Genomic DNA, 56,749 nt, shown 5'->3' on the forward strand with positions numbered 1-56,749 from the left:
GCCGCGACCGGCGAGGCCTGGGGTAGGCCTCGCCGGTCGCGGCAACTTCACACTCGGAGCGATCAGGTACGGAAGCGCGCCACCAGGGTCTGCAACTCGTTGGCCATCGTGCTCAGCTCGGTGACCGCCTGCCGGGACTGGGCGGCACCCTCGGTGGTCCGCTCGGAGGCGGACGCCAGCCCGGCCACACCACCCGCGATGGTCTCCGCGCCGTCGGCGACCGCGGTGATGCCGCGGTTCATCTCGGCGGTGGTGGCGGTCTGCTCCTCCACCGCCGAGGCGATGGTGGTCTGGAAGCTGTTGATCTGCTCGATCACCGAGGTGATCTGGCTGATCGCCTCGACCGCGCCGGCGGTGTCGGACTGGATCGCCGCGACCCGGCGGGTGATGTCCTCGGTGGCCCGGGCGGTCTCCTGCGCGAGGTCCTTGACCTCGGAGGCCACCACGGCGAACCCCTTGCCGGCCTCGCCGGCACGCGCCGCCTCGATGGTGGCGTTGAGGGCGAGCAGGTTGGTCTGCTCGGCGATCGCGGTGATCGCCTGCACCACGCTGGCGATCTCCGCCGACGAGGCGCCCAGCTTGTCGATGTGCACGCTGGTGGACCGGGCCACGTCCACGGCCTGGTTGGCGACGTCGGCCGCCCGGGTGGTGCTCTGCGCGATCTCCCGGATCGACTCGGCCATCTCCTGCGCGCCGGCGGCGACCGCGCCGACGTTCGACGACACCGAGGCGGCGGCGCCGGACATGTCACGGGCCTGCGTGGAGGAGCCGGCGGCGGTCTCCTCGATGGCCCCGGCGGTCATGGTCATCTCCTCGGCGGCGGCCGCCAGGGTGTGTGCCGACGCGGCGGCCTGTGCGACGACCGTACGCATGTTGCTCTGTGCCTCGTCGAGAGCCTGCGCCATCTGGCCGACCTCGTCGTTGGACGTGACGTCCGCGGTGACCGTCAGGTCGCCGTCGGCCATCGCCTTGAGAGCGGTACGCACACGCTCCAGCGGCCGGGTGATGGAGGTGACGATGATCCTCGCGATCAGGATGAGTACGAACGTGCCCACCAGGGCGCTGATGATCAGGACGAGCTGTGCCCGGTCCCGGGTGTCGGCGGCCTCCTGGGTGGCCTCGGCGACCCGGGCGGCGAACAGCGAACGCTCGTTCTCCAGCACCGCGCTCGTCAGGTAGTTGTCGACGTCGATCTGCTCCCAGGCCAGGCGGGCCTCGGCCTGATCGGCCACCGCCCCGCCGACGAACCGCTCGATCACCTGGGTGTAGTCCTGGTAGACCGCCTGAATCCGGCCGACGGCCGCGGTCAGGTCGCCGTCGAGCTCGACGGACTCGAGGTCACCCAGCAGCTTGTCGGCCTCGCCGAGGCGGGCCTTGAGCAGCGCGGTCTGTTCGCTGGCGTCGCCGCGGGTGATCGCCTGGAGGCCATTGACCTTGAGTTCGCTGGCGACCCGGTCGAGGCGCAACACGATCGCGCTGGCGGCGTTGAGGCGGGTGAGACGTTCCGCGGTGTCGTCCGCCACGTGGTTGTTGTAGAGGGTCACGCCGACGCAGGCGCCTACGGCGAGCACGCCGGCCCCGACCAGGGCGGTCAGTTTCGCCCAGACCGGGGCGTCTCGGAGAGCGCTGTTCTTCAGCACCTCGGGCTTCCTTTCGGTGGCGTTCATCAGGCGGCGATCTGCTCGGCGCTGTAGTAGCCGCCGTCGATGAGGACACGCTCGTAGTTCGACTTGTCCACGTTCACCGGCTGCAACAGGAAGGTCGGCACGACCTCGACCCCGTTGTGGTACTGCTTCGTGTCGTTGATCATCGGCTTCTCGTCGCTCAGCACGGCGTCGGTCATCTGGACGGCGACCTTGGCCAGCTCCCGGGTGTCCTTGTAGACGGTCTGGGTCTGCTTGCCGGCGGCGATCAGCTTCACCGAGTCCAGCTCGGCGTCCTGGCCGGTCACCACCGGCAGCGGACGGCCCTTGGTGCCGTAGCCGGCCTCCTCGAGGGCGGCCAGGATGCCGCGGGCGATCCCGTCGTTGGGCGCCAGGACCGCGTCGACGCGGGCACTGCCGTACTCGGACTTCAGCAGCCCGGCCATCCGCTTCTGCCCCACCGCGTTGTCCCAGCGCAGGATCCCGACCCGCTCGAACTTCGTCTCGCCGCTGCGCACCACCAGCTTGCCGGCGGAGATGTACGGCTTGAGCACGCTCATCGCCCCGTTGAAGAAGAAGGTGGCGTTGTTGTCGTCCGGCGACCCGGCGAACAGTTCGATGTTGAACGGACCCTTCGCGGTACGCAGCTTGAGCGCGTCCACGATCGCACCGCCCTGCTCGACACCGACCTTGTAGTTGTCGAACGTCGCGTAGTAGTCGATGTCGCCGCTGTCGCGGATCAGCCGGTCATAGGCGATCACCGGGATGTCGGCGCTGGCCGCCTTGGCGAGCACGCTCTTGAGGGCGGTGCCGTCGATCGCGCCGATCACCAGGGCGCTGACCTTCGCGTCGACCATCTCGTCGATCTGGTCGACCTGCCGCTGAATGTCGTCGTCGGCGTACTGCATGTCGGTGCGGTAGCCGAGCAGCTGGAACTGCTTCACCATGTTCTCGCCGTCGGCGATCCACCGTTCCGAGGTCTTCGTCGGCATGGCCAGCCCGATCACGCCCCGTTCAGCGTCGGCGGCCGTGGTGCCGGACTCGCTGCCGCATGCCGCCGTCGTCGCCAGCAACGCCGCCGTCGCCGCCCATGCCACCCATCGTGCCACCGGAACTCCCCCTGTTCGCGTCGAAGCCGGCTCTTCCGGCTCCGACCCGTAAATCGGCCGCGGCCTACCCCGGCTTTAGGGGTTATCCGGCCCGGTGAGCAACGTGGCGATCCGGTCGGCGATGGTCCGGGCCGCGTTCACCTCCGTGGTGGTGCGGCCGCGGGTGGCGGCGACCGCGATGGCGATGTCCCGGCCGGGCAGATAGGCCTGTACGGCGGAGTAGCCGGCGAACGACGGGGTCTGCTTGATCCAGCCGTCCTCGACGTCGATGCCGAGCCCGTAGTGGCGCTGTTCGGTGTGGTGGACGCAGATCGTCGCCGGGCAGGTCTTGGTGGGGCCGCCGAGGCCGACGGTGCCGGGGTCGAGCAGGGTGCGCTGGGCGCGGGCGGACAGCAGCCGGCCGGTGCCGACGGCGCTTGCCGAGGTGGCGAGGTCGCAGATGTCGGAGGTGAGGATGGCGCCGTGGGCGGTGGTCCAGGACGGGTTCCAGTAGGTGGAGTCCTCGAACCGGCCGCGTTCGGTGGTGTAGGCGTGCAGGACCGGGCCGGGAATGACGGGGCCGTCGGTGCTGATGGTGGTGGTGAGGCCGAGCGGCTCGACGATGTGCCGGTGAGTCAGGCGGTCCAGTGGGGTGCCGGTGACGCGTTGCAGGATGCGGCCGAGGATGACGAAGTTGGCGTGTGAGTAGCTCCAGTTGGTGCCGGGTTCGTACCAGAGCGGCCGGGCCAGGGCGATGTCGATGAGCTGCTGTTCGGTCCATCGCTGGAACGGGTCGGCGTAGAGCCGGTCGATGAACGGCTGGTAGGTGACGTAGTCGGGGTAGCCGGAGGTGCTGCTGCCGAGCATGCGCAGGGTGACCTTGTCGGCGCGAGGCAGCTCCGGGTACCAGCGGGCGATCGGCTCGTCGAGGTCGACGGCGCCCTGGTCGGCCAGTCGCAGGAGCAGAACGGTGAGGTAGGTGATGCCGACCGCTCCGGTACGGAACCGCATGCCGGTGGTGGCCGGGACGCCGGCCATGGACTGCCCGGTCGCGGCGGTCACGACCTCCCTCCCACCGACGGTGACCCGGACGATCGTCGCGCTGAGGCCGAGCTCGCGTTCGGCGGCGCGGGCGATGTCCACGATCGTCGCGGCGGTGCCGTGCGGACGCGCGGACGGTGCGCATCCGGCTTCCGCGGCGCTGGCCGGGGCGGCCAGGCCGAGAGTCGCTGCTACCAACATGGACAGGACGACGCGTCGCATTTGTCCATTGTCGGGGACGTGGCCCGGCGGCGACGGAGATCGCGAAAAGGCGTCCGGCCGGCGTCCGCGAGACAAGAATGCCCAGGAGAAGCCCGTCGGAGGGATGCGGCACGATGGCGAAGTGGCTCGCGGCCGAGGTGCCGGAGTGGCTGCTCCTGATCCTTCTGGTGATCGGGTTACCGGCGTTCATGCTGTTGCTGGAGTCGCTGGTGCACCGGTGGGTGCCGCATTGGCGGCGCGGCGAGCACAACGACGCGACCGGGATCATGCTGTCCGCGGCGGCGGTGGTGTATTCGGTGGCGATCGGCCTGTGCGTGGTGACGCTGTGGGAGAAACGCAACGAGGCCCGGGCGGCCACCGAGGCGGAGGCGATGAATCTGGCCGCGGTGGCCGAGGCGAGCCGGGTGTGCGATCCGGAGGTGCGGGCGGCGATCGACGAGGTCGTGCTGGAATACAACCGGAGTGTTCTGGAGAACTGGTCGAGCCGGATCCACGGCGAGGCGGCGCCGGTGGTCGGTGAGGCGCTCGATACGCTGGCGTCGACGATCAGCACGATCACGCCGAACACCGAGCCGGAGCGCGCGTTCGTGCTGGACGCGGTGCGGCGGCTGGGGGTGGCGACCGAGTTGCGGGCCGACGCCGTACGCCTGGCTCACGAGCAGCAGTTGCCGGACGTGGTGTGGATCTCCGTGCTCACCGGGTCGGTGGTCGTGCTGTCGTTGTGCGTGACCTGCGGCGTCCGGGACGGCCTGCTGCGCCGCGTCCTGGTCGCCGGGGTGGCCGCCACGATCGGGGTCAACGTATTCCTGGCCGTGGAGCTGAACTATCCGTTCGACGGCAGGGTCAGCATCCGTCCGGACAGCTACCGCCACGTCGTGGAGCTTCTGGAGGCCCGCGGCTGAGCGGCCGGTTCCGGTTGCCCGGTAACACGAAAATTGCTCGCGTTACTCCCTAGGCTTCTGGCATGAGCGTCAGCCAGCTCCGCCGGCCGTACGCCGCTGGCGAAGCCCTCTTTCATCCCGAGCCCGGCCGCAGCCATCCCCTCGGAGCCACCCCGGACGACGACGGCGTGAACTACGCGTTCTTCTCCGAACACGCCACCGGCATCGAGCTGCTCGTCTTCGACCAGCCCGGCGACGCCGAACCCGTGCAGACGGTCACCCTCGATCCGGACAGCAACCGCAGCTTCGCCGTCTGGCACGTGTACCTGCGCGGCCAGCGCGCGCCGTCGTTCTACGCCCTCCGGGTGTTCGGCCCGGAAGGTGACGGCGCACGGGAACTCGGCATGCGGTTCGACTCCGGCAAAGTGCTCGCCGACCCGTACGCCCGCGGTCTTGATCGTGGCCGTTGGGACCGGGAGGCGGCCTGCGGGCCCGGCGACACGACGGCCACCTCGCTGCGATGCGCGGTGATCGACGAGCGGTACTACGACTGGCAGGGCGACCAGCCGCTGAACCGCCCGATGTCCGAGATGGTGATCTACGAGATACACGTCGGCGGCTTCACCCGATCACCCGGCTCCGGAGTGGCCCGGCCCGGCACGTTCGCCGCGATCATCGACAAGATCCCCTACCTCACGGCACTCGGTGTCACGGCCGTGGAGCTGCTGCCGGTGTGCGACTTCGACGCGACCGTGAACAACTACTGGGGCTACAGCACCGCCGCATTCTTCGCCCCGCACGCCGACTACTGCGTGGAGCCGCAGGCCGGCCGGCACGTCGCCGAGTTCCGGGACATGGTCAAGGCCCTGCACCGGGCCGGGATCGAGGTCATCCTCGACGTCGTCTTCAACCACACCGACGAGGGCAACCACCTGGGGCCGTTGTTCTGCTGGGCGGGCCTGGACAACGCCAACTACTACTACCTGCACCAGGCCGACCGCCGCTACTACGACGACTACTCCGGTTGCGGCAACACGCTCATGGCCAACCATCCGATCGTCACCAAGATGATCGTGGAATGCCTGGAGTACTGGGTACGGGAGATGCACGTCGACGGCTTCCGCTTCGACGAGGCCGCGGTGCTGACCCGCGGGCCCGGCGGCGCCGTCCTCGACGAACCGCCGGTGGTGTGGCAGATCGAACTGTCCGACACCCTCGCCAACACGAAGATCATCGCCGAGGCGTGGGACGCGGCCGGCGCCTACGAGGTCGGCAGCTACCCCGGATACCGGTGGGCCGAATGGAACGGCCGGTTCCGCGACACCGTCCGCCGGTTCGTACGCGGCGAGCCCGGCCTGATCGGTGAGATGGCCGATTGCATCGGCGGCAGCGCCGACCTCTACCAGGCACGCGGGCACCGGCCGGTCAACAGCGTCAACTTCATCACCTGCCACGACGGATTCACCCTGGCCGACCTGGTCGCCTACGACCGCAAGCACAACGAGGCCAACGGCGAGGACAACCGGGACGGCAACGACGACAACATGAGCTGGAACTGCGGCGTCGAAGGGCCCACCGACGACCCCGGGGTGCTGGCGCTGCGGACCCGGCAGATCAAGAACTTCGCCGTCCTGCTGCTGGTGTCCCGCGGCGTCCCGATGATCACCGCCGGGGACGAGGTGGCCCGCACCCAGCAGGGCAACAACAACGCCTACTGCCAGGACAACCCGATCAGCTGGTTCGACTGGACCGCGGCCGAACAGAACCACGGCCTGTTGCGGTTCTGGACCCAGCTGATCGCGCGGCGCCGCCGCCACGTGGCGTTGCGGCACGACGGGTTCTACACCGGACTGCCCGACGACCGCGGCGTGCCCGACATCCGCTGGCACGGCACCCGGCTCGACCGGCCCGACTGGCAGGACCCGCAGGGCCGCGCCTTCGCCTGCACCCTCGCCGGTCTCGGCGGCGAGCCCGACCTGCACCTGATGATGAACATGCACACCGAGCCGCTGCACTTCGACCTCGACCCGGGACGCCGCTGGGCGCGGGTCCTCGACACCGCGCTCGCCGCACCGGCCGACATCGCCGACTTCGGCGCCGAGCAGCCCGTCACCACCGCCGGCTATCTGGTCACCGCACACAGCATCGTGCTGCTGCGGGCATTATCTGGAGACACACCGTGAACCCTGCCATCGGCCTGGACGAACAGGTCAACCAGATCACCTTCACCTTTTCCGACCTGGTCGCCGGGTACGTCACCGGCTACGACCCGGACACCGACACGGTCGGTCTGCGCACCTCCGACGGGCGCCCGTTCGCCGCCCGGCTCACCTCGACCACCGTCGCGGAGATGCTGCGCAACCTCGGCGAGGCGTACGTCGACGCCAGCGCCCAGATGCGCGGCCTGCTGCAACCCGGCCGGTTCATCCACGTCTACGGCGTCTTCTACCCCAACGAGGCCAACGGCACCGGCTTCGAGGCCAAACACGTCCTCCTGTTCGGCAAGGAGGCCGACGAGTACCGGTTCGAGTCACTGGACTGGTGGCAGCGGCAGGTCCGCGCCATCGCCGACTTCTACCTGCTGGCCGAATTCGGCGGTGCCGGCAACGGCTACGACTTCCGCGGCTACCGCACCGACCTGTCGATGCTCGGCACCAAGGCCCAGTCGATCCGGCAGGAGACCGACACCATCTCCCGGCTCATCTACGGGCTGTCCACCGCCTACCTGCTCAGCGGCGGCCAGGCCTATCTGGACGCGGCCGTCGCCGGCGCCAACTACCTCGTCGAGCACTTCTGCGCCGTGGACCGCAGCCAGCACATCGCCTACTGGTACCACGCCATCGACGTGCTGCCCGACGGCGGCGAACGCAAGATCCTGGCCTCCGAGTTCGGCGACGACTACAACGCCATCCCCTGCTACGAGCAGATCTACGCGGTCGCCGGGCTCACCCAGGTCTACCGGATAACCGGTGAACCGAGACTGCGCGAGATCATCGACCTGACCATCAACCTGTTCCAGAAATACTTCCGCGACCCGGACCGGGGCGGCTACTACTCGCACATCGACCCGGTCACCTTCGACCCGCGCAGCCCCGCCCTGGACACCGACGGTCACACCAACGCCGACCGCAAGAACTGGAACTCCGTCGGCGACCACATCCCCGCCTATCTCATCAACCTCTATCTGGCCACCGGCGAGCAGCGGTACGCCGACATGCTCGAGGACTGCTGCGACACCGTCGTCGGCCACTTCCCCGACTACGACGCCAGCCCGTTCGTACAGGAGAAGTTCTTCGGCGACTGGAGCAAGGACCAGGAGTACGGCCAGCAGCAGAACCGGGCCATCGTCGGCCACAACCTGAAGATCGCCTGGAACCTGATGCGCATGAACAGCCTGCGCCCCAAGGACGAATACGTCGCCCTCGCCACCCGCATCGCCGACCTGATGCCGTCCGTCGGCGCCGACCCGCAACGCGGCGGCTGGTACGACATGGTGGAACGGGTCACCGGCCCCGGCGAACACTTCCACCGTCTCGTGTGGCACGACCGCAAAGCCTGGTGGCAGCAGGAACAGGGCATCCTCGCCTACCTGATCCTGGACGGGCTGCTGCACCGCCCCGAATACGCCAAACAGGCCCGCGAGGGCGCCGCCTTCTACAACGCGTGGATGCTCGACACCGGCGCCGGCGGCGTCTACTTCAACGTCCTCGCCAACGGCACCCCGTTCGAGCTGGGCGGCGAACGCAGCAAGGGCTCGCACTCGATGGCCATGTACCACAGCGCCGAACTCGGCTACCTGGCCGCCGTCTACGGCAACCTGCTGCGCCGCGAAGAACCACTCAACCTGTGGTTCCAGCCCCAGCCCGGCGCGTTCGGCGCCACCCTCCGGGTGGCACCCGACCTGCTGCCACCCGGCCGCGCGCAGATCATGCAGGTCTGGATCAACGGCCACGAACACCACGACTTCGACCCGGACGCGCTCACCGTCACCCTCCCGCACGCCGACCAACCCCAGACGGTACGGGTACGGATGACCCCCGCCGGGCTGGCCTTCAGCGCCGACCTCACCGGCAGTGACGGCGGCCGGGCCGACATCTCCCTGGCCGGCACCCTGAGCCTGAACACCATGCCGGCCCTGCACGCCCGCCTCGACGAGGCCCGCCGGATCGGCTGCACCGCGATCACCCTCGACGCCGCCGACCTGATGCACCTCGACAGCGCGGCGGTCCGCGACCTCGCCCTCACCCGCCAGCACGCCGACTACACGCTCGCCGTCGTCAACGCCACCGGCCAGGTCGCCGAGCAGCTGCGCGACAGCGAACTGATCCAGGAACTCGCGACCACGGGAGGCCCCCGATGAGGAAGGTACTGTTCGTCGTCTCCGAGTGGGGCTACTGGGGCGAGGAGCTGATCGGCCCACTCGAAGCCTGCGACCAGGCCGGGTACGAGGTCGAGTTCGTCACCCCGACCGGCGCCCGGCCCACCCCGCTGGCGGTCAGCATGAGCCCCGGCTTCGTCGACCCGCCGCAGGGCAAATCGGTGACCAGCGACGAGATGGCCCGCAAGACCCGGGAGCTCGACGCCAGCGACCGGCTCGACAAACCACACGACCTCGCCGGATGGCTGCCGGAACGGCCCTACCCCAGCTCACCGACCTACCTGCGCGACAGCGAGGAGTACTACCGCACGATCGAGCGCGTCGTCACCCACGACCTGCCCGCGTACGACGCGCTCGTCATCGTCGGCGGCAGCGGCGCCATGATCGACCTGGCCAACAACCAGCGCCTGCACGAGCTGATCCTCGGCTTCGTCCGCCTCGACCAGCCCGTCGCGGCGGTCTGCTACGGCGTCGCCGCCCTCGCCTTCGCCCGCGACCCGCTGCGCAAACTCAGCATCATCCGCGGCAAACGGGTCACCGGCCATCCGATCGACTACGACTACCACGACGGCACCGGCTTCGAGGGCCCGCACGCCGTCGACGGCTCCAACCGCGGCTTCGGCGACGGGTACGTCGACTTCGGCCCACCGTTCTACCCGCTGGAGTTCATCCTGCGCGACGCGGTCGGCCCCGACGGCGAGTTCATCGGCAACGTCGGCCACGCCGAGTCGGTCATCGTCGACCACCCGTTCATCACGGCCCGCTCCACCGAGTCGTCGGTCGGTTGTGGACGGGCGCTGGTCGACGTGCTCGGCCAGGGACTACGGCGGTACGGCTGGTGACCGGGGCACTGGCCGGGCACCGGATCGCGGTCCTGGTCGAGAGCGACTTCTACGAGCACGAGATCTGGTACTACTCCTACCGGTTCCCGGAGGAGGGCGCCGAACTGCACTTCCTCACCCGCCTCTGGGGCCAGGAGTCGATCACCTTCACCGGCCACGAGTACAAGGCGCCGTTCGTCTGCGCCGATTCCTTCGAGAACATGGACGACGACACGCTGCGGTCCTACTCGGCGATCATCGTGCCGTCCGCCATGGTCAGCGACCGGCTGCGGTACAGCGAGGACCTGGCGAAACTGCCACCGGCCACCGATTTCGTACGCCGTGCCTTCGCCGAACCCCGCATCGTGAAGGGGATCATCTGCCACGGGCTGTGGCTGCTGTCGCGCACCCCCGAACTGGTCCGCGGCCGCCGCCTCACCTGTCACCCCAACCTGTACGGCGACGCCCTCAACATGGGCGCACGCTACGTCGACCAGGACGTGGTGGTCGACGACGATCTGGTCACCGGCCGGACCGGGGCGCAGGCGGGACAGTTCGCCCGTACCGTGATCTCGGAGGTCTTGAAGAGGTCCGCCGTGCCGGTGGGTGTCTCATGACCGCGACCACCGACCGGACCGAGGCCCCGGAACTGCTGGCCACCGGGCACCGCCGCCTGCTCGAACAGCTGCGCGCCGACGGCGTGCGATTCCTGTTCGGCAACCCCGGCTCCAGCGAGGAGGGGCTGCTCGACGAGATCGCCCGCTTCCCCGACATCGACTACGTGCTCGGCCTCCAGGAGGCCGCCGTGGTGTGCACCGCCGACGGCTACGCGCAGGCCACCGGCCGGCCCGGCGTCGTGCTGCTGCACAGCGGCGTCGGGCTCGGCAATGCGGTCGGCAGCCTCTACCACGCGCTGCACCGGCAGACACCGATGCTCGTGATGGCCGGCGAGGCGGGGGTCGCCTACGACGCGCTCGAGGCACACATGTCGGTGAACCTCGTCGACATCGCCGAACCGGTCACCAAGTACGCCACCCGGGTCACCCACCCGGACAGTCTGCTGAGGCTGGTCCGGCGCTGCCTCAAGGTCGCCGCCACCCCGCCGCGCGGACCGGTGTTCCTGGCCCTGCCGCAGGACGTGCTCGACCAGATCTCCGGCGAACCCGTGGTGCCGACCACCGTGCCGGACACCCGGGTCGTCCCGGAACCCGGCGCGATCCAGTCGGCCGCCCGCCTCCTGGCCGGCGCACACAACCCGGTGATCATCGTGGGCGACGGCATCGCCGCCTCCGGAGCGGTCGCCGAACTCACCCGGTTCGCCGAGATCTGGGGCGCCGTGGTGCACGGGGCGATGGCCTCCGAACTGCTCATGCCGTGGACCCATCCACTGTGGGGCGGCCTGACCGGGCACATGTTCGGTGACGGCAGCGCCTCCCTCGTCGCACAGGCCGACGCGGTGCTGATCTGCGGCACCTACGTGTTCCCGGACGTGTTCCCCGACCTGGAGAACCCGTTCCGGCCCGGCGCCACCGTCGTGCACGTCGACCTCGACCCGTACGCCATCGCCAAGAACCATCCGGTGACCACCGGCATGCTCGGCGACCCGCGGCTCACCCTGCACGCCCTGACCGGCGCCCTCGAGGAGGCGATGACCGACCCGCAACGTCACGCCGCCGCCGAACGGGTCCACCGGCGCACCGTCCAGCGCACCGCGGAGGTCGACCGGGCACTGACCGACGACCTCGGCGCCGGCCGCAACGCCGACTCCGCGCCGCTGCGGATGAGCGCCGTCGCCGCCGCCCTGGCCGCCCTGCTCCCGGACGACGCGATCGTCTTCGACGAGGCGCTGACCAATTCACCGGCCCTCACCCGATGGCTGCCACCCACCCGGCCGGGACACTTCTTCCAGACACCCGGCGGAACACTCGGCGTCGGAATCCCCGGCGCCATCGGCGCCAAGATCGCACACCCGGAGCGTACGGTCGTCGGCTTCACCGGCGACGGCGGCGGAATGTACACCTGCCAGGCACTGTGGACCGCCGCCCACCACCGGATCGGCGCCAAGTTCGTGGTCTGCCACAACGGCGGCTACCAGCTGCTCAAGGACAACCTCGAACAGTACCGCCAGGACCATGACGACGATCCCGGCGCCGCTTTCCCGCCGTTCTTCGACGTACGCGAGCCGCGCGTCGACTACGTGAACCTCGCGGCCGGCATGGGTGTGCCGGCCGCCCGGGCCCGGCACGCCGCCGACCTGCCCACCATCCTGCGCACGATGCTCGACCACGACGGCCCGTACCTCGTGGAGGCCGTCCTCGACGATCCTGGAGACACACCGTGACGACCAAGTCCGAAACAATGGCCGACTCCGTGTCCGCCTTCGCCGCGCTCTGGTTCAAGTACCTCGACCAGCACGCCCCGTCCGGGCAGGTGGTCGACTGCCTCGCCACCGACGGCCTGGAGATGGTGTTCCCGGAACGGACGCTGCGTTCCATCGACGACTTCCGCGACTGGTACGCGACGGTCTGCCGCGCCTACACCGACGAGACGCACGTCGTCGAAGAGGTCACCCCCAGCATGGCCGGCGACGACATCAACGTCGACGTGGTCGTGGTGTGGCGGGCCACCCAGACCTCCGACGGCGCCCGGATCGCCATGCGCGCCCGTCAGCGCTGGGTGCTGCGACGCACCCACACCGAGATGGGACTCGCCATCGCCGAGTACCGCGTCGACGAATTGACGTCCCTGTGAGCACCGCCGTCACCACCCTCGACCAGGAGAACGTCGCCCTCGTCCGGCGGGTCACCGACGCCGTCAACGCCCGCCGCTACGACGACATGGACGAGCTGTTCGCCCCGAACTTCGTCGACCACAACCCGGCCTGGAACGTCGACAGCCTCCAGGCGCTCAAGGGCCTGCTCGCCGTCGCGCAGGAGGCCCTCGACTTCCGGGCCGGCCTGGACGCCCTCTACGCCGCCGACGGCGGCCGGGTGATCATGCAGATCACCTTCACCGGCCGGCACATCGCCCCGATCTTCGGCATCCATCCCAGCGGCCTGCCGGTCAGCTGGACCAGCATCGAGGTCTACCGCCTCGAGAACCACAAGATCGTCGAACGCTGGGTCCAGGCCGACACGACCGGGCTGATGCGGCAGGTCGGCGTCCTCATGCCTGAGTAGAACCGCCCTACTGCCTGAGCAGAACCGTCAGGAGACCACGATGAACACCAGACAGATCATCGATCGCTACTACGAACTGGCCAACGCGGGACAGTGGGACGACTGGTGCGACCTGTTCTCCGCCGACACCCGCATGGACGAGCAGCTCGCCGGTCACGTGGAGGGCCGGGAGACGCTGCGGGAGATGATGAAGGGCTTCCCCGAGACGTACGCGAGCTTCGCCAACCGTCCCCGGCACATGGTCGTGTCGGGGACCCAGGCCGCCGTCGTCTCGCACATCTCCGGCCGCACCCGGCACGGTGCCACCGTCGAGGCCGACGTGTGCAACTACTTCGAGATCGCCGACGGGCAGATCACCTACATGTGCAACTGCCACGACACCGTCCCGTTCAAGCCGGTCATGAGCGGGCAGTGATGGTGCGCTGGGCGCACGTCGGCCTCAACTGCCGCGACCAGGAGACGACCGAACGGTTCTACCACGACATGTTCGGGTTCGAACGGTCCCGGGTGGTCACCGCCGGCGGCACCGACATTGTGTTCCTGCGGCAGGGCGACGTCCATCTGGAACTGTTCGACGCGGCCCGCGAGTCACCGGAGAGCTTCGGCGCCGACGGGCCGCAGCATCCCGGCATGGTGCGGCACCTCGCCTTCCAGGTCGAGGACCTCGACGACTTCCTCGCCCAGGTCCCCGGCGACCTGGACGTGTCGCTCGGGCCGCTGGCCTTCGACGAGTTCATCCCCGGCTGGCGCACCGTCTGGGTGAAGGACCCCGACGGCGTCATCGTCGAGATCAGCCAGGGCTACACCGACCAGCCGGAACGCTGACCGACCGCCTGGGCCGCGCTCAGCCGGCCCAGGCAGTCGGTCCAGCCCTTGCGGTGCGTGACGTCGTCCCCACGGCGCCGGGCCGGCGTTCCGTTGAGACACCACCCAGGACCAGCCCGCGAAGCCCTGTCCGCCAGTTATGAGGTGAGGCGGGTGAGGGAGGTCTGCGCGGGTGGTTACCGGTCTGGTTCTGGATGCTGCCGGGTTCGAGGTGCTGGTCGCCGGGAAACCGGTGGGCGCGCGTCGTCCCCTGGGGCCTGCCGACGTCGAGCTGCTGCAGGGTGTGGCCGCCGAGTATGTGGACGCGGTCCACTCGGACGCTGATGACGCGGTCTTCGTCGCGCTGGGCCGGAAGCTGTTCGCGTGGATCGGCGGTGATGAGGTCCAGTTCAGGACGCCGCTGGTGTTCGAGGTGAGGGCTTCGGCATCACCGTCGGCGGCGGAGTGGGCCGTGTTGCGGGCACCGTGGGAGGTACTCGCCGATCAGCACGGATTCCTGGCCGCCGATGAGCTGAGACGGTACGAGGTGGTGCGCCGGCTGGGGGCCCCGAACGACGCCCCGCCGCTCGACGACTTGCGGCTGGGACTGATGTTCATGGCCTCGGCGCCCCGCGGCCAGCGCGAACTCGACTTCGAGGCCGAGGAGTCCGCCATCCTCACCGCGGTCGGCGACACCCGGGTCGATCTGGTCGTGGAGGACACCGGCGACCCGGATCAGTTGGGGCAGCGGTGGGCCGACCTCGGCGGGCTGCCGGTGCTGCACCTGTCCTGTCACGGGGTCAACAACTGGCGGACCTCGCCGGATCAGCCCAGGATGGCGGTGCTGATGATGGAGAACGAGATCGGCGACGCCTCGCCGGTCACCGCAGCGGCCCTGGTCCGGCGGCTGCCGATGATGCCCCGGCTGATGTTCGTCTCGGCGTGCCTGACAGCGACGGCCGCGGACGCGGAGGGCTACATGCCACCCGGCCCCGACCACCGCTCCACGGACACGGCCGCCGCGTCGACGACCCCGGTTCCGGTGGTGCCGGTGGCCCATTCGCTGTCCACCGGCTTGGTGACTGCGGGAGTGCCAGCGGTAATCGGCTGGGACGGTTCGGTCACCGACGGCGCCGCGACCTTGTTCGCCCAGCACCTCTATCAACAGTTGGGCTTACGGCAGGACCTGGCGGCCGCGGTGGGCGACGCGCGCCGAAAGCTGCTGGCGTGCGACCAGCCGCGTCTACGGGCGGACTGGCATCTGGCCCGGATCTGGCTGGGCCCGGCCGGCGGCGGCCCGGTGGTCGGCGGAACGCGCAAGCGCCCGAGGCTGTCGGCACAACAGGGCAGGAAGACGTTCCTCGACCTCAAACGACAGCATGTGCCGGTGGCGACGGCCCAGATGTTCGTCGGCCGCCGCCGTGAGATGCGCCAGGCGTTGCGCGCGCTACGCGGCAACGAGCACTCCGGCGTGCTGCTGCACGGCCAGGGCCGCCTGGGCAAGTCAAGCCTCGCCGCGCGGCTGGCGGACCGCTTCACCGACCGCTCGGTTGCGGTGGTGTTCGGCGACTACACGGCGATGGCGGTGCTGGACGCGATCGCCGCGGCGGTCGAGGACAACCCTGCCGCACGGTCACTGGTCAAGGAGCGACGGGCGGAGGTTCGCGAGGACCAGGAATCACTGCACTGGCTGCTGGTGGATCTGCTGTCCGGCCCATGCGCGCAGGTCGGCAAGGACGGGCAGCGCCCTCTGCTGTTGATCATCGACGACCTGGAACAGATCCTCGAAGAGCAGCCGGATGGCCCGCATCGCGTGGCCTCCGGGTATGCGCCGGTGCTGGCGGCGGTGCTGCGGGCATTCGACCCCGACCGGGGCGACAGCCGGCTCATGGTGACCAGCCGGTTCACGTTCGGTCTGGACGGGCTGCCGGAACGACTGGAACCGGTGCAGTTGGCGCCACTGTCGCCGGTGGCGCAGCGGAAACTGGCGGTGCGGCAGCGAGCGGTGCCGACCGAGGAACTGCGGGAGTCACGGGCCGACTTGGCAGCCCGTGCGGTGGCGGTCAGCCGGGGGAACCCCGGCCTACAGGACCTGGTCGCGTTACGGCTGGTCTACAGCCCACAGGTCGACGACGCCCGTGCCGAGCAAGCCGTGGCCGAGATGGAGTCATACCTGGACCGTGGCGATCTGCCCGCCGACGCAGATGTCCGACCCTTCGTGGAGAACCTGGCCCTGGACGCCCTGATCGATCAGGCCGGGCCTACCCACATCGCCCTGCTGCGCTCCTTGACCCTGTTCGACCTGCCGATGCCGACGGCGGTCACCGAACTACTGGAGACCCGCGCCCGCGGGTCGGTGCAGCGCCTGCGGGGCCTGGGATTGGCCGATGCCTTCCCCGACATCCGCGATCCGGGCGCCCCTGCGACCGCGGTCAGCGCGCTGGCTGCCGGCCGGATCGCGCCACTGACCGTTATCGAACAGAGTGAACTGGCAGCGGCGGTCGTGCGGCCCCTGCTCACCGCATGGGGCGGCCCGGAACAGCAGCGATACTGGGATCCCGTCGTGGACCTCCAGCTAACCTTGCTGGCGGTGCAGGCTGATGCGCCTGAGGTCATCGAGTTGTGCGCCGCGGATGCGGTGCGAGCCCTACTGACAGGGCCCGCCGACCGAGCGTTCGCGCTCGGGCGAGAGGCCATCGCAGTGCTCGACCGCCACGCCACGTCTACGCCGCTCCTGCTACTTCGCCGGGCGGCTGAGGCGGCGCAGGTCGCGGGTGAGGGTGACGCCGCCGTTACGCTGTCCGACCGGGCTGTCCAGCAGGCCACCGCCGGAGGCGACGCGGTCGCCCCGCTGGAACTCGCCCGGGTCATCGGCGAACACGCCAAACGGCTGTCGACGCGCGGCGAGCCGGAGCGCGCCGAACAGTTGCTCTACCAGGCTAAAGACATATTCAGCGCTGCTGGTTCCGAATGGGAGGCCGCATCCGCGTGGGGCAGTATCGCCGACATCCACTACCAGCGCGGCGACTACGACGAAGCCCTCCGCATCCACTACGAGATCGAACTGCCGGTCTTCGAACGGATCGGCGACATCAGCGCCGTCGCTCAGGTCTGGAGCGGCATCGCCGACATCCTCGACCAGCGTGGTGACCACGACGAAGCCCTCCGCATCCGCCACGAAAAACAACTTCCCGTCTTCGAGCGGCTCGGCGATGCTCGCTCCGCCGCTGTCACCTGGAGCAGAATCGCCGACACCTTCCAGCAGCGCGGCGACTACGACGAAGCCCTCCGCATCCGCCGTGAAATCGAACTACCGACTTACGAACGACTGGGTTACACCAGCTCCATCGCCAACGCCTGGGGCAAAATCGCCGACATCCACTATCTGCGCGGCGACGACGACGAAGCCCTCCGGATCCACCAGGAAATCGAACTACCGGCATACGAACGACTCGGCGACCCCCGCGAAACAGCTATGGTCTGGGGCAAGATCGGGCGCATTCTCCACCGTAGCGGCAACCACGACGAAGCCCTCCGCGTCTATCGAGAGATGACGCTACCCGCCTTCGAGAGTCTCGGCGACACTCGCTCCGCCGCCGTCGCCTGGGGCGACATCGCCGACGTCCTCCACGACCGCGGCGATCACGACGGAGCCCTCCGCATCCGCCAGGAAATCGAACTACCGGCATACGAACGACTCGGCGACGTCCGCTCCACCGCCATCACATGGGGCAACATCGCCGACATCTTCCACCAGCGCGGCGACCACGACAAAGCCCTTCACATCCGCCAGGAAATCGAACTACCGGCATACGAACGACTCGGCGACGTCCGCTCCACCGCCGTCGCCTGGGGCGACATCGCCAACATCCTCCGCCAACGCGGCGACCACGACGAAGCCCTCCGCATCCTCAACGAAAGACAGCTTCCCGTCTTCGAACGACTCGGCGATGCCCGCTCCACCGCTATTACCTGGAGCAACATCGCCAACATCCTCCGCCAACGCGGCGACCACGACGAAGCCCTCCGCATCGAGCAGGAGAGATCGCTACCGGTCTTCCAGCGGATAGGGGACATGGAAGGCACCGTGACCACCATGTGGTCGATTGCGCAGAGCCAGCTACTAGGACGAGACATCGAGGCCGCGTTGACCACCCTGGAAGAAGCATTCAAGATCCTCGTCCGACTGCAACGCCCCGGCGAGGTCGCCACCGTCGGCGGCACACTCGGCCAACTCCTGGCGGCTGTCGGAGAACTGGAGACTGCACGGCAGGTTTACCAGACAAGCCTCGAAGCGGCGCGCGAGATCGGATCCGGAATCCTCGTGGAGCAGATCAGTACTCTGTTACGCGAGCTCGACTCCAAGACTCCGCCGGAAGCGGATTGACGCCACTTCTCGAAAGGCGGGGTCCAGCGGTGGCCGGGCACGGCATCAACCGTGCCCGGCTGGAGCCGGCGGGTCAGCGGGCGTGACGCAGGGCCCACTCGAGGACGGTGTCGGCGATCTCCTCCCAGCCATTCTGGGCCGGGAGCAGGTGGGCGTACCCCTCGTACTCGATGTGTTCGGTGGTGGCCTTTGATTTGTAATGCTTGGCGTTGGACCGCTGAATGGACGGCGGCATGATGTGGTCCTCGCTGCCGGAGACGAAGAGCAGCGGCGCGCGGTCGTCGTTGTGGTAATTGACCCAGGTGTCCTGGTGGCCGGGCTGGAAATTGGCCAGGACGCTGCCCCACAGGATGCCGCCGTTGGCGGGGATGTGGTAGCGCTCGTAGAGGGCCTTCGATTCCTCGTCGGTGAACGTGTTGGTGAAGGCGTATTTCCACTCGTCCAGCGACAGCCCGACGGCCTTGTGCCGGTTGGCCGGCGATTTCAGCACCGGGAACGTCGATTTGACCTGCGAGAGCGGCACCACCTTGACGCCCTCGGTGGGCGCCGAGTTCATGGCGACGCCGGCCGCCCCGTACCCGTGGTCGAGCAGGATCTGGGTGAACGCGCCGCCGGCGGAGTGACCGATGATGATCGGCGGCTTCGACAGTTCCTTGATCTGGGTCTCGATCTTGTCGATGATCCCGGGCACGGTGACCGCGGTGATGATGTCCGGGTTGGCGTTCAGTTCCTCGACCTCGACCTCGAAGCCGGGGTAGCCGGGTGCGAGGACCCGGAAGCCCTTGTTCTCGTAGTGGGTGATCCAGTGTTCCCAGCTGCGCGGGGTGACCCAGAAGCCGTGGACCAGCACGATCGTGTCAGGCGTGGACGTCATGATCAGGCTCCGTAGCTGTTGAGGAAGGCCAGCAGGTCGTCGCCGAGCCGCTGCTTGTGGGTGTCGGTGATGCCGTGCGGCGCGCCCGGGTAGACGATCAGCTCGGCGCCCTTGACCAGCGCGGCCGACGCCTTTCCGCCGACCTCGAACGGCACCACCTGGTCGTCGTCGCCGTGGATGACCAGCGTCGGGACGTCGAACGTGGCCAGGTCGTCACGGAAGTCGGTGGCCGAGAAGGCGGCGATCGACTCGTACGCGTTGCGGTGCCCGGACGCCATCGACTGGAGCCAGAACGCGTCCCGGATGCCCTGCGAGATCTCCACGCCGGGCCGGTTGTTGCCGAAGAACGGCCCGTCGGCGAGGTCCTTGTACAGCTGGGACCGGTCGGCGGCCGAGCCGGCGCGGATGCCGTCGAACACTTCGATCGGGACACCGCCGGGGTTGTCGTCGCGCAGCAGCATCAGCGGCGGCACGGCGGACACGAGGACGGCCTGCGCGACCCGGGCGGTGCCGTGCCGGCCGATGTAGCGGGTGATCTCGCCGCCGCCGGTGGAGAAGCCGACCAGCGTCACGTCGTGCAGGTCGAGGTGGTCGAGCAGCGCCGCGAGGTCGTCGGCGTACGTGTCCATCTCGTTGCCGTTCCACGACTGCGTCGACTTCCCGTGGCCGCGCCGGTCGTGGGCGATCGCCCGGTAGCCGTTGTCGGCGAGGAACAGCTGCTGGGCCTCCCAGCTGTCGGAGTTGAGTGGCCAGCCGTGGGCGAGCACGACCGGGCGGCCGCTGCCCCAGTCCTTGTAGAAGATGTCGGTGCCGTCGGCCGTGGTGACGAAGGGCATGGTGGCGTCCTCTCTCGCATGTCCTGTCTGGAACCTATGGCGGTGGCGGGAACCCGCGCGTGAGTCAGATGACTGCGTTCACCGTTCGTGTTCGGCGGCCATCCGCTGGAGCTCGCCGCGGGAGGTGATGCCGAGTTTCGGGAACATCCGGTACAGGTGGCTGCCGACAGTGCGATGGGAGATGAACAGGCTCTTGGCGATGTCCCGGTTGGTCATGCCACGGGCCACCATGGACGCGATCTGGATCTCCTGCGGCGACAGCGAGTCCCACACTTCGGTGACGGGTGAGTCGCTGCGCTCCCCTGCCGCCCGCAGTTCGGTGCGGGCGCGGTCGGCGAGCGGGTGAGCGCCGAGACGGTCGAATCCGTCCCGGGCGGTACGCAGGTGGTCGCGGGACTCGCGGACCCGCCGGCCGCGGCGCAGCGACACGCCGTAGGCGAAATACAGGCGGTAGCGCTCGTACGGCCACATCGTCATGTCGGCCGCCATGGCCGTGCTGAACGAGTCGGTGAGGACCGCTTCGGCGAACGCGAGGTTCATCCGCCCGGTGGGTGAGGTGGTGGCGCGGACCTCGACGGGCAACCGGGCGATGAGCGTCCGGGCGGCGTCCTCCCGGCCGCAGGCGACGGCGGCCTCGGCCAGGCCGGCCAGCGACCACAGGGCGTGCGCCGGGTGGTAGGCGCTGCCGGCCGGGTCGTGCAGCTGGGCGAGGCAGGTGAACGCCTGCTCGTACCGGCCCTGTCCGGAGGCGATGGCCGCCCGCGCGAGCATGGCGACCGCGTCGATGGTGGCGAACCGGCGGGGGTTGAGCCGGTCGGCGGCCGCCACCAGGTTCTCGGCGTCGGTGAAGTCACCGCGGAACGCGGCGACCATGGCGTGGGCGACCAGCGACGCCGCCTCCCAGAACGGCTGGCGGGTCTCGGCACACAGCCGGGTGCTCTCCTCGGCGGCGGCGACCGCGTGCGACCAGGACCCGCGCCGCAGGGCCGACCAGGCCAGCAGCGACAGGGTCCGGCCGAGGGTGTGCAGGTGCCCCTCGGACCGGATCCGGTCGGCGGCCTCGGTGAGCAGCCCTTCGGAGACGTCGGAGGCTCCGGCGCAGGCGGCCGCGTGGGCGAGCCGGTAGGTGGTGGCCGCGTCCCGGCCGGCCGGCGGCACCTGGGCGATCAGGGCGCGGATGGTGCCGTCGCTGTCGAACGGCGACCCGTACGCCAGCAACTGCGCCCGTGTCGCGATGTCGGTGACCCCCAGCCGCCCCGCCGCCGCGATCACCTGTTTCCCGACCGGCCGCCCGGGTGAGAGGTTCCAGCAGCGCAGCGCCGCCGCCCGCAGGAAGTCGGTGGCCAGGATGTGGTCGCCGATCGCCGTGGCCCGTTCGGCGTGGCCGAGCAGCGTGTGGATGCGCTGCTCACCGCCGTGGTCGCTGTCGGCCAGCTCGTTGAGCCACTCGTGCCGGAGCTCGTCGTGCCCGGCGTCGATCAGGTCGCGGTGGTGCCGGCGCAGCCGTTCCCCGTTCTCCGGCTGCCCGACCGTGTAGGCGAGCGCGGCCGCCCGGTAGGTGCGTGCCTGGCGGTCGCCGCGTTCGGCGGACAGCTGGGCGGCGCGCTCCAGTGCCCGTACCGCGAACGCCTGCGCCCCACGCCGGATCGCCTGATCGGCGTGCTGTTCGAGTTCGGCGGCCAGCGCGGCGTCGGGCCGCAGCGCCGCCCCGGCCCGGTGCCACACCGACCGTTCCGGCTGGCCGGACAGCGCCCGCGCGAGGGCGGCGTGGCAGGCACGCCGCCGGTCCGGTCCGAGGCGTTGCAGGACCGCCGACCGGATCAGCGGATGCCGGAACCGGACCGACGCGCCGTCCACCACGATCAACCCGGCGGACACGGCCGGGTCGAGCGAGGGCGGGGCGTCCGGGGCGAGAATCGCGGCGGCCGCGACGATCTCGGCCACGTCGTCGGCGTCGCTGAGCGCGGCGACCTCCAGCACCGTCGTGGTCGAGGCGTCCAATTCACCGGTACGGGCGAGGAACGAGTTCTCCAGCCGGGCGGTCAGCGCGATCCGCCCGGCGTTGGCGCCCGCGTACCGGCCGGCCGCGCGCGGCAGCTCCAGCAGGGCGAGCGGGTTGCCGCGGGCCGCGTCGAGCACCAGTGCCCGTACACCCGGGTCGAGGGCGCCGGCCGCGCCGTCGAGCAGTTCGGCCGCGGAACCGGCGTCGAGCGGCGCGATGTCCACGGCCGGGACGGCGGCGTCCAGCAGCGGTCCGGGTTCGGTGTCGCGATGGGTGGCCAGCAGCACGATCCGGTCGGCGGTGACCCGCCGGGCGAGGAACGCCAGCGTCTGCTGGCTGGCGACGTCCATCCACTGGGCGTCGTCGGCCAGCAGCAGGATCGGCCGGTCGGCGGCCGCCTCGGCGAGCAGGTCCAGCGCGGCCATCGCGACCGTGGACAGGTCCGGCGGCGCGCCGGAGGTCCGGCCGAAGGCGACGTCGAGGGCGAGCCGGTACTTCGGGGTGAGCCGGTTGCGGTGCCCGAGGACCGGCCGCATCACCTGGTGCAGCGCGGCGTAGGGCAGACCGAACTCGGTGACCGACCCGACCGCGTGCAGCAGCCGGAACTTCTCCCCGGCGGTGGTGGCGGCCCACTCCAGCAGCGCCGACTTGCCCACCCCGGGCGCGCCGCGGATGACCAGTGCGGCGCCGCCGTCGGCCGCGCGATCGAGCAGGCCGCCGATGGTCGCCTGTTCCGGCGCCCGGCCGACCAGTGATCGCTGTACGTACATGCTCGGCTCCCCCGCCACACGGTCACCACCGCTGTCGCCTCCATGCAAGCAGCGATGCCCGTTTCCGCCCAGGCAGAACGACAGGCAGAATCACGCCGATTGGGTGCGGACCGGTTCGGGTAGGGCGTAGCCGTGTCAGCAGAGCAGAACCCCGAGGACCGCGCCCGCCTGGAGCGGGAGGACCGGGAGGAACGCGAGCTCGTCCGCCCGCCCGACGACGTCAACCAGGAGTCGAACCGTTCGGCGACCCGGCTGGAGCTCTTCTTCGACCTGGCGTTCGTGCTGTTCGTGGCCGGCTGCGCGGACATGCTGGCGAAACACGAGACGGTCAGCGGCGGGCTCCGGTTCGCGGCGGTCGTCGCGGTCGGCTGGTGGGCGTGGGCCAGCACCACCCTGTACGCCAACCGGTTCGACACCGACGATGCGATCTTCCGGCTGCTCACCCTGACCGGCATGGCCGGGGTGATCGTGATGGCGTCGACGTCCGGGGAGGTCACCGGCCCGGCCGGGACGTGGTTCGCGCTCGGCTACGTGGTTCTGCGGATCGTGCTGACCGTCGGCTACCTGCGGGTGTGGCGAACACTTCCGGACACCAGGGCGGGAATCCGGCCGTACCTGATCGGTCATGCCGTCGGCGGCGCGTTCTGGCTGGTGTCGCTGGCGGTGCCGGCGCCCGGCCGGTACGTGCTGTGGGCGGCAGGCGTCCTGGTCGATCTGCTCGGCCCGACCCTGAGCGCCCGCAAGCCGGACGCCCCGCCCCTGCACATGGAGCACCTGCCCGAGCGGTTCGGGCTGTTCGTCATCCTGCTGCTCGGTGAGTCGGTGGCCGCGACCGTGCACGGCCTGCACGACGGGAAGTGGACGGCCGGCGCGACGACCACGGCCGGCGCCGCCTTCCTGGTGGCCGCCGCGCTGTGGTGGTCGTATTTCGACCTGTCCGGCGGTGCGGCGAAACGGCGGCTGGTGCAGGAGGGCGGCAAGCGGACCCACCAGGGGGTGCACGACTTCTACGTGTACGCCCACCTGCCGGTGGCGGTCAGCCTCGCGGCGGTGGCGGTCGGTCTGGAGGGCGCGATCGAGCACGGTTCGGACGAGCATCTCAGCGCCGGTACGCGCGGTGTCCTCGGCCTGGGGCTGACCGGCTATCTGCTGAGCGCCGCCGTCATCCAGGGCGTGCTGTCGCGCCGCTACAGGGCGACGCTGATCTGGCCGGGCCTCGGCACTCCGGCCGTCGCGCTGATCATGGTGCTGGATCTGGCCCCGCCGATGTTGGTCGGCCTGTGCGCGGCGGTGCTGATCGCCGGGGTCGCCACCGGAATCCGCCAGCACCGTCACGGCGAGATCAAGGTCGCCAAGGTCTAGAAAGTGACGATGTGGCCGACACGTGGCGAGGAGCGGCCTTCGAGCACCTCCAGCCAGGCCTGGCGCAGACCGTCGGGGCCGGTGCCGTCGCGGACGTCGAGCCAGGCGCCGACCTCGGCGGCGAACCGCTGCCACGCGGCGGCGAAGCGCTGGTCGAGGCCGTCACGGCCCCAGTCCTGGCGGCGTTTGCGCATCTGCACCGGGGCGAAGAACACCTCACCGGCGGCGGCCGCGTTCGGGATCTGGTTGGTGAGGCCGACCGCGATGTCGCGGACGAGCCGGTCGCCGAGGTGCTCGCGCAGCGCGGCCCGGGTGGTGGGCGCGCCGGACAGGTCGAGGTAGGCGGTCGGCACCCGGTCGAGGTCGGTGGCCTGGTCGTAGGTGAGCACCCGGTCGTAGCAGCCGAGCGACTCGGTGAAGGCGACGTTGCCGGGTGAGGTGAGCCCGATCAGCCGGGGGCCGTGGCCCCGCAGCTGGAACGCGGCCGCGTACGCCGTCTTGCTCGACGCCGACGACAGCACCAGCGCTTCGGCCCGATAGCAGTCGTTGTCGACGATCTGGTCGGCGAGCATGAACGACGTGAAGAACAGGGGCCGGAACAGGATCAGCAGATCCTCCTGGTCGGCGCGGTAGGCGTCGTCGCCGGTGGTGGCCCGGTAGGCGTTGTACGGAGACGGCAGGTCGGCCCGGTGCGGGGCGGTGTCGCGGAACCCGGTGGCGTCGACCCGGCCGGGCCGCACCACGAGGTGTCCGGCGGGCGGGAGGTAGCCGTACACCCGCTGTCCGACCTCGACGCCCGGCGTTGTCGAGGCAGCCACCTCGGCGAAGCCCCACACCGGCGGCAGGCCCCACAGCGGGTCGAGCCCGGCCGGTTCGCCGGGGAAGAACTGCCAGTACCGCATCGACTCGCCGAGCACCGCGTAGGTCACGTTGTTGGCGGTCAGCCCGACGCGGTCGACCCGCAGCAGCGCCTCGCCGTTGGCGAGCGGCGGCGTGGTCGTCTCGGTGATCGTCGTCCGGCCGAGGTCGTCACGGGCGACGGCGAACGTCCATGATGCAGGCATGCGCTGACGCTAAGTGTCCTGACCGGACGGGACAAGTGCACTGTGAGTGCAAAATGTCACGGCGAACGGCCGGGCACTGTCGTGCCCGGCCGTTGCCGGGAAGCCGCCGCGGTCCGCCGGCCGGCTGGGACCTTGCCGAGGCCGGGACCGTACTGGGATCGGCGGCTGTCGTGGCACCGCTGTCTGAAAGGTGATCCGAATCGGCCACCTCCTATCGCGTCGCTCTCTTTGTCTCAGTGTCACCCTCTCCGTCTCGGCGTGGCTCTCGTTCTTTCCTGGGTCGAGTGTTGCCCGCCGCCGTACCCCGCCGCGAGGGTCGAAGGTCCTCAGCCTCGGGGCGATCGGATCGCGGCCAGGCGTCCACGAATCGTTCCAGCAGGATCGCCAGGATTCGGGCCTCGTCGGCGGTGAACCCGGCGAGGGCCTGCCCGACCGCGTGCCGCCGGACCTCCCGGACCCCGGCGACCAGGTCACGGCCGTACGGGGTGAGCCGGACCGGGGCGTACCGGGAGTCGCCGGCATGCGGCGCGCGTTCGATGCGGCCGTCGGTGAGCAGCTCGGTGGTGAGCCGGCTGGCCCGCGGCCGGTCCACACCGATGGCGTCGGCGATCCGGGAGATCGGCAGTCCGTCCGGCGCCTCGTCGAGCGCGTCGAGGTAGCGGAACCGGGCCGCGTCCGCCGCCGAGGCCACCGTCGTGTCGCCGTTCGCGGCACGTCGTTGCAGGTGGCGGGCCTGCTGGTCACGGCGGATGCGGACGAGGGCCTGCGCGATGATCTCGTCCGGTTCGAGGGTCATGCCGCCAACCTACAACAGTTGTAGCTTGACAATCATCGAGTTGCGGCACTCCAATGGTTGCATGAATACAACTGAGTCCCGGCCCATCGGGTTCCTGCTCCGCGAACTCGACCGTCTGATCGACGAACGGTTCACCGCCGCCCTCGGTACGCGAGGCATCACCCGCCGCCAGTGGCAACTGCTGAACACCGTCGCCGCCGGCACGAGCACCCCCGAGGCGATGGCCGCCGAGGTCTCGCCGTTCCTCGCGCCCGGCGAGACCGTCGAGCCGCACCTGTCACCCCTGGTCGCCGACGGCATCGTCGACGCCGTCGCCGGGCGCTGCACGCTCACACCGGCCGGCCGGGACCTTCTCACCACCCTCACCGCCGAGGTCGGGGCGATCCGGGAACTGTCCACCGCCGGCCTCTCCCGCGACGACTACGCCCGCACCGTGGCCACCCTCGACATCATGATCCGCAACCTGGAGACGGCCTGACGCCCGCGACATCTGCTCCCTCCGTGCAACCTGGCGGGTTGTCACCTCCACCCGGCCGGTGCCGAAGGGAGGGGGAGCTGAAACTGCGGGGAGGTGATGATGAGGTCGGCGCGTGGTGGTGCTTCACGGTGGCTGGTCGGGCTGGTGGCCGTCGCGCTGGCGGGCCTGTCCGGCTCCGCGGTGTTCGGCAGCCGGCAGCAGGCGGACATCGTCTCGCAGATCGCCGCCGGCAGCGCCAGTACCGACGCCTACCAGCAGACCTCCTACCTGGCCAGGTGGGAGTCGGCGCTGATGCAGGAGGCGCTGCGCGAACCCGGCGGCGACGGGCACCGGCAGTTGCTCGGCGTGTACCGGCAGACGCAGAACGCCATGGAGCACATCGCCGCCCTCGATTTTCAGGACCAGCAGGTCACCGCCGAGATCGTGCAGGCGCACCGCGGCCTGAACGGCGAGATCGCCACCTACCTGACCCTCATCGACCAGGGTGACCGGCAAACGGCCGAGGACCACCTGGAAAAGGTGATCGAACCCGCCACCACCAGGATCATGGACGTCGTGCTGGCCGAACAGCAGAACCACCTGAACGAACACGCCGAGCGGCAGTCGGACGGGCAGCGCGAGTCCCGGCAGCTGCTGTGGGGCAACGGCCTGGCCTTCGTGGTCACCCTGCTCGTACTCGCCCTGTTCGCCCTGTCGGCGCGCGCCCACCGGCTTCAGGTCGAGGCGATGGCCACCACGGACCCGCTGACCGGCCTGCCCAACCGCGCCGCCTTCACCGACCGCACCCGGCGGGCGCTGGCCGAGGACACCAGTCATCGGCGGCGCGCGAGCGAACCCCGCCCGGGCCGGGCCACCGTGCTGGTGGTCAATCTCGACGGCTTCCGCGACGTCAACGAGCAGCTCGGCCACCGTGTCGGCGACCTGCTGCTCAACCACGTCAGCCGGCGACTGCAGGTCTCCGTACGCGAACACGACTTCGTCGCCCGGCTCGGCGGCGACGAGTTCGCCGTCCTGCTGCGCGACGCCGACCCGGCGATCGGCGAGGCCATCGCCGCCCGCCTCACCGACGCCTTCGACGAGCCGTTCGTCATCGACGACCTCACCGTCGACCTGGAGGTCAGCGTCGGCGCCGCCACCGCCCGCCCCGGCGACGACGTGCCCACCCTGCTGCGGCACGCCGACACCGCGATGAGCATCGCCAAGCAGCAGCGGCTCGGGTTCCGCCGGTTCACCACCAGCACCACCGAGGACAGCAACGCCCGGCTCACCCTGCTCGGCGACCTGCGCCGCGCCCTGGACCACGGCGGCGAGATCAGCCTGCACTACCAGCCGAAGGTCGACATCGGGAGCGGCGTGCTCGTCGGCGTCGAGGCGCTGGCCCGCTGGCAGCACCCCGGCAAGGGGCCCATCTCCCCCGGCGCGTTCATCCCGGTCCTGGAGGCCACCACCCTGATCCACAAGTTCACCCACCAGGTGCTCACCGAGGCGCTGACACAGGCCCGGACCTGGCTCGATGCCGGCTATCACGTCCCGGTCGCCGTCAACATCTCCACCCGGTCACTGCTGGACGCCGACTTCCCCGACCAGGTCGCCACCCTGCTGCGCGAGATCGGCGTGCCCGGCGAGCACCTGTGCATCGAGGTCACCGAGTACAGCATCATGAGCGACCCGAACACCGCCATCGAGGCGCTGCACCGCATCCGCCGCCTCGGCGTGAAGATCTCCGTGGACGACTACGGCACCGGCTACTCGTCGATGACCTACCTGCGCCTCCTGCCGCTCGACGAACTCAAGATCGACCGGTCGTTCGTGCAGGACATGAGCACCGATCGCGGCAACCGGGCACTGGTGGCCTCCACCGTCGAACTCGGCCACAACCTCGGCCTCACCGTCGTCGCCGAGGGCATCGAGGACGCGCCCACGCTCGCCGCGCTCGGCGAGATCGGCTGCGACTTCGCCCAGGGCTTCCATCTGGCCCGGCCGATGCCGGCCGACGCCGTCACCGCCATCCTCCGGCGGGTCTACGCGCCGGTGGCGTGATCCAGGCGCAGGATCGTCTCCTCGATCTCCCCCTTGCGCCCGTTCGCGTACCCGATGTCCGTACCGATGATCTGAAAGCCCGCCCGCCGCAGCACCGTGAGTGAGCCCCCGTTGTCGCTCGCGGCCCGCGCGAACACCGGCCGGACGGTGACCTCCGCGAGCAGCAGGGCGAGCGCCCGCCCGGCGATGCCCCGCCCCCACAAGGCCCGGTCGATCCAGTACGTGACCTCGGTGTCCCCGTCCATGACGAAGGCCGCGACACTCCCGGCGAGCCGCCCGTCCACGGTGATCGCCCGGTTGGTGACCCCCGGCGCGGCCAGAACCTTCGCCATGTGGGCGTCGAAGGCGGCCCGGTCGTCGGGGTCCGCGGCCGTGAACGCGGCCATCCGCACCGCCACCGGATCCCGCATCATCGCGAACAGCCCGTCCAGATCGGCATCCTCGATCGGCCGCAGCGCCACCCCGGTCAATTCGTCCACGCTCGGATCATGCCGCAAACCACGAAACCCATCGACCCCGTCTAGCATCCACGACGTGCAACAGATCTTGCGAGCCGCCGGCCTCGAATCACACCGCGCCGAGCAGTACAGCATCCACGACGAGACGGTGATCGTCGTGGACGTCACCGGGGACGCCCAGCAGATGTGGCGCTCGGCGCGTGCCGGGCTCAAGGACCACTACCCGGTTCTCGTCAATCCGTCGTTCCTGGTCACCGACCCGGTCTTCCATCACGCCGTCACTCCCGGCGAGCTGATCGCCCAGGCGGCGGACTTCGATGTGGAGGGCTTCCTGACCCGGCGACCGGGATCACAGATGCCCGGCTCCCACCACCGGGACCCGGAGATCCTCGGCACCGGCGACGAGGGCTACTACCTGGACAGTTACGACGTGGCATCGTTCGGCGAACCCGAAGCGCTGGTCATCGTTCCCCGGCCGGAGCCGTGGGCGGCCTTCGCCTACATCGACGGGTACGCCGCCCTGATGGGCGAGGACTCGGTGGTGTCGACAGCCGCGGCCCGCCGATGGTACGACCGGTATGGCGCGATCCCCGTCGTCATCGGACTCGCCACCGGTTTCGCGGTCTCCCGCCCGCCCACCGACCCGGCCGACGCCGAACGACTCGCCGCCGAACACGTGGGTGTCGCGGGGCTGACAGCCGGTACCTCGGTCCGCGGCTACGCTCGCGCCCTCACCCAACTGGATCACTGGACGCTGTACAACCGTCCGTGACCACGGTCCGGTTCAAGCGGTCAGCAGCGGGCGAACCTCGACCCAGCCGTCGGCGACCGGAATCATCCGGCCGATCCAAACGGCGTGGTCGAGGTCCGAGGCCTCCACGACGAAGTAGGCGGCGAGGGTCTGGGGGCACTCGACGAGAGACCCCTCGACCAGGGTGTTGTCCCGGACCGAAACGGCGGTCGACGCCGGCAGCATCGCGTTGCCGGAGACGATCCGGCCACCCGTCTCGGCGATGCCGGCAATCAGTATCCGGGCTCCTGTCCTGCCGCCAGCCGTGCCGCCGCCTCGGCCGGAGTGTCGTCGTAACCCGGCCTGGCGACGAGCACCGACTGGAAGAAGTAACCCTCGGTCTCCCCCGGGTCGTCGTCCTCGGCGAAGGGCCGCCACAGCGCGAGATACAGCTCCCGTGCGGTGAACCCGTCGTCCTCGTTCGCGACGACTTCCACGTGGCGCCGGATCCCGGCCACGACCTCCAGCGCGGGCAGCCCGAACACGTCGACGTCACGGAACCGCACCACGTCCCGCTCGTGCGGCCGCCACACCTCGATCGCGTTGACCCGGCCGAGCGTCGGCCCGGCCCCGAACCCCACGCTGACCCCGAGACCGCTGTCCAGATGCACGGCGAGCGTGCCATCGGCCGACGGCCGCAACGGCCCGACGGTCTCCAGCGCGGCCCGCGCCTCGTCCGCGTCCATCCCCAGCCGCAGCGGTCCGGCCCCATACGGCGGATCGAGCAGGAACTCCATCCGCCGATGATCGCAAATCATGGGTCGGGCCTCCCGGCGTCCCTCCCGCTTTCGATCACTTCTTCGCGTACGGGCTGCGCGCGGGAACCGTGACGGCGGGCCGGGAGTCCAACCGCGATGAGACGTGCGGGGATGGCAGTGGTGATGGTCGGACTGTGTGGCGTGCTCGTAGGCTGCGCCGGGAACGCCGAACCGGTGGCGCCGGAAGCCGTCGAACCGAAGGCGGCGGAAGGCAAGGCCGGGTGGACAGCTCTGCCGAAGTCGCCGCTGAGCCCCCGTGAGGCGGTGCTCGGGCTGTGGACCGGCCGCGAGGTGCTACTCATCGGCGGCAGCGACGCGTCGCCCTGCCCGCCCAGCGCCTCGTGCGTCGGCGATCCCACGCCGCTCGCCGACGGAGCCGCCTTCGACCCGGCCACCGACCGCTGGCGGAAGATCGCCGATTCGCCGGTGCCGCTGACCGGGGGCGAGAGCGCCGTCGTCGGCGGAACGGTGTACGTCCTGCCACCCGACGGCAAGGAATTGCTCGCCTACCGGATCGATGCCGATGCCTGGGCCCGGATGCCGGTGCCGTTCGGTGGCGGCTACGGCCTGTTGGCCGCGGGCGACCGGCTCGTGGCCTACCTGGGCAGCGAGGAGAACGGCGGCGGCAAGGACTATCTCTTCGACCCCCGGGCCGCGACGTGGTCCGCGCTGCCGGCGGATCCGCTGAACCCCGCGTTCGACCGGGCGATGGCCTGGACCGGCAGCGAGCTGGTCCTGTTCGACCACGAGCTGGTCCCGAACCCGGGCTCCGAGAAGCCGGCGCTCACCCGTGCCGCGACGCTGGATCTCGCCGCCGGCTCATGGCGACGACTGCCCGACTCGGAGATCCTGGGCACCGGACCGTGGCTGGCGGCGGGCAAGGAGCTGGTCAACCCGATGCTCGGCGGCGCCGACGGCGGGGAGGTCAACGGCTGGGGGCGCACCTACCCCTACGGCGGCGGCGTCGCCCCGGCCACCGGCACCTGGTCGGACCTGCCGAAACCGCCGTCCGGTGATGTGTACTCCGCGGGCGCCCGCACCGGCGGCACGGCGGTCTACTTCGGCTCCGATGGTGTCGTGCTCGACACCACGACCGGTACGTGGCAGCGGGTTCCCGCCATCCCCGGCGGCGACGTCACCCACCGCACGGTCGTCGCGGCGGGCGTCCGCATGCTGGTGTTCGGAGGCGCGAGCTTCGACGGCACACCAGCCGTCGTCGATGACGCCTGGATCTGGGCGCCCTGATCACGTGCGGTCGCCGTCTTCGGTCTTGAAGGTGCGCAGGCCACGGCGGTGGTAGTTGCGCTGGGCGTTGGGGTGGTCCTGCGACGACGTGTGCAGCCAGACCCGGTTCACCGTGGGCGCCAGCTCCCAGGCCTGCTCCCGCGCGAGTGTCAGCGCGTACCCACCGAGACGCCGGTTCTCGGCGAGATCGGCACGCAGTTGCGACGCCAGGGCGTAGCACCGGCCCCGGAGCTGCTCGGCGCGAATCCACACGGCGGACAGCTCGCCCGGTGTCAGGCGCCTGGCCCAGTCGAGGGACAGGTCGCTGATGCTGCCCATGCCGCCGTAGGCGCTCATCCACTCGTCGAAGCATCCGGCGTCACCGGCCTGACTTCGGACCAGTACGCGGTTGGCCCATGCCGCCCACACCTGCTCCGGGGCATGGTCACGGAGCAGGTCGCGCAACTCGATCAGGGCGGCACGGAAACGGTCGTGGTTGTCATCTATGCGCGACTGCGGCACCCGGACCATCGCCGGCGTCAGCCGGGTTCGGACTCGTGGCCGGCCGGGTGGGTGCGAAGCAGACCGGCGTAGGCGCGTTCGGCGGTGATCTCGCCGGTGACGACCCGATGGATCGTCCGGGTGATGGGCATGGGCAGCCCGTGCTGGTCGGCCAGCTGGACAGCGGCGTGCACGGTCTTGACCCCTTCGGCGACCTGCCCCATCTCGGCCAGGATGTCGTCGAGGCTGCGGCCGCGGCCGAGTTGCTCGCCGACGTGCCGGTTGCGGCTGTGCGGGCTGATGCACGTCGCCACCAGGTCGCCCATCCCGGCGAGGCCGGCCAGCGTGCTGGGTTCGCCGCCCATCGCGACGGCCAGGGTGGTCAGCTCGGCGAGCCCGCGGGAGATCACCCCGGCCCGTGTGTTGTCGCCGACGCCCAGCCCCTGGGCGATGCCGGTGGCGATCGCGACGACGTTCTTCAGCGCGCCGCCGACCTCGCAGCCGATCACGTCGTGGTTGGTGTAGACGCGCAGCAGGCCGCGCCGGAACACCCGCTGGATCTCGGTGGCGACGGTCAGGTCCTCGGTCGCGATCACGGTGGCCGCCGCCATTCCGGCCATGATCTCCTTGGCCAGGTTGGGGCCGGTGAGGGCGGCCGCCGGATGTCCCGGCAGTACCTCCTTGATCACCTCGGTCATCCGCAGCAGCGAGTCGCGCTCCAGCCCCTTGCTGAGGCTCACCACCGGGATCCACGGGTGCAGGTCCGGCTTGACCTGCTCCAGCGTTTCCCGGAACGCGCCGGTGGGCACCCCGACGACCAGCAGTTCCGCGTGGGCGGCCGCCTCGGCGAGGTCGGCGGTGGCGCGAAGCCGCTTCGGCAGCGGGAAACCGGCCAGATAGCGTTCGTTGCGGTGCTTGACGTCGATCTCTTCCGCGGTGGCCGGGTTGCGCGCCCAGATCAGCGACTCGTGATCCCGGCGGGTGAGAACGGACGCGACCGTGGTGCCCCAAGAACCCGCGCCCAGCACGGTGATCCGCATGCTCTCCCCCATTTCCGTCGGCACCGGAGCGAACTTGAGAATACGGCCGCCCAGGCGCTATTTCAGTCGCCTCGGATCCGGCGATTCGGGATCATGTGCAGCGATTCTCGTAACGGTGATGCGGCAGGAAGGTCGAAGTGCGGATCGCGAGTGTGAACGCCTGGGGTGGCGCGATGGCCGACGAGTTGCTCACGTGGCTGCCCGGCGGCGGAGCGGACGTCGTCTGCCTCCAGGAGGTGACACGCACCCCGGGGCTGAGCGGCTGGACCCGCTTCGCCGACGCGGAACGCTCCCTGCCCCAGCGTGCCGATCTCTTCGAGGACGTACGCCGGGTGCTGCCCCGCCATCAGGGCCACTTCGCGGCCGGCGACTCCGGGCCGGTGCACGACGGCACGGGCGCCCGCCACCGGCAGGACTTCGGTCTGGCCACCCTGGTCGCCGAGGACCTGACCGTGTGCGGACTCGACGCCACCTTCGTGCATGGACGGTTCACCGACCACGACGAGTGGCCGGCCGGGGACCGGCCCCGCATCGCGCTGGCCGTGCGCACCGTGGCCCACGACAGCGGCCGGTCCGTCTGGGTGGTGCAGGTGCACGGGCTGCGCGACCCCGACGGCAAGGGCGACACCCCGGCCCGCCGGCGGCAGGCCGATCGGCTCGCGGCCCTCGTACGCCGGCTTCGTGGTCCTGAGGATCTTGTAGTGGTCTGCGGTGACCTGAACCTGCTGCCCGGCAGTGAGACCTTCGCCGTGCTGGCGGAAATCGGGCTGACCGACCTGGTTCGCGACGCCGACACCCGCACGTCGCGCTACCCCAAGCCGGTCCGCCACGCGAGCTACCTGCTGATCTCCGACGTAGCCGCGGTCAAGCGGTTCGAGATCCTGGCCGAGCCGGAGGTCTCCGACCATCGTGCGCTGATTCTCGACATCTGACGAGGCGGGGGTCAGGAGTCGGTCAGGCGGGGAACCACCATCCGGACGGCCACCGGGTCGCCCGGTCCGCCGCCGGGCCGGGAGCGGTATTCCGGGACGCCCACGCAGGTGAACAGCAGGGTCGCCAGTTCGCCGGGCTCGCCGAGCAGGGCGGGCACGTCCGAGTCGACGAAGGTCATCCCGGAGGCGCCCGCGCCCAGCGCGTACGCGGCCAGATGCAGCCGGCCCTCCACGATTCCGGCCGCGAGCTGGGCGTCGCGGTAGCCGCGGTCGTCGAGCGTTTCGGCGGGGGTGGCCGCGATGACGACGTACGCCGCGTCGGCGGCCAGATCCTGGTTGAGGCAGACCCGCAGCAGCTCGTCGCGCAGGTCCCCGGCCCGGGCCGGCTTGTCCAGCTCCGGCCATCGGTACAGGCCGGGCGTGACGTCGTCGACACCGTGCACGGCGACCCAGTGCGGCACCGGCACCCCGCGCAGCGCCGCGGCCACCGGCCATCGCAGCAGGTCGGCCGGCAGGGTCCGGGACCGGTCCATCCGCCGTTGCGAGCCCCGCCGCCGGATCACCTCGTCGAGCGTGGCGGACGAGGGCACGTCGGTCAGCGGCTCGCCGGCGGGCCAGGGCTCGCCGAGGGTGTCGCGGTCGCCGGCGCGCTGCGCCCCGGTGCACAGCGGCAGCTCCACCTCCGGCAGGTCGCCCGGCGCCGCCGGTTTCGATGGCCGGATCGCGGGGTCGCCGTCGCCGAGCGACAGCAGGGCGAGCGGATATTCGTGTACGCCGTCGGCGCCGACCAGTTCACGCACCGTCGCGTCCGGGAACAGCGAGCGCAGCCGCGTCCCGAGACCGGCGCTGTCGGCGGCGGCCCACAGTTGCGCCAGCAGGGTGCCGGCGTCCCAGTAGAGGTGCCGCCAGCCGCGTTCGGCGTACCGCCAGCCGGTCCGCCAGGGGACGCCCGTCACGACCAGGGTGGTCGCCGTCCCCTCGGCGGCGGGACCGATCCGGACCAGGGCGTGTTCGACCGCGTCGTACCAGTAGACGGCGTCCGGCACCCCGGCCACGTTGCGGGCGCTGACGTACACCTCGAGCGGGAACCGGGCCCCGGCCGACCCGGACGCGCGGAACAGGATGCGGCGCCCGTTGCGCTCGCCGCTGCGCACCACGCCGGCGCCCAGGAAGAGGATCCGGCCCAGTTGCGCGGCGTCCAGCGGCCGGGCCGGAGCCGCCACCCCGGCCAGCACCGCGGTGGCGCTCACGCCCGGGTCGGGCAGGTCACGGGGCAGGGGCAGAACCTCCAGCCCGCCCGGGTACGCCTTCATCTGCGGCGGCAGGGTGGCGGGGTCGTCGGGGACGAGGTCGTGGCGGATTCGTGGGTCGTCGACGGGAACATCCCAGTCGCGGTCCGGCACGTACGACGTGAGCCGGTGCAGCAGGCCGGCACCCTCTTCGAGATTCACCCCCGCCACTCTGCCAGGCGCCCGGAGCCCGTGCCGCCCGTTGTCAGGGCACCAGCACGAGGCGGTCGCCGGTGTCGGCGGCGGTCCAGGCCCGGCTGATGTCGGCGAGCGGCACGGCCTTCGCCCGTACCTCGATGGTGTCCCCGGCGATCGCGGCCGCGAGTTGCGGCAGCTCGGCGAGGAAGTCGCGGGCCGGCACCGAGCCGATGCCGCTGCCGATGATCTCCAACCGGGCGGCTCGCAGCGCCGCTGACGGGATCGGCGCGGACGCGCCGGCCATGGACCCGATCTGGATCCAGGTCAGCGGCGCGGTGCGGTCGGCGCGCGCGGTGAGCATCGGGATCATCGCGCCGGCGGCGGGCTCACCCCACACGTAGTCGAGGACGACGTCGACGTCCGCCGCGCGCTGGATCTCGTCGAACGTGCAGATCTCGTCAGCGCCGAGCGCGGTGAGGGCGGCCAGGCGGGACGCGTCGCGCCCGGCGGCGATCACGTGGCCGGCGCCGAACAGTTTCGCGATCTGGATCGCCATCCGCCCGGCGTTGCCGGTGGCGCCGATGATCAGGACCCGCTGGCCCGGCTGGAACGCGATGCGCTGGCGCAGGGTCACCCACGAGGACATTCCCGGGTTCATCGCCGCGGCGATCCGGACCGGGTCGGCACCTTCCGGCAGGAGCACACTTCGGCGTACGTCGATGACGGTCCGATCGGCGAAGGTGCCGAGGCCGGTGTCGTCGAGGACCGCGTAGCGCAGCCGGCCGGCCGGATCCCGGACGACCCCGTCGACGCCGGGGACCAGCGGGAACACGCCGTTGCTGCTGTAGTGCGCCCCGGTGGCCTTGGACCGGGTCAGGTGATGCAGGCCGGCCGCGAGCACCTCGACGACCATCTCGCCGTCACCGGTGGTGGCCGGATCCGGGTGGTCGCGGTAGGCGGGCGGGGCGTCGAACGAGGAGAGGACTGCGGCACGCATGGGAACCTCCGGAGATGGTTTGTATTACCAACGACCTCCAGGATGGTTGGGATTGCCAACCATGTCAACTAGGATGGCGACATGACTTCCGAGGACTCCGTGGACGCGCTTCTCGACGCCCTGGTCCGCTACACCTTCCAGGTGACCGGCGTGCTCACCCGCATCGGCGCCGCGAACGACCTGTCCCTCACCCAGCTGCGGGTGTTCGGCATCCTGCGCGACCGGCGTCCCGGTGTCACCGAACTCGCCGCCTACCTGGGCCTCGACAAGTCCACGATGTCCGGCCTGATCGACCGCGCCGAACGCCGCGGCCTGCTCGCCCGGGAGAAGAACCCGAACGACGGCCGCGTCGTCGACGTGTTCCTCACCCCGGCCGGCCACGAGCTCACCCAGCGGCTGTACGGCGAGGCCCGCGCCGTCCTCGCCCCCGAACTGGACCGCCTGCGCCCCGACCAGCGCAAGCAGCTCCTCGCCCTGCTCGAGCCGCTCCTGTCATGAGGCCCCGAGCATCTCCAGGTAGTGCGGGTTGTACATGACGCCGAGCAGATTGCCGAACGGGTCGATCACCGTGGCCGTGACGAAACCCTCGCCACGGTCCAGCGGCGCCTCGTGCACGGTGGCGCCCAGTTCCAGCAGCCGCGCCATGGTGGCCTCGACGTCGTCGACGTGCCAGTAGAGCACCGCACCCACCGGGCCGCTCGGCGTCCCCGGGGCGCGGTAACGGGCGTCGATCAGGCCGAGTTCGGCCTGACGGTCGCCGAGACGCCACTCGGCGTAGCCGTCGCGCAGGAAGTAGGGCTCGATGCCGGTGAGCCGCGTGTACCAGTCACGGGCCGCGTTCCAGTCGGCGGCGTAGTAGCTGACGGTGGCCATGCCTCTCAATGTCATGCCCCGACGCTAAAGCGGGTTGCGGAACATCAGGTTCCTAAACTCGTGGGAATGTTGGAAACCTCGGTACGGGTGCTCCGCCTGCTGTCCCTGCTGCAGCAACGGCGGGAGTGGCCCGGCGCGGAACTCGCCGAACGGCTGGCGGTGACCGGGCGGACGGTCCGCAACGACGTGGACCGGCTACGGCAGCTCGGCTACCAGGTCGACGCCGGCACCGGGCCGGGCGGCGGCTACCGGCTCGGATCCGGCAGCGCCCTGCCGCCGCTCGTACTCGACGACGACGAGGCGGTCGCGGTGGCGGTCGGGCTGCGCGCGGCGGCGGCCGGCACCGTCGCCGGGATCGAGGAGGCATCGCTGCGGGCGCTGACCAAGCTGGAACGTACGCTGCCGAAACGTCTCCGGCCGCAGGTCGACGCGCTGAAGAACGCCACCGTCTCGGCGGCCGCCGGCGGACCGGTCGTCGACCGCGACACCCTCACCCGGCTCGCCGCCGCGGCACACGGACACGAACGGGTGCGTTTCACCTACGCGGCACACTCCGGCGCGGCCACCGAACGTGACGTCGAGCCGCACACCCTGGTCTACACCGGACGCCGCTGGTATCTGCTCGCCTGGGACACCGCCCGCGGCGACTGGCGGACGTTCCGCGCCGACCGGATCACCGTGCTGCCACCCGGCGGACCGCCACAACGGTTCGTGCCGCGCGAGGCTCCCGGCGGGGACGCGGCCGCACACGTGCTTCGAGGTGTGGCCACCGCGCCGTTCCGCTACCGGGCACGGGTGCGGTTCGCCGCCCCGGCCGCGGTCGTCGCCGAACGGACCACGCCGACATCGAGCCGGGTCACGGCGCTGACCGCCGACAGTTGCGAGATGGAGACGGGCACCGACTCGCTGACCGACCTCATCACGTACCTGACCGGATTCGACGTCCCCTTCACGGCCGTCGAACCACCGGAACTTCGCGACCTTCTGCGTACGCTCGCGGAGCGCTATCGTGCCGCAGCGGCCCCGTAGGCGAGAGGAGCGGCATGCTGGAGTTTCTCGAGACGATGCACCCGGGCTGGTTCACCCTGCTCGCCCTGGTGGAGAACATCCTGCTGGTGGGTGTGGGCGCGCTGCTCGGGCACGTGGCGCTGCGGCTGCCGGGCGCACAGCGGCTCACCCCGGATCCCGGACCGGTGAGCGGGCAGGAGCTGGCGCTGGTAGCCAGCACCACCGTCCTGAACACGGCGGTCACCGTCGCCGGATGGTGGCTGTGGAAGGCCGGCGTCATCGTCCTGACCACCGATCTCGGCCTGGGGACGCTCGCCGAGCTGGTCGCGCTGGTCATGGTGATGGACGTGCTGATGTACGCCGGGCACGCGACCGTCCATCTTCGAGCGCTGTTCCCGTGGGTGCACCGGCTGCACCACGTCTTCGCCGACGCCCGCCCGATCACCCTGTTCGCGCTGCACCCGTTCGAGGCGATCGGTTTCGGGGCGATGTGGTTGGTGGTCCTGGCCGTCCACCCGTTCTCGGTCGCGGCGCTGGCCGCCTACACGGCGCTCAACCTCATCTTCGGCATCCTGGGCCACCTGGGCGTGGAGCCGCTGCCCCAACGGGTCCGCGGCAACGTGGTCTTCCGGTGGATCGCCACCCCCACCATGCACGTCGGCCACCACGCCGAGCCGCGCTGGAACCTGGGCTTCTACACCACCGTCTGGGACCGCCTGTTCCACACCCTGGAACCCGGATACGACCTGCGCCGCACCGCCCCCGTCCCCGAGCCCTACCGCATCGGAACTTAGCTCAGGCGGCGGCGCGGACCCGCTCGGCGAGGGCGTCCCACAGGGCCGGGGCGGCGCCGATGGTCAGCTCGGTGGAGAAGCCCGGGCCGTGCCCGCCGAGTGTCACCCCGGCCTCGCGGGCGATCAGGGCGCCGGCGGCGATGTCCCACAGATTCGTGTCCAGGGCGACGCCACCGTCCAGCCGTCCGGCGGCCTGGTAGACCAGGTTCAGCGCGGCCGGGATCCGGCGGATGTCGCCGACCACCGGCAGCAGCTCCCGGATCAGCTTGCCGGTGCGTTCCTTGGTCTTCGGGTTCGGCTGGAAACTGACGCCGACGAGCGCCTCGGCCAGCGGCGGCCCGCTCGACGCCGAGATCGGCTCCCCGTTCAGGAACGCCCCACCACCGTCGACCGCGCTGAACGTCTCGTTCCCGGCGGGGTCGTGCACCACCGCCATCCGCGGCTGCTCCCCCTGGTAGAGCGCGATACAGACCGACCACGGCCCGGTACGGCTGACGTAGTTCCGCGTGCCGTCCAGCGGATCCACGACCCACATCCAGCCGCTCCCACCGGACCGCCCGTGCCCCTCCTCCGCCTGAACCGCGTCGTCCGGCCAGGCCGCGAGGATCGCGTCGACGATGAGGCGCTCGCTGGCGATGTCGACGTCCGAGACGACATCGTTGGCGTGCGCCTTGGGCGCACCCATCTTCAACGTGTCGCGCCGCTCCATCTGGAGCCGCCCGGCGCGGACCGCCAGGTCGACGACAAGGTCCCGGGCCGCGTCAAGATCTCGGTTCACCTCCGGAACGCTATCCGATCCCCGGCGGCGGCGCCGCGCGGCGCTGTCGTCAGGCCGGTCGACCTCGCCGCCGACGGCCGTCGTTATGCTGCTCGTGACCTGCCGTAACGTCACGGCGGGGAACCTGGGGGTAAGGCACATGATCGACGGCTCGTCCGCCGGCACACTGCGGTTCGAGCTCCTCGGCCCGGTTCGCGCGTTCCGGGGCGACGATCCGGTGGATCTCGGGCCGCTCGTGCAGCGGGCGGTTCTCGCCGTTCTGCTGCTGCACGCCGACCGGCCGGTGCCGGTCCAGGAGATCGTCGCCGCGCTGTGGAACGGGGATCCGCCGGAGAACGGCGTCGACGTGGTGCAGCGGTGCATCGGCGGGTTGCGCCGCGCCCTCGATCCGGCACGCACGTCGTTGCTGACGTTCACGAACGAGGGATATGTGCTGCGGGTCGGCGAGAACACGCTCGACACCGGCCTCTTCCGGGCGGCGCTGGAGCAGGCCCGCGCCGAACATCAAACCGGAGACATCGGTACGGGCACCGACGACATCCGCCGTCACCTCAGCCTGTGGCAGGGTGAGCCGATGGCCGGGCTGACCGGGCGGGTGTTCGATTCGGCCCGCGCCCGCCTCAACGAGGAGCGGGCCACCGCCTCCGGGCTGCTGGCAGCCCCGCAGAAACCACCGGCGCCGCCACCCGCACCCACCAGGATCGAGCCGCCCCGGCCGGAATCACCCGCACCCACCAGGATCGAGCCACCGCGGGTGGCGGATCCCGCGTACCCGGAGGCCGTCGACCCGTGGGAGGGACACGACCTCCTTCCCCCTCACTCGATCTGAGGTCGGCCAATAGTGGCGTGCCACAGCGGGTATCTCCTCCGTTATCGGGTGTAACAACGGTCCACCCACCGGCAGGGAGGAACCCGCATTGACGGCCGCGAAACCGAACCACCTGCGAGCACGGCGCCTACTGCTGGACCACCTGGACATACATCCCGGCCGAACCGTCGGCGACGACCTGGATCCGCTCGAGGCCGGAATCGTCGGCGACACGGACCACGCCGCCGGCGGCGACTCCTACCACCTCGGCAAGAGCCAGATCCGGGCGCGAGGGGGCCGCGACCGCTACTCGGTCGACGAGTCCCCCCGCGACCGCACCGGCCTCGACGACCACGCGTCCGCCATGGACATCGGATTCTTCCGCCTCAAGACACCACGCGGCACCTTCGACCTCTACGACTTCAACGCCTGGCTGATCCCGCTCTGCAAAGCCGGCGACCCGGACACCCGCGACCTGCGTGAGGTCATCTACAGCCCGGACGGCCGGACGGTACGCCGCTGGGACCGGCTGGGCCGGCGCACCACCGGCGACGACAGCCACCGCACCCACACCCACCTGTCCGAGCACCGTGACGCCGACGGCCACCGCATGGTCCGGCTGGCGACACGGTGGCTGCGCCACATCCAGCTGCTCCCCGAGGAGGACACCATGACCAAGGCCGAGTTCCTCGCGATGCTCAAGGACAAGGACGTCCGGGCCGCTCTCGCCGGCGCGATGCTCCAGACCGACGGACTGATCCCGGCGCCGCCCGGCAACAAGAACCCGGACGGCACCGCCAACACGCACTGGTCGCTCGCCTCGTACGCCCAATGGACGTACCGGCATCTGATCGACGCCCGCACCGCGATCACCACCCTGGCGACCCGGGACCAGGTCGACGAGGTCGCGCTGGCGGGCGCGCTGGCCCCGATGCTCGCGGCCGCGCTGCCCGGCGACCGCGACGACCTGACCCCGGCCGAGCTGCAACAGGCCATCGTCGGCGCCCTCCGCGAACTCGCCGGAAGCAGTTGACCGGAACGGGTCATCCTTCGGGGATGAGCCGGGTTTCGGCGTGGTCACCCGATCCTTTATCGACGGTTGCGGACGGAGGGCCCGTTCGGGCGCGTCGGTGAAAGCCGGGAGGTCACGTGGAAACGGGGCTGATAATCCTGCAGGGCGTCGTCGTCATCGGCGCGATCCTGCTCGGCGTACGGATGGGCGGCATCGGCCTGGGCCTGTGGGGCCTGGTCGGGCTGGCGGTGCTGGTCTTCGCCTTCGGGCTGGCGCCGGGCGAGCCGCCCACCTCGTCGATGCTCATCATTCTGTCCGTCATCACGGCGGCGTCGACCATGCAGGCCGTGGGCGGCATCGACTACCTGGTCGAGGTCGCCAAGAAGATCCTTAAGCGCAAACCCGCGCTGATCGCGCTCATCGCGCCGGTCGTCGCGTTCATCTTCACCCTCGGTGCGGGCACCGGCTTCATCTACTACCCGCTGATTCCGGTCATCTTCGCGGTGGCCTATTTCAACGGGGTACGGCCGGAGCGGCCGCTCGCGGTCGCGGGTACGGCGTCGCAGTTCGCGATCACGGCCAGCCCGGTCAGCGCCTCGATGGCCACCCTGGTCGGGCTGCTGGATCCGGTCGACTTCGGGATCGGCGACATCCTGGTCGTCGTGCTGCCGGCCAGTGTCGTGGGCCTGCTCGCCGCGTCCTTCGTACAGATGCGGGTCGGTAAGGAACTCGCCGACGATCCGGAGTACCAGCGCCGGGTCTCGGCCGGCGAGATCAAGCCGGTGGACACCAGCGTGCTGGAGGCCCGGCAGCTGCCGAAGGAGGCCAAGCGCAGCACGTTCATCTTCCTGGCCGGTATCGCCGTCATCGTGCTGCTCGGCATGGTCGAGTCGCTGCGCCCGGCCTTCCCGGACGACGAGGGCAACCTGGTGCCGATCAGCACCTCGATCGTGATCCAGATCGTGATGGGCGTGACCGCCACACTGATCGTGCTGTTCTGCAAGGTCAAGATCAAGGACGTGGTCACGCAGAGCACGATGACCTCCGGCCTGGTCGGCCTGATCGCGCTGTTCGGCATCGCCTGGCTGGCGGACACCTGGATCGCGGCGAACGAGACCGCGATCGTGAGCGCCATGGGTGGCCTGGTGGAGGCGGCCCGGTGGACGATCGCCATCGCCATCTTCATCGTGGCGGCACTGACCACGAGCCAGGCGGCAGCGCTCGCCGCGATCGTACCGATCGGTCTGGCTCTGGACATCCCGCCGCAGTTCCTGGCGGCGTTCTCGGTGGCCGCGATCGGCATCTACTTCTTCCCGGCCAACGGCTCGCAGGTCACCAGCATCGCCGCCGACGAGACCGGCACCACCGGGATCAGCCGGTTCGCGATCTGGCACTCCTTCTCGTTGCCGATGTTCATCATGTGGCTCGTCTCGACCGTGGTGGCGCTGCTGACGGCGGCGCTCGTCTACGGCACCAGCTAGGGAGGCTGCGATGACGAAGCGGTGGATGCGGTCCGTCCTGGCCGCCGCGGGCGTGCTCGTCCTGGTACTCACACCGGTCGCGGTCCGGGCGCAGGAGGCGGCCGGCTACGACGGCTACATCCGGGACGGCAGCTGCGCGGAACCCGGCCAGGACCTGCACGTCGACCTGGCCGGCGGCGGCAGCCACGACGTCGAGCCGTACCGGGCCGGGGACAACGTCCTCGGCTACTACGGGGCGCCGCAGGTGCCCGGATTCGGGATCGGCGCGATCTACACCGGCCGGCGGTTCTCGCTGGTCCTGACCGAGGCCGGCCGGGACGTGGCCTGCGGCGACCTGCTCCGGCCGGAGGAGGACCGGTTCGGGCGAGCCGGGCTGGCCGTGGCGCAACTGCTGCCGGCCGGTGACGGAGGCGTGCAGGGCGTCGCCGTCCTGGAACGGACCCGGCTGGAGCGCGAGCTCGACATCGTGCCGACCCGGGCCCGCATCCTGGTGTCGAACGGCGCCGTCACCCCGCCCGCACAGCCGGAGAACGGCTACAACGCCCACATCAAGGGCGGAACCTGCCAAGCGCCGAGCGGTCCGATCCGGCTGAACCTGCAGGGCGAGGGAACCTTCGACGTCACCCCCTACCGGGCCGAGACCGGTCCGGGGCGGTCGGCGACACTCGCGTACGTCGGCAGTCCGCCGGTGCCCGGGTTCGCACTGGCCACCGCCTACACCGGCCAGGACTTCTCGCTGACCATCAGCGACCCGACCGGCGAGACCACCGCCTGCGGGGACGTCCTGCGGCCCGACTCGGACGCGTTCGTCGAGGCGGGACGGGCGCTGGTGCTGCTCACCCCGACCGGATCGGCCGGCACCCCCGGCTATGCGGTGATCCAGCGGGTCGGCATGCAACGCGAACTGGACGTCACCCCGACCCGGGTGTCGATCATCCTGTTCGCGGCGCCCGCCGTTTAGGACAGCGAAACGGCCGGCGGCTCGGTGAGCCGCCGGCCGTTCTCCGTGCTCAGGTCGAAACGCTGCGGCTGGCCACCCGCTCGGCGAGCAGGCGGCAAGGGATCTCCTCCTCGACGATCCTGCCGTCACGGGCGTACACCTTGAAAGCCTGCGCGCCCGGCTCCGAGGTAACCGCCTCCACCACCTCACCGCCGGCGGTGAACCGGATGGCGACACGGTTGCCGGATGCGTAGCCCATCTCCAGCGTCCCGTCCAGCAGGGCCGCGTGGAAGATCGGCCGCCGCTGGTCCTCGGCGTCGTAGTGCGGGCAGTAGCTGCCCTTGATCATGCCGAGGCCCTCGTTCAGCAGCTGGAGCGTCGGCCCGTACGAGTCGGTGGTTCCGCCCTCGAACCAGCACAGCCCGCCGGCGCTGCCACCGGTCAGCACCGCCCCGCCGGCCAGCGCCCGATGCAGCAGCGTGTCCACGCCCTGCCGCCGCCACACGTCCAGCATGTTGGCGGTGTTGCCACCGCCCACATGGATCACGTCGGCGCCGAGCACGATGTCGGACAGGTCGTCGAAGTCGCGGTGGAACAACCGCAGATGCCGCGGCCGGCACCGGCCGGAGTGGAACGCCTCGTAGAACGACACGATGTAGCTGGCGTCGTCCCCGGTCGCGGTCGGCAGGAACAGCACCACCGGATCGTCCTTGCCGGTGAGCTCCAGCACGTAGTCGTGCAGCGGGTCGTCGCGGCGGTCCATCACCGCACGGCCGGCGCCCATCGGGACGATGTGACCTGGCATGAAGGCTCCCTCACTGTTGCTGGGTGGCGATGGTCAACAGGATCGCGCACGCCGCCACCATGTCGTCGATCGCGATGTGCTCGCTGGTCGCGTGCTCGTCGACCATGCCGGTGGCCAGGCCGACGCACGGGATCCCGCGGGCGTTGAGGAAGTTGCCGTCGGTGCCGCCGCCGGACTTGCGGTCGATCACCTCGAGCCCGTGCGCCCGGATGGCGCGGGCCGCGTCCCGGTACGGCTTCGCGACCGGGTCGATGTGGTAGGTGTGGTAGATCTCCTCGGCCACGAACTCGTAGGTCGCCCCGTGCCGCTGTGCCGCAGCGTCCACGGCGGCCCGCATGGCGGCCAGCTGCCTGTCGAGTTTCCCCTGGTCGTGACTGCGGGCCTGACCGGTGAGAACCGCGGTGGCCGGAACCACGTTGCGTGCCTCCCCGCCGGCCAGGATGCCGATGCCGGCGACCGTCTCCTCGTCGATGCGGCCCAGCGGCATCGCGGCGATCGCCTCGGCCGCCACCCGCAGCGCGTCGACGCCCTTCTCCGGCTCGACCCCGGCGTGGGCCTTGCGCCCGTGCACGGTGACGTCGACGTCCATCGCGGTGGGCGCCCAGTAGGTGATGGAGCCGATCGCGCCGGCGGTGTCGAACACGTACCCGTGGGTGGACCGCAATCGCGCCACGTCCAGCTGCCGTGACCCCACCAGGCCGGCCTCCTCGGCCACCGACACGACGAACTCGATCGTCGGATGCGGCAGCTCCGGATGCTCACCCAGCAGCGTCAGCAGTTCCAGACAGGACGCGATGCCGGCCTTGTCGTCGGCGCCGAGGACCGTGGAACCGTCGGTCCGGATCACCCCGTCGTCGCCGACGATCGGCCGGATGCCGACGTCGGTGCCGACGGTGTCCATGTGCGTGGAGATCAGGAAGCCCTCCCCCGGCCCCCCGGCCAGGGTGGCGATCAGGTTGCCCGCCTCGTCCCGGCGGACGTCGGCGCCCAGCTCCGTGAAGCGGCGCTCCAGCTCCACACCGATCCGCTGCTCCTGCCCGGTCGGGCTGTCGATCGCCACCAGGTCGAGGAACGTCCGAACGAGACGATCCCGGTCCACCGTCACCGTTGCCATGTCGATCCTTTCCTCGGCCTACGGTCATGGTCGCGGCCGTCGCGTGCCCGTCGCCTCACCCGTCCGGGATGAAGGACGTCACGCGGCGCGTGGTCAGCGTGACCTCGTCGTGGTCGCCCGCATGCCCGATGACCTCGGCAACCGCACACACGACGTCCTCCGTGTGCGGCCACCCCGCATTCCGGTCGGCCTGCGTTCACCCGCTGGGGTTCACTTCCCGGCACGCGACGACGGCGCACACAAGGCCAACGGTCTCCGAAGGGCCGGGGCTGATAACGTCCGCGACGCCCTGGCATCCACCATGGAGTCGGCTCATGCTTCCGCTGCCCAGCGCCGCGACCCTGCACGACATCCAGCGCTACGTCGCCGAGATGGAGACGGAACGCGGGTTCGCCGATCGTGGCGTCATCGACCAGTGCCTGCTTCTCGGCGAGGAGGTGGGCGAGCTGTTCAAAGCTGTTCGCAAGTCCGAACGGCTGCCGGTCGGCACCACCTCTATCGTCGGCACGGTCGACGAGGAACTCGCCGACATCCTGATCTTCCTGTGTGCGGTCGCCAACCGGTACGGCATCGACCTGAACGACGCGCTGCGCCGCAAGGAGGAGCACAACGAGCAGCGCGTCTGGTCCTGACCGGTCAGTCCAGGGCCGCGCACAGGGCATGGACGGCGGCGGCGAAGCCGTGTTCCGGTGGGGTGCCGTAACCGACGACCAGGCCGTCACGCGGTGGCATCGGGCTGGCCGGATGACGGTAGGCGGACAGGCCGTCGACCGCCACGCCGAGGGCGCGGGCGGCGGCCAGAACCCGCGGTTCGCGAACAGCGGATCTTCCAGCTCACCGCCTGGGAGGAGTCGCGCCTCTACACCGAGCGCGAGCGGGCGGCGCTCGCCCTCACCGACGCCGTCACCCTCCTGCCGCACGGCGTCTCCGATCAGGTGTACGCCGAAGCGTCCCGCCACTTCGAGGAGCCGGAGCTGGCTCGGCTCATCGCCCTGATCCTCACCGCCAACGCGTGGAACCGGATCAACGTCACCTGCCGCACCGCACCCGATGACCACTGAGGTCGCGGCCCGGCCGGTCCGCGGCTGGGTGGCCGTCGCCGCGGTGACCTTGGGCATCTTCGCCCTGATGACCTCCGAGTTGCTGCCGGTCGGCCTGCTCACGCCGGTCGGGGCGGCGCTCGGGGTGTCCGAGGGCGTGGCCGGATTGATGGTGACGGTGCCGGGCCTGGTCGCCGCCGTGTCGGCGCCGCTGGTCACGGTGGCGACCGGCCGCCTGGACCGGCGGCTGGTCCTCGGCCTGCTGGTCGGCCTGGTCGGCGCCGCCAACCTGATGTCGGCGTTCGCGACTGATTTCGCCGTGGTGCTGGTGGCACGGTTTCTGATCGGGATCAGCGTCGGCGGATTCTGGTCGGTGGCCGGTGGCATCGCCCTGCGGCTCGTGCCGGCGCACCACGTGCCCCGCGCCCCGCGCCACCGCGGTGATCTTCGCCGGCGTGGAGACGGCGTCGGTGCTGGGTGTGCCGGCCGGAACCCTGCTGGGCGACCACGCCGGGTGGCGGACGGCGTTCGCCGCGGCCGGTGTGCTGGGCCTGGTCGCGCTGGCGGCGCTGTCGCTGCTCACCTTGACGGTGGCGCACCGGCCCCCAGACCGCTGACCGCGCCCCTCCCCCTTCCCGGCGCTGATCTTGGACGTTTTGCGACCCTGGGCGGTGGTCGATCGTCCTAGATCGGCGTGGAAGGGTCGCGGGAGCGGTCGAGGGTCCAGCGGAGCTGGAAGAGGCAGGCCGCGGCCATCAACGCGGCCGGGACCACGGTGAAGCCGAGAAGCAGAGCGGTGTGCGCCGACTCCGGCTGCACCACGGTCCGGCCCTCGGTCGTCGCGATGAAACCGCCCAGGGCCAGGGCCGCCGAGTAGACGTAGGGCCCGACGGCGGTGCCGGTCGCCTCGGTGGCGGTCCAGACCCCGGTGTAGGCGCCCGCCCGAGCCGCGCCACGGGCCTCGGCGGCCGCCACCGCGTCCGGGACCATCGAGAACGCGAACAGTTGCAGCCCGGCAAAGGCGACGCCCATCATGACGACGACCGCGACGGCCGGCGCCACCCCGTACCCGAGCAGCGGCGCCAGCGATCCAACAACGAACACCACCTGGCAGATCACCAGGCCGCGCTGCTTGCCGATCCGCCGCGACACCCGCGCCCACACCGGGCCCGCCACCACGGCCGGCCCGAGAAAGGCGCCCATGAACACCGCGGTCAGCTTGGAGTCGCCGAAGACGTGCTCGGTGTAGAACGGCAGCGCGGCCGGGAACAGGTGCGTGGTCGCCCCGGTGAACAGATAGGACAGCACCAGCGCCCGGAAGTCGCGGTCCCGCCACGCCACCGCGATGTCGCCGAGGGTGGAGTGGGCATCGGCCGCCGGTGTCCGGAATCCGGCGTGCGCGGTCAACCGGCGCACCCCGGTCACCGCGACCAGCCCGGACACCACCATGACCCCGGACAGCAGCACCGCCATCCGCGCGTAGTCGCCGCGCTCGCCCGCCGCGACCAGCGCCGGCGCGGCCACCCCGGCACCGAGCAGCCCCAGCGTCAGGAACAGCATCCGGAACATGAAGACCCGGGTGCGCTCGTGGTAGCCGATCCGCAGGTCGGACGGCGTGGTCAGGTACGGCACCTGGAAGCAGGCGAAGAGCAGGTTCCCTGCGATGAACCAGCCACCGACCCACAGCGCGGCGCCCGCCCCGGACAGCCCGGCGGGGACGGTGAACATGCCGGCCATGGCGACCGCGAGCAGCAGGCCCACCCGCAGCAGGCCGAGCCGGTGCCCGCTGCGGCGCGCGGCGGCATCCGAGCGGCTGCCCAGATACGGATGCACCACCACGTCGATGATCTTCGGCAGCAGCAGGGTCAGGCCGGCCAGGAACGGCGTCACCCCGAGCGTGTGGGTGAGGAAGTAGAGCAACAGCAGGCCGGGCACGGTCACCCACACGCCCATCCCGAGCGAGCCGGTGGCATACGCGATCAGGTCCCCGGTCCTGGTCCGGGTCTCGGCCTGCTGGGTGGTCACCGGGCACCCCCGTGGCGGGCGACGACACCGGCGGCCAGGCCGGCGCCCTCGAACGCGCCGGACCGGACCCGCCCGGCCAGGGTGCGGGCGACGATCCGGTCGGTGAGCGCCGGGAAATGGCGGGCCAGGAAGAACTCGACCGCCCCGCGGCCGGTGGTCGGCAGGTCCCGGTAGCGGCGGCGGCTCAGGGCCGCCCGCAGCACCGCACGGACCACCCCGTCGAGCGGCTCGTAGCGGCTCATGCCCTCCAGCGACAGCCCGGCGGCGGCGGTCGAGTCGTGGATGGGGCTGCGGACCGCGGACGGGTACACGCAGGTGACGCCGACGTGGGTGCCGATCTCCAGGCGGAGCGCGTCGGCGTACGCGACCAATGCTCTTTTGGAGGCGCCGTAGGCGGCGGCCAGCGGCAGTTGCATGACGGCCATCCGCGAGCTGAGCATCACGATCCGGCCCCGCGAGGCGACCAGGGCGTCCACACAGGCCGAGGTCACCCGCCACGTGCCGAGCAGGTTGATGTCGATCTGGCGGCGCACCTCGGCGCCCGGTGGCAGTTCGGCCGGGGCGGGACCGCCGATCCCGGCGTTGTTGACGAGCAGGTCGAGCCCGCCCAGCAGCTCGATCGCCTCGGCGACCGCGGCGGCCACCGCGGCATCGTCGGTGAGGTCGCACGGCAGGACCTCGACCGGATCGTTGACGCGTGGCGCGACGTCCAGACCGACGACACGGGCGCCGAGCGCGTCCAGGCGAGCGCAGATCGCCCGGCCGAACGTCCCGGACGCGCCGGTGACCAGAACACGCATTCCACGGGGGTCACGACTGCTCATGAGGACGCTCCTCGGGCGATCTCGCGGTTCATGGCGGTGACGTACCGGTCGAAGTCGATGCGCATGTGTGGCCGGCCGTGCTCGCCCCACCGGGCGATGGCCACGCGCAGGTCGCGGTCGACAGCGCGCCGCTGGTCGGCGGCCGACGGCAGGGCATGGGAGCCGGACAGGTACGCGGCGGCGAGCTTGGCCTGCACCTCCACGACCGGGAACGCCGATCCGGTGGACTGCATCAGCCCGACGAACGCGAGGCTCGGGTCGTCGAGGTGGAAGACCCGGCGGTAGAGAGGCAGGCGTTCCGGTCCCTCTCCGAGCCATCGGGAGGACAGGAACGGGATCTGTACGCGGTAGCCGGTGGCCCACACGATCACGTCCACGTCGTCGCAGGTCCCGTCGGTGAAGACCACCTTCGTACCGTCGAGGCGCTCGATGCCCGGGCGCGCGGCCACCTCGCCGTGGGTGAGCCGGTGCAGGATGGTGTCGCTGATCGTCGGGTGGTTCTGGAACAGCCCACCGGCGGGGGCGGGCAGGCCGTAACGCTGCGGTGGGCCGACCGCCAGCCGCAGCATCGTCTCGGCGACCCGTTGCCGCACCCGCCACGGGAGCACGGCCAGGGCGCCGCCGGTAGCGTCGGACGGCCGCCCGAACAGGTACTTCGGCACGATGTGGACGCCGTGCCGGGCGGACAGCAGCACCGGCCCGCTCGCCGTGTGGGAGGCGTCGACGGCGATGTCCATGGCCGAGTTGCCCATGCCGACGACCAGCACCCGCCGCCCCTGGAAGACGTCGGCGGTGCGGTAGTCGTGGGCGTGCATCTGTACGCCGTCGAAGGTGCCCGGATAGCCGGGGCCGGGCAGCCGGGGCGCCCAGTTGTGGCCGTTGGCGACCACGACGGCGTCGAATTCGTCGATGCCGCCCGGGTCGGTGGTGACGGTCCAGCGGTCGCCGCGTTCGACGGCGGTGACGGTCTCGGCGTACCGGATGTGGGCGGTCAACCGGAACCGGTCGGCGTAGGCGGCCAGATATCCGGCGACCCGCTGCGCCGACGGGTAGTCGGGCCAGTCGGCGGGCATCGGGAAGTCGGCGAACTCGGTACGCCCCCGGCTGGTGTTGAGGTGCAGCGACGCGTAGGTGTCGGTCCACAGGCCGCCGGGCCGGTCCCGCCGCTCGTAGGCGACGACCTCGCATCCGGCATCGAGCAGCGCCTTTGTGGTGGCCAGTCCGGCCGCGCCGGCGCCGATCACGGCGACACGCATGGAACTCCTAGTCACATTGTGGTGTTTGCCAAACCGTAGGCGCTGGCAGCCGGGCTGGACATGGCGTGGAGCACGCGTTTGCGGCCCGAGGTTGTGGGCCACCACAACGAACGGCAACATGGCCGCATGCAACCGTCTGACGGCTGGACCGCCGTGGTCGACCTGATCGAACGTGTGATGGGCGACGAGGATCTGCTGCCGTCGGTGACCGCCGGGGTTCGCGCCACCGTGCGGGAGGTGTCGGTGCTTCCGCCGTCGGACGTCGCCGGGCACACCCGGGCGCTGCTCACCGCGGCGACCCGGGCGCTGGCCGACCGGCGCGGGCCGACCGAGGCCGAGTTGTCGTTCGTGGCCGAGCTGGGGGTGACACGGGCCCGGCAGGGTGTGCCGATCGAGGCGGTGCTCGGCGCGATCCACGTGGCCGAGCGCGCCATCTGGGCCCGGGCCCGGGAGGTGGCCAGGTCGGAGGGGGTCAGCGCCGAGCGGCTGCTGGATGCCCGCGAGCTGTACGACGACTGGGCCGACGCCGTCCGCGGCCGCCTGATCACCGCTCACCGGGTGACCAGGGCGGACGCGGATCCGCGGCGCAACGACCGGGACGCGGCGATCCTGCGGCGGCTGTTGCAGGGCGGTTCGGCGGCCGCCCTGGCGGTGGCCGAGGCGGGTCTGCCGGCCTCCGGTGGCCTGTGGGTGCTGGTCGCCCGCCCGGGGTTCGACGAATCCGCGCTGCGCGAGCAGCCGCCGGTGGTGTGCGCGGTGGTGGACGGCCTGTTCGTGGCGGTGCTGTCGCGGGCCCCGTCCGCCCGTACCGGGACCGCCGGGCTGGCCGGCCCGGACGGCCCGGACCGGCTGGCCCCGGCCAAACGCCTGGCGGTGGCCGCGCTGACCGCCGCCGAGTCGACCGGCCGCACCGGTGTCGCCCATATCGCCGACGTCGCCTGGCAGGCCGCGCTGACCGACCGGGCGGATCTGGCGGCCGTGCTGCTCGACCGGCACCGCCCGGCGTGGGCCGCGCTCGGCCCGAACGCGGAACCGGTGGCCCACGCCGTTCTGGCCTGGTTGGAGAGTGACCGGGACGTGACGGCCGCGGGTGGGCGGTTGTTCGTGCACCCGAACACGGTGCGCAACCGGGTCCGGCGGTTCGCCGAGCTGACCGGCATCGACCCGGCCGGCACGTTCGGCGCCACGAACGCCTGGTGGCTCTGCCGTACCTGGCTGCGCGAGGCGACCTGACCCGGCAGTGTTACCGACCGTCAAACGTCCGGTAACGGAAAGCCGCCATCCAGCCGACGACGGGATAGCCTCGGCGGCGTGCAGCGCACGACTCGGCGCAGCGACCTGCCGTTGCCGGCCGCGCGCCGATCGCCGGACTCCACGGCGGCGGTGCTGCGAGCCGTCCTCGATCATGGGCCGATCGCGCGCAGTTCGATCGCCCGGGCCACCCGGTTGTCGGCGGCCACGGTCAGCGGCATCGCGGCGTCGTTGCAGGAGCGCGGCCTGGTCCGCGAGGTGCCGGAGGCGGTGGTCCGGCCGGGCATCGGCCGTCCGCACGTGCCGCTGGACGTGGATTCCGCCGCGGTCGGCGTGATCGGGGTGCACATCGCGGTCCCCCGCGCCACGGTGGCGTTGCTGAATCTGCGTGGCCGGGTGCTCGTCCGCCATCAGGATCCGCACGGGCGCCGTGATCCGCAGAGTGTGCTGGCGGCGGTCGCCGACCGGGTGGCGGCGATCCGCCGGGATCACGGGCGCCGCCGCCGGATCCTCGGCCTGGGTCTGGCCACCGGCGGCTGGGTGGACGGCGTCAACGGTACGGTCGTCGAGCACCCGGTGCTGGGCTGGCGCGACGTGCCGGTGGCCGCGACGCTGTCCGCCGCCACCCGGCTGCCGGTCCGGGTGGACAGCAACTCCCGCGCCCTGCTGCGTGCCGAACAGTTGCTCGGCCGGGTCGCCGGCGACGCCCGCCGCAGTGCCGTGCAGATCTTCGTGGGCAACGTCGTCGACGTGGCGTTCGCGACCGGCGGCGTGATCCATCAGGGCCCCCGGTCGGCGGCCGGCGCGGTCGCCCACCTGCCGGTAGAGGGCTGCGCCGAACCGTGCTCCTGCGGCCGGATCGGCTGTCTGCAGGCCGCGGTCGGCGAGCGGGCGCTGGTGCGCCGGGCGCTGGCCGCAGGCCTGATCGAACGCCCGGACATCCATGCCGTGGTGGACGCCGCGCTGGCCGGCTCCGCGGGGGCGGTGGCGCTGCTGGAGGAGCGGGCCCGCCGGGTGGGCCGGGCCGCCGCGCTGCTGCTGGATCTGTTCGACCCGGACGTGCTGCTGGTGTCGGAGGCCGGCGCGAACCGGGTGCCGGGTTGTCTCGCGGCACTGCGCGCGGAGGTGGCGGCGTGGTCGTCGGCGGGCGCCGACATGACCACCACCGTGCACCCGTCGAGCTTTCCGGAGAACGTGCTGGCGGTCGCCGGTGGGGCGGTCGCTCTGGATCAGGTCTACGCGGACCCCTCGATCTAGCTGGGATTACTAACTTCAGCGGGGCGCAATATTGCCTCCTAAGCCTAGCGGATTAGTATGGATTGCGAGCCCGATCGAACGGAGCCCGCACATGACCGTCATCGTTTCCCGGCCGACCCCGGTCGACGCCGCCCTGTTCCGCCAGGCCTTCCGCCGTCACGCCGCCGGTGTCGCCGTCGTGACCACCGACGCCGGGCGCGGCGCGGCCGGCGTGACCGTCACCTCCCTCGCGTCGCTCTCCGCCGAACCACCGCTGCTGTCGTTCAGCGTCGCCGCCACCGGCTCGGTCTGGCCGCACCTGCGCGACGCCGACACCGCGGTCATCCACCTGCTCGGCGCCGAGCACACCGCGCTGGCACAGACCTTCGCCACCAGCGGCATCGACCGATTCAGTGCCCCGACCCGCTGGCGCCGGCTGCCCACCGGCGAACCGGTGCTGGAGGACGCCGCCGCCTGGCTCCGGATCTCGATCGAGCACCGCCACCCGGCCGGCGGCTCCCACCTGGTCATCGGCCGGGTCGAGGAGGCCGAAGTCGCCGAGGAAGGCGCTCCCCTGCTCTACCACGCCGGCCACTACCACGCCCTCTGAGAAGGACGCCATGATCACGATTCCCCGGAAAGCCCTCCTCGCCGTCCTCGCGACGGTCCTGGCCACCGGCGCCGCCTGCGGCAGCGAGGAGGCCACCACCAAACTGGAACTGTCCGCCGCACTGCCCGACAAGGTCCCCAGCGGCACCACGCTGCGCATCGGCGACCCGCAGATCCAGGCGATCCTCGGCGCGTCCGGCCTGGACAAGGAGCTGAGCGACGCCGGCGTCACGACCGAGTGGGCCAACATCAGCGGCGGCCCGCAGAGCATCCAGGCCTTCCGCGCCGACAAGCTGGACTGCAGCTCGGTCGCCGACATCCCATCGCTGTTCGCGGCGTGGACCGGCACGTCAACGAAGATCGTGTTCCAGGCGGTCACCCTCGACCCGCTCGACCACCCGATCTACAAACTGGGCGTCGCGCCGGGCGTGAACGTCGCCTCGCTGGCGGACCTGCGCGGCAAGAGGATCGCCTACAGCGCCGGCCAGGCCCAGGGCGCGCTGGTGCTGAGGGTGCTCCAGAAGGCCGGGCTGAGCCAGAAGGACGTCCAGCTGATCGAGCTGACCAGCACCGGCGACTCGTACGTCACCGCGCTCGGCACCAAGGCGGTCGACGTCGCCCCGATCGGGGCGCAGAACATCAAGCTGTACGAGGCGAAGTACCCGGGTTCCACCTCGATCAACACCGGCATCCGTGACGACGCGTCCACCCTGTACTGCCTCACCACGGCGGTGGAGGACGCGGACAAGGCGGCGGCGCTGAAGGCCTACGTGGCCATCCGCACCAAGGCCCTGCTCTGGGCGAACGACCACCCCGACGAGTTCGCGAAGGCCTACTACCAGGACTCGCAGAAGCTCAACGAGGCGGACGCCAAGGCGGTCGTCGAGATCAACGGCGACAAGGGCATCCCGGCCAGCTGGGACAACGCGATCAAGCGGCTCCAGGAGACCGCCGACCTGCTGGCCACCGAGCAGAAACACGACAAGCTCGACGTGAGCACGCTGGTCGACCGCCGTTTCGAGAAGGTCCAGGCGGACGCCGCCGGCGACAAGGTGGTCACGGGTGATGCATCATGACCGCCACCCTGCACACCGCCCCGGTGGCCGTCCCGGACACCACCGACCAGCGTGTCGTACGCCGTCGTCTCGGCCCCGGCCACCGCATCCGGTTCTCGTTCTGGTTCGGCCCGGCGCTCGCCCTGGCCATCTGGTCGATCGGCTCGGCGACCGGCCTGATCAAACCGGCCATCCTGTCCGCCCCGTGGGACGTGGTGGTGGCCTTCCAGGACCAGTGGGTCAACCACGACCTGCTCGGCAACATCGTCGCCTCGCTCCAGCGGTCGCTGGTCGGCCTGACCCTCGGGGTGGTGACCGGCGCCGTCCTCGCGGTGATCTCTGGGCTGTCCCGGTTCGGTGAGTCGCTGATCGACGGCCCGATCCAGATCAAGCGGTCCGTCCCCACGCTCGCGATCATCCCGCTGTTCATCGCCTGGTTCGGCATCGGCGAGGAGATGAAGGTCATCACGATCGCGCTGATCAGCCTGGTCCCGATCTACATCCACACGCACAACGGGCTGCGCGGCATCGACGGCAAGTACGCCGAACTGGCCGAGACGATCGGCATCAACCACGGCGAGTTCGTCCGGCACGTGGTGCTGCCCGGCGCCCTGCCCGGATTCCTGCTCGGCATGCGGTTCGCGGTCACCTCCTCGCTGCTCGGCCTCGTGGTCGTCGAGCACTACAACGCGGTCGCCGGCATCGGCTACATGATCACGCTGGCCGAGCAGTACGGGCAGACCGACGTCATCGTGGTCGGCCTGGTCATCTACGGCGTCTTCGGCTACTGCGCCGACAGCGCCGTCCGCTTCACCGGGAGGAGGGTGCTGGCATGGCGACAGACGCTCGAGGGCTGACCACCGAACCGGCGGTCCGCGTCCGCAACCTGCACCGCAGCTTCACCAAGGACGGTGGTGTCCTCAACGGCCTCGACCTGGACATCGCCCCCGGCGAGTTCGTCGCCCTGATCGGCCGCTCCGGCACCGGCAAGAGCACCCTGCTGCGGGCGCTGGCCGGCCTGGACCGCGACGTCGCCGGGCACGGCCG

At 70.8% G+C, this 56,749-nt stretch carries 55 protein-coding genes (1 of these 55 cut by a window edge); 33 read left to right on the top strand and 22 right to left on the bottom strand.

Annotation, left to right across the window (positions count from 1 at the left end; translation table 11 throughout):
• Positions 1 to 62: 62 nt before the first annotated feature.
• The 3 genes from KZ829_RS14820 to KZ829_RS14830 all read right to left on the bottom strand — a co-directional run bounded on the left by KZ829_RS14820 (position 63) and on the right by KZ829_RS14830 (position 3,994).
• The gene (locus tag KZ829_RS14820) at positions 63 to 1,667 is read right to left on the bottom strand and encodes a methyl-accepting chemotaxis protein (protein ID WP_220144474.1); all 1,605 of its coding nucleotides are present in this window, start codon (positions 1,665 to 1,667) and stop codon (positions 63 to 65) included.
• Complete coding sequence (gene chvE / locus KZ829_RS14825; protein WP_308285490.1) at positions 1,667 to 2,752, bottom strand: multiple monosaccharide ABC transporter substrate-binding protein; 1,086 nt, start codon at positions 2,750 to 2,752, stop codon at positions 1,667 to 1,669. The genes KZ829_RS14820 and chvE overlap by 1 nt, the downstream gene beginning before the upstream one ends.
• Before the next feature lie 75 nt (positions 2,753 to 2,827).
• Complete coding sequence (locus tag KZ829_RS14830; protein WP_220144475.1) at positions 2,828 to 3,994, bottom strand: serine hydrolase domain-containing protein; 1,167 nt, start codon at positions 3,992 to 3,994, stop codon at positions 2,828 to 2,830.
• Positions 3,995 to 4,107: 113 nt separating this feature from the next.
• Between KZ829_RS14830 and KZ829_RS14835 the strand changes: the two genes are divergently transcribed.
• The 11 genes from KZ829_RS14835 (at position 4,108) to KZ829_RS14885 (ending at position 18,444) form a co-directional block, all read left to right on the top strand.
• Entirely contained in the window at positions 4,108 to 4,896 is a 789-nt protein-coding gene (locus tag KZ829_RS14835; RefSeq protein ID WP_220144476.1) for a bestrophin-like domain, read from the top strand.
• Positions 4,897 to 4,958: 62 nt separating this feature from the next.
• Positions 4,959 to 7,058, top strand: coding sequence for a glycogen debranching protein GlgX (gene glgX, locus KZ829_RS14840; RefSeq protein ID WP_220144477.1), 2,100 nt, complete (start codon positions 4,959 to 4,961; stop codon positions 7,056 to 7,058).
• Positions 7,055 to 9,235 (top strand): AGE family epimerase/isomerase, encoded by a 2,181-nt coding sequence (locus KZ829_RS14845; RefSeq protein ID WP_220144478.1) that lies wholly within the window; start codon positions 7,055 to 7,057, stop codon positions 9,233 to 9,235. The genes glgX and KZ829_RS14845 overlap by 4 nt, the downstream gene beginning before the upstream one ends.
• Positions 9,232 to 10,095, top strand: coding sequence for a type 1 glutamine amidotransferase domain-containing protein (locus KZ829_RS14850; RefSeq protein ID WP_220144479.1), 864 nt, complete (start codon positions 9,232 to 9,234; stop codon positions 10,093 to 10,095). Before KZ829_RS14845 ends, KZ829_RS14850 begins: the two co-directional genes overlap by 4 nt.
• Complete coding sequence (locus tag KZ829_RS14855; protein ID WP_220144480.1) at positions 10,092 to 10,691, top strand: DJ-1/PfpI family protein; 600 nt, start codon at positions 10,092 to 10,094, stop codon at positions 10,689 to 10,691. Before KZ829_RS14850 ends, KZ829_RS14855 begins: the two co-directional genes overlap by 4 nt.
• Positions 10,688 to 12,415, top strand: coding sequence for a thiamine pyrophosphate-binding protein (locus KZ829_RS14860; protein WP_220144481.1), 1,728 nt, complete (start codon positions 10,688 to 10,690; stop codon positions 12,413 to 12,415). The genes KZ829_RS14855 and KZ829_RS14860 overlap by 4 nt, the downstream gene beginning before the upstream one ends.
• A complete protein-coding gene (locus KZ829_RS14865) occupies positions 12,412 to 12,825 on the top strand; it encodes a hypothetical protein (RefSeq protein WP_220144482.1) in 414 nt (137 codons plus the stop codon). The genes KZ829_RS14860 and KZ829_RS14865 overlap by 4 nt, the downstream gene beginning before the upstream one ends.
• Positions 12,822 to 13,253 carry an ester cyclase gene (locus tag KZ829_RS14870; RefSeq protein ID WP_220144483.1) on the top strand — a complete coding sequence of 144 codons (432 nt, stop codon included), beginning with the start codon at positions 12,822 to 12,824 and terminating at the stop codon, positions 13,251 to 13,253. The genes KZ829_RS14865 and KZ829_RS14870 overlap by 4 nt, the downstream gene beginning before the upstream one ends.
• A gap of 40 nt (positions 13,254 to 13,293) precedes the next feature.
• Entirely contained in the window at positions 13,294 to 13,668 is a 375-nt protein-coding gene (locus tag KZ829_RS14875) for a nuclear transport factor 2 family protein (protein WP_220144484.1), read from the top strand.
• Positions 13,668 to 14,078: a VOC family protein gene (locus KZ829_RS14880; protein WP_246635686.1), complete on the top strand. Its 411-nt coding sequence runs from the start codon at positions 13,668 to 13,670 to the stop codon at positions 14,076 to 14,078. The genes KZ829_RS14875 and KZ829_RS14880 overlap by 1 nt, the downstream gene beginning before the upstream one ends.
• 172 nt (positions 14,079 to 14,250) lie before the next feature.
• Positions 14,251 to 18,444, top strand: coding sequence for a tetratricopeptide repeat protein (locus KZ829_RS14885; RefSeq protein WP_220144486.1), 4,194 nt, complete (start codon positions 14,251 to 14,253; stop codon positions 18,442 to 18,444).
• A 73-nt stretch (positions 18,445 to 18,517) separates the two neighbouring features.
• On the opposite strand, the gene KZ829_RS14890 is transcribed toward KZ829_RS14885, so the two are convergent.
• The 3 genes from KZ829_RS14890 to KZ829_RS14900 form a co-directional block, all read right to left on the bottom strand.
• Positions 18,518 to 19,318 (bottom strand): alpha/beta hydrolase, encoded by an 801-nt coding sequence (locus KZ829_RS14890; RefSeq protein WP_220144487.1) that lies wholly within the window; start codon positions 19,316 to 19,318, stop codon positions 18,518 to 18,520.
• A 2-nt stretch (positions 19,319 to 19,320) separates the two neighbouring features.
• Entirely contained in the window at positions 19,321 to 20,154 is an 834-nt protein-coding gene (locus KZ829_RS14895; RefSeq protein WP_220144488.1) for an alpha/beta fold hydrolase, read from the bottom strand.
• Between the two features lie 78 nt (positions 20,155 to 20,232).
• A complete protein-coding gene (locus KZ829_RS14900; protein ID WP_220144489.1) occupies positions 20,233 to 22,926 on the bottom strand; it encodes a helix-turn-helix transcriptional regulator in 2,694 nt (897 codons plus the stop codon).
• 132 nt (positions 22,927 to 23,058) lie between these two features.
• Here KZ829_RS14900 and KZ829_RS14905 point away from each other — a divergent pair, with 132 nt between their 5' ends.
• A complete protein-coding gene (locus KZ829_RS14905) occupies positions 23,059 to 24,288 on the top strand; it encodes a low temperature requirement protein A (RefSeq protein ID WP_220144490.1) in 1,230 nt (409 codons plus the stop codon).
• Here KZ829_RS14905 and KZ829_RS14910 read toward each other — a convergent pair.
• The gene (locus KZ829_RS14910; RefSeq protein ID WP_220144491.1) at positions 24,285 to 25,352 is read right to left on the bottom strand and encodes a DUF2855 family protein; all 1,068 of its coding nucleotides are present in this window, start codon (positions 25,350 to 25,352) and stop codon (positions 24,285 to 24,287) included. The two genes, KZ829_RS14905 and KZ829_RS14910, sit on opposite strands and share 4 nt — an antisense overlap.
• Positions 25,353 to 25,563: 211 nt before the next feature.
• Positions 25,564 to 26,148: a MarR family winged helix-turn-helix transcriptional regulator gene (locus KZ829_RS14915; protein ID WP_220144492.1), complete on the bottom strand. Its 585-nt coding sequence runs from the start codon at positions 26,146 to 26,148 to the stop codon at positions 25,564 to 25,566.
• Between the two features lie 61 nt (positions 26,149 to 26,209).
• Here KZ829_RS14915 and KZ829_RS14920 point away from each other — a divergent pair, with 61 nt between their 5' ends.
• On the top strand, positions 26,210 to 26,626 hold the full coding sequence (locus KZ829_RS14920; RefSeq protein ID WP_220144493.1) for a winged helix DNA-binding protein: 417 nt from the start codon (positions 26,210 to 26,212) through the stop codon (positions 26,624 to 26,626).
• 99 nt (positions 26,627 to 26,725) lie between these two features.
• A complete protein-coding gene (locus KZ829_RS14925) occupies positions 26,726 to 28,666 on the top strand; it encodes a putative bifunctional diguanylate cyclase/phosphodiesterase (protein WP_220144494.1) in 1,941 nt (646 codons plus the stop codon).
• Here the strand turns inward: KZ829_RS14925 and KZ829_RS14930 are convergent.
• Positions 28,648 to 29,145, bottom strand: a complete 498-nt coding sequence (locus KZ829_RS14930) for a GNAT family N-acetyltransferase (RefSeq protein ID WP_372453868.1) — start codon at positions 29,143 to 29,145, stop codon at positions 28,648 to 28,650. The two genes, KZ829_RS14925 and KZ829_RS14930, sit on opposite strands and share 19 nt — an antisense overlap.
• Before the next feature lie 55 nt (positions 29,146 to 29,200).
• Between KZ829_RS14930 and KZ829_RS44495 the strand changes: the two genes are divergently transcribed.
• Positions 29,201 to 29,896: a DUF4253 domain-containing protein gene (locus KZ829_RS44495; RefSeq protein WP_220144496.1), complete on the top strand. Its 696-nt coding sequence runs from the start codon at positions 29,201 to 29,203 to the stop codon at positions 29,894 to 29,896.
• A 12-nt stretch (positions 29,897 to 29,908) separates the two neighbouring features.
• Here KZ829_RS44495 and KZ829_RS14940 read toward each other — a convergent pair whose 3' ends face one another.
• Entirely contained in the window at positions 29,909 to 30,100 is a 192-nt protein-coding gene (locus KZ829_RS14940) for a YciI family protein (RefSeq protein WP_220144497.1), read from the bottom strand.
• 47 nt (positions 30,101 to 30,147) lie between these two features.
• Positions 30,148 to 30,651 carry a hypothetical protein gene (locus KZ829_RS14945; RefSeq protein WP_220144498.1) on the bottom strand — a complete coding sequence of 168 codons (504 nt, stop codon included), beginning with the start codon at positions 30,649 to 30,651 and terminating at the stop codon, positions 30,148 to 30,150.
• Between the two features lie 132 nt (positions 30,652 to 30,783).
• Between KZ829_RS14945 and KZ829_RS14950 the strand changes: the two genes are divergently transcribed.
• On the top strand, positions 30,784 to 31,917 hold the full coding sequence (locus tag KZ829_RS14950) for a Kelch repeat-containing protein (protein ID WP_220144499.1): 1,134 nt from the start codon (positions 30,784 to 30,786) through the stop codon (positions 31,915 to 31,917).
• On the opposite strand, the gene KZ829_RS14955 is transcribed toward KZ829_RS14950, so the two are convergent.
• A complete protein-coding gene (locus KZ829_RS14955; RefSeq protein ID WP_220144500.1) occupies positions 31,918 to 32,418 on the bottom strand; it encodes a DUF6966 domain-containing protein in 501 nt (166 codons plus the stop codon).
• Positions 32,419 to 32,435: 17 nt separating this feature from the next.
• Positions 32,436 to 33,461 carry an NAD(P)H-dependent glycerol-3-phosphate dehydrogenase gene (locus KZ829_RS14960; RefSeq protein WP_308285491.1) on the bottom strand — a complete coding sequence of 342 codons (1,026 nt, stop codon included), beginning with the start codon at positions 33,459 to 33,461 and terminating at the stop codon, positions 32,436 to 32,438.
• Between the two features lie 113 nt (positions 33,462 to 33,574).
• Here KZ829_RS14960 and KZ829_RS14965 point away from each other — a divergent pair, with 113 nt between their 5' ends.
• Positions 33,575 to 34,369, top strand: coding sequence for an endonuclease/exonuclease/phosphatase family protein (locus KZ829_RS14965; protein WP_220144501.1), 795 nt, complete (start codon positions 33,575 to 33,577; stop codon positions 34,367 to 34,369).
• 11 nt (positions 34,370 to 34,380) lie between these two features.
• On the opposite strand, the gene KZ829_RS14970 is transcribed toward KZ829_RS14965, so the two are convergent.
• Complete coding sequence (locus KZ829_RS14970) at positions 34,381 to 35,820, bottom strand: nitroreductase family protein (protein ID WP_308285492.1); 1,440 nt, start codon at positions 35,818 to 35,820, stop codon at positions 34,381 to 34,383.
• Between the two features lie 43 nt (positions 35,821 to 35,863).
• Entirely contained in the window at positions 35,864 to 36,793 is a 930-nt protein-coding gene (locus KZ829_RS14975) for a quinone oxidoreductase family protein (RefSeq protein WP_220144502.1), read from the bottom strand.
• 81 nt (positions 36,794 to 36,874) lie between these two features.
• On the opposite strand from KZ829_RS14975, the gene KZ829_RS14980 reads away from it, so the two are divergent.
• Entirely contained in the window at positions 36,875 to 37,291 is a 417-nt protein-coding gene (locus KZ829_RS14980) for a MarR family winged helix-turn-helix transcriptional regulator (protein WP_220144503.1), read from the top strand.
• Here the strand turns inward: KZ829_RS14980 and KZ829_RS14985 are convergent.
• The gene (locus KZ829_RS14985) at positions 37,286 to 37,681 is read right to left on the bottom strand and encodes a VOC family protein (protein ID WP_220144504.1); all 396 of its coding nucleotides are present in this window, start codon (positions 37,679 to 37,681) and stop codon (positions 37,286 to 37,288) included. The genes KZ829_RS14980 and KZ829_RS14985 overlap by 6 nt on opposite strands.
• A gap of 51 nt (positions 37,682 to 37,732) precedes the next feature.
• On the opposite strand from KZ829_RS14985, the gene KZ829_RS14990 reads away from it, so the two are divergent.
• A complete protein-coding gene (locus tag KZ829_RS14990) occupies positions 37,733 to 38,695 on the top strand; it encodes a helix-turn-helix transcriptional regulator (protein WP_220144505.1) in 963 nt (320 codons plus the stop codon).
• Between the two features lie 14 nt (positions 38,696 to 38,709).
• Positions 38,710 to 39,468, top strand: coding sequence for a sterol desaturase family protein (locus KZ829_RS14995; RefSeq protein ID WP_220144506.1), 759 nt, complete (start codon positions 38,710 to 38,712; stop codon positions 39,466 to 39,468).
• 1 nt (position 39,469) lies between these two features.
• Here the strand turns inward: KZ829_RS14995 and KZ829_RS15000 are convergent, their stop codons facing one another.
• Positions 39,470 to 40,246, bottom strand: a complete 777-nt coding sequence (locus tag KZ829_RS15000; RefSeq protein ID WP_220144507.1) for an inositol monophosphatase family protein — start codon at positions 40,244 to 40,246, stop codon at positions 39,470 to 39,472.
• A gap of 139 nt (positions 40,247 to 40,385) precedes the next feature.
• Between KZ829_RS15000 and KZ829_RS15005 the strand changes: the two genes are divergently transcribed.
• From KZ829_RS15005 to KZ829_RS15020, 4 genes are all read left to right on the top strand, one after another.
• On the top strand, positions 40,386 to 41,075 hold the full coding sequence (locus KZ829_RS15005; RefSeq protein WP_220144508.1) for an AfsR/SARP family transcriptional regulator: 690 nt from the start codon (positions 40,386 to 40,388) through the stop codon (positions 41,073 to 41,075).
• Positions 41,076 to 41,163: 88 nt separating this feature from the next.
• Complete coding sequence (locus tag KZ829_RS15010) at positions 41,164 to 42,087, top strand: hypothetical protein (RefSeq protein ID WP_220144509.1); 924 nt, start codon at positions 41,164 to 41,166, stop codon at positions 42,085 to 42,087.
• 116 nt (positions 42,088 to 42,203) lie between these two features.
• Positions 42,204 to 43,547 carry an anaerobic C4-dicarboxylate transporter gene (locus KZ829_RS15015; RefSeq protein WP_220144510.1) on the top strand — a complete coding sequence of 448 codons (1,344 nt, stop codon included), beginning with the start codon at positions 42,204 to 42,206 and terminating at the stop codon, positions 43,545 to 43,547.
• 10 nt (positions 43,548 to 43,557) lie between these two features.
• On the top strand, positions 43,558 to 44,508 hold the full coding sequence (locus KZ829_RS15020; protein ID WP_220144511.1) for a hypothetical protein: 951 nt from the start codon (positions 43,558 to 43,560) through the stop codon (positions 44,506 to 44,508).
• A gap of 49 nt (positions 44,509 to 44,557) precedes the next feature.
• Here KZ829_RS15020 and KZ829_RS15025 read toward each other — a convergent pair whose 3' ends face one another.
• Positions 44,558 to 45,292 carry a Type 1 glutamine amidotransferase-like domain-containing protein gene (locus KZ829_RS15025; RefSeq protein WP_220144512.1) on the bottom strand — a complete coding sequence of 245 codons (735 nt, stop codon included), beginning with the start codon at positions 45,290 to 45,292 and terminating at the stop codon, positions 44,558 to 44,560.
• Between the two features lie 10 nt (positions 45,293 to 45,302).
• A complete protein-coding gene (locus KZ829_RS15030; protein ID WP_220144513.1) occupies positions 45,303 to 46,406 on the bottom strand; it encodes a M20/M25/M40 family metallo-hydrolase in 1,104 nt (367 codons plus the stop codon).
• A gap of 314 nt (positions 46,407 to 46,720) precedes the next feature.
• On the opposite strand from KZ829_RS15030, the gene KZ829_RS15035 reads away from it, so the two are divergent.
• From KZ829_RS15035 to KZ829_RS45010, 3 genes are all read left to right on the top strand, one after another.
• On the top strand, positions 46,721 to 47,038 hold the full coding sequence (locus tag KZ829_RS15035) for a MazG nucleotide pyrophosphohydrolase domain-containing protein (protein ID WP_220144514.1): 318 nt from the start codon (positions 46,721 to 46,723) through the stop codon (positions 47,036 to 47,038).
• 93 nt (positions 47,039 to 47,131) lie between these two features.
• The gene (locus tag KZ829_RS15040) at positions 47,132 to 47,467 is read left to right on the top strand and encodes a carboxymuconolactone decarboxylase family protein (RefSeq protein WP_220144515.1); all 336 of its coding nucleotides are present in this window, start codon (positions 47,132 to 47,134) and stop codon (positions 47,465 to 47,467) included.
• A complete protein-coding gene (locus KZ829_RS45010; RefSeq protein WP_220144516.1) occupies positions 47,457 to 48,134 on the top strand; it encodes an MFS transporter in 678 nt (225 codons plus the stop codon). The genes KZ829_RS15040 and KZ829_RS45010 overlap by 11 nt, the downstream gene beginning before the upstream one ends.
• Here KZ829_RS45010 and KZ829_RS15050 read toward each other — a convergent pair.
• From KZ829_RS15050 to KZ829_RS15060, 3 genes are read right to left on the bottom strand one after another with little or no spacing between them, the layout of a single operon-like run.
• Positions 48,131 to 49,471 carry an MFS transporter gene (locus KZ829_RS15050; protein ID WP_220144517.1) on the bottom strand — a complete coding sequence of 447 codons (1,341 nt, stop codon included), beginning with the start codon at positions 49,469 to 49,471 and terminating at the stop codon, positions 48,131 to 48,133. The two genes, KZ829_RS45010 and KZ829_RS15050, sit on opposite strands and share 4 nt — an antisense overlap.
• Positions 49,468 to 50,295 carry an SDR family NAD(P)-dependent oxidoreductase gene (locus tag KZ829_RS15055; protein WP_246635647.1) on the bottom strand — a complete coding sequence of 276 codons (828 nt, stop codon included), beginning with the start codon at positions 50,293 to 50,295 and terminating at the stop codon, positions 49,468 to 49,470. The genes KZ829_RS15050 and KZ829_RS15055 overlap by 4 nt, the downstream gene beginning before the upstream one ends.
• Entirely contained in the window at positions 50,292 to 51,551 is a 1,260-nt protein-coding gene (locus tag KZ829_RS15060) for a flavin-containing monooxygenase (protein ID WP_220144518.1), read from the bottom strand. The genes KZ829_RS15055 and KZ829_RS15060 overlap by 4 nt, the downstream gene beginning before the upstream one ends.
• A 126-nt stretch (positions 51,552 to 51,677) precedes the next feature.
• Between KZ829_RS15060 and KZ829_RS15065 the strand changes: the two genes are divergently transcribed.
• The 6 genes from KZ829_RS15065 to KZ829_RS15090 all read left to right on the top strand — a co-directional run.
• Entirely contained in the window at positions 51,678 to 52,784 is a 1,107-nt protein-coding gene (locus KZ829_RS15065) for a helix-turn-helix domain-containing protein (RefSeq protein ID WP_220144519.1), read from the top strand.
• Between the two features lie 78 nt (positions 52,785 to 52,862).
• Entirely contained in the window at positions 52,863 to 54,059 is a 1,197-nt protein-coding gene (locus KZ829_RS15070; protein WP_220144520.1) for an ROK family transcriptional regulator, read from the top strand.
• Between the two features lie 91 nt (positions 54,060 to 54,150).
• The gene (locus KZ829_RS15075; RefSeq protein WP_220144521.1) at positions 54,151 to 54,648 is read left to right on the top strand and encodes a flavin reductase family protein; all 498 of its coding nucleotides are present in this window, start codon (positions 54,151 to 54,153) and stop codon (positions 54,646 to 54,648) included.
• A gap of 10 nt (positions 54,649 to 54,658) precedes the next feature.
• Positions 54,659 to 55,723 (top strand): ABC transporter substrate-binding protein, encoded by a 1,065-nt coding sequence (locus KZ829_RS15080; protein WP_220144522.1) that lies wholly within the window; start codon positions 54,659 to 54,661, stop codon positions 55,721 to 55,723.
• Positions 55,720 to 56,559, top strand: a complete 840-nt coding sequence (locus KZ829_RS15085; RefSeq protein ID WP_220144523.1) for an ABC transporter permease — start codon at positions 55,720 to 55,722, stop codon at positions 56,557 to 56,559. Before KZ829_RS15080 ends, KZ829_RS15085 begins: the two co-directional genes overlap by 4 nt.
• Positions 56,535 to 56,749, top strand: partial view of an ABC transporter ATP-binding protein gene (locus tag KZ829_RS15090; protein ID WP_220144524.1) — the beginning only. Its footprint extends 520 nt past the window's final position; 215 of the gene's 735 nt are visible here — the first part of the coding sequence; its start codon is at positions 56,535 to 56,537; its stop codon lies beyond the right edge, outside the window. Before KZ829_RS15085 ends, KZ829_RS15090 begins: the two co-directional genes overlap by 25 nt.

The organism is Actinoplanes hulinensis, assembly GCF_019429605.1.
GTDB lineage: Bacteria > Actinomycetota > Actinomycetes > Mycobacteriales > Micromonosporaceae > Actinoplanes > Actinoplanes campanulatus.

Excerpts from the sequence above, each read along its gene's own strand:
- KZ829_RS15085 (WP_220144523.1), top strand. The coding sequence starts at position 55,720 with ATGACCGCCACCCTGCACACCGCCCCGGTGGCCGTCCCGGACACCACC.
- KZ829_RS14900 (WP_220144489.1), bottom strand. The coding sequence starts at position 22,926 with ATGTACGTACAGCGATCACTGGTCGGCCGGGCGCCGGAACAGGCGACC.
- KZ829_RS15055 (WP_246635647.1), bottom strand. The coding sequence starts at position 50,295 with ATGAGCAGTCGTGACCCCCGTGGAATGCGTGTTCTGGTCACCGGCGCG.
- KZ829_RS14835 (WP_220144476.1), top strand. The coding sequence starts at position 4,108 with ATGGCGAAGTGGCTCGCGGCCGAGGTGCCGGAGTGGCTGCTCCTGATC.
- KZ829_RS14850 (WP_220144479.1), top strand. The coding sequence starts at position 9,232 with ATGAGGAAGGTACTGTTCGTCGTCTCCGAGTGGGGCTACTGGGGCGAG.
- KZ829_RS14890 (WP_220144487.1), bottom strand. The coding sequence starts at position 19,318 with ATGACGTCCACGCCTGACACGATCGTGCTGGTCCACGGCTTCTGGGTC.
- KZ829_RS14895 (WP_220144488.1), bottom strand. The coding sequence starts at position 20,154 with ATGCCCTTCGTCACCACGGCCGACGGCACCGACATCTTCTACAAGGAC.
- KZ829_RS14910 (WP_220144491.1), bottom strand. The coding sequence starts at position 25,352 with ATGCCTGCATCATGGACGTTCGCCGTCGCCCGTGACGACCTCGGCCGG.
- KZ829_RS14980 (WP_220144503.1), top strand. The coding sequence starts at position 36,875 with ATGACTTCCGAGGACTCCGTGGACGCGCTTCTCGACGCCCTGGTCCGC.
- KZ829_RS14880 (WP_246635686.1), top strand. The coding sequence starts at position 13,668 with ATGGTGCGCTGGGCGCACGTCGGCCTCAACTGCCGCGACCAGGAGACG.
- KZ829_RS15060 (WP_220144518.1), bottom strand. The coding sequence starts at position 51,551 with ATGCGTGTCGCCGTGATCGGCGCCGGCGCGGCCGGACTGGCCACCACA.
- KZ829_RS15075 (WP_220144521.1), top strand. The coding sequence starts at position 54,151 with ATGACCGTCATCGTTTCCCGGCCGACCCCGGTCGACGCCGCCCTGTTC.
- KZ829_RS45010 (WP_220144516.1), top strand. The coding sequence starts at position 47,457 with ATGACCACTGAGGTCGCGGCCCGGCCGGTCCGCGGCTGGGTGGCCGTC.
- KZ829_RS14990 (WP_220144505.1), top strand. The coding sequence starts at position 37,733 with ATGTTGGAAACCTCGGTACGGGTGCTCCGCCTGCTGTCCCTGCTGCAG.
- KZ829_RS14940 (WP_220144497.1), bottom strand. The coding sequence starts at position 30,100 with ATGCTGCCGGCGTCGACCGCCGTTTCGGTCCGGGACAACACCCTGGTC.
- KZ829_RS14860 (WP_220144481.1), top strand. The coding sequence starts at position 10,688 with ATGACCGCGACCACCGACCGGACCGAGGCCCCGGAACTGCTGGCCACC.
- KZ829_RS14875 (WP_220144484.1), top strand. The coding sequence starts at position 13,294 with ATGAACACCAGACAGATCATCGATCGCTACTACGAACTGGCCAACGCG.
- KZ829_RS15025 (WP_220144512.1), bottom strand. The coding sequence starts at position 45,292 with ATGCCAGGTCACATCGTCCCGATGGGCGCCGGCCGTGCGGTGATGGAC.
- KZ829_RS14915 (WP_220144492.1), bottom strand. The coding sequence starts at position 26,148 with ATGACCCTCGAACCGGACGAGATCATCGCGCAGGCCCTCGTCCGCATC.
- KZ829_RS15005 (WP_220144508.1), top strand. The coding sequence starts at position 40,386 with ATGATCGACGGCTCGTCCGCCGGCACACTGCGGTTCGAGCTCCTCGGC.
- KZ829_RS14995 (WP_220144506.1), top strand. The coding sequence starts at position 38,710 with ATGCTGGAGTTTCTCGAGACGATGCACCCGGGCTGGTTCACCCTGCTC.
- KZ829_RS14920 (WP_220144493.1), top strand. The coding sequence starts at position 26,210 with ATGAATACAACTGAGTCCCGGCCCATCGGGTTCCTGCTCCGCGAACTC.
- KZ829_RS14830 (WP_220144475.1), bottom strand. The coding sequence starts at position 3,994 with ATGCGACGCGTCGTCCTGTCCATGTTGGTAGCAGCGACTCTCGGCCTG.
- KZ829_RS15035 (WP_220144514.1), top strand. The coding sequence starts at position 46,721 with ATGCTTCCGCTGCCCAGCGCCGCGACCCTGCACGACATCCAGCGCTAC.
- glgX (WP_220144477.1), top strand. The coding sequence starts at position 4,959 with ATGAGCGTCAGCCAGCTCCGCCGGCCGTACGCCGCTGGCGAAGCCCTC.
- KZ829_RS14950 (WP_220144499.1), top strand. The coding sequence starts at position 30,784 with ATGGCAGTGGTGATGGTCGGACTGTGTGGCGTGCTCGTAGGCTGCGCC.
- KZ829_RS14925 (WP_220144494.1), top strand. The coding sequence starts at position 26,726 with ATGAGGTCGGCGCGTGGTGGTGCTTCACGGTGGCTGGTCGGGCTGGTG.
- KZ829_RS14975 (WP_220144502.1), bottom strand. The coding sequence starts at position 36,793 with ATGCGTGCCGCAGTCCTCTCCTCGTTCGACGCCCCGCCCGCCTACCGC.
- KZ829_RS15080 (WP_220144522.1), top strand. The coding sequence starts at position 54,659 with ATGATCACGATTCCCCGGAAAGCCCTCCTCGCCGTCCTCGCGACGGTC.
- KZ829_RS15020 (WP_220144511.1), top strand. The coding sequence starts at position 43,558 with ATGACGAAGCGGTGGATGCGGTCCGTCCTGGCCGCCGCGGGCGTGCTC.
- KZ829_RS15030 (WP_220144513.1), bottom strand. The coding sequence starts at position 46,406 with ATGGCAACGGTGACGGTGGACCGGGATCGTCTCGTTCGGACGTTCCTC.
- KZ829_RS14945 (WP_220144498.1), bottom strand. The coding sequence starts at position 30,651 with ATGGAGTTCCTGCTCGATCCGCCGTATGGGGCCGGACCGCTGCGGCTG.
- KZ829_RS14820 (WP_220144474.1), bottom strand. The coding sequence starts at position 1,667 with ATGAACGCCACCGAAAGGAAGCCCGAGGTGCTGAAGAACAGCGCTCTC.
- KZ829_RS14985 (WP_220144504.1), bottom strand. The coding sequence starts at position 37,681 with ATGACATTGAGAGGCATGGCCACCGTCAGCTACTACGCCGCCGACTGG.
- KZ829_RS15065 (WP_220144519.1), top strand. The coding sequence starts at position 51,678 with ATGCAACCGTCTGACGGCTGGACCGCCGTGGTCGACCTGATCGAACGT.